Raw genomic sequence first — 57,445 nt, 5'->3', positions numbered from 1 at the left:
TGCAGGGCCTGACCGACAATGACGTGGCGTTGCTCGTGGGCGACCTCAAGCTGCGGCACGTGGTCGACCTGCGGTCGCACACCGAGGTACGCCTGGAGGGGCCCGGTCCGCTGACCCGCCTGCCGGAGGTCGGCATCCACCACCACAGCCTGTTCGCGGAGGGCGGGCACCTCACCGACGTCGAGGCCGACACGGTCGACGAGCGGGCACTGCCGTGGCAGGGCGAGCGGGCCGAGGAGGACCTGGCCGAGCTCCGCGTGACCGGCTACTACTACGGATATCTGCGGGACCGGCCCGACTCGGTGGTGGCCGCCCTGCGGGTGCTCGCCCGTGACGACGGCATGGCCGTGGTCCACTGCGCGGCGGGCAAGGACCGCACCGGAGTGGTCTGCGCCCTGGCGCTCGCCGTCGCGGGCGCCACCCGGGAGGCGATCATCGAGGACTACGTCGCCACCGGCGAACGGCTGGAGGGCATCCTCGCCCGGCTGCGCGCCAGCCGCACCTACCGCGAGGACCTCGACTCGAAGCCGGCCGACAGCCACCTGCCGCGGCCCGAATACATGGGGCAGTTCCTGGCGACGCTGGACGACCGGTTCGGCGGCCCTCTCGCCTGGCTGCGCGCCCACGGCTGGACCGACGCCGACACCGAGGCCCTGCGCGGCCGGCTGCGCGACTGACGGCCGGCGCGGGCGGGTTCAGACGAGGGTCTCGCCGCCGTCCACGGTGATGACCTGGCCGGTGACGTGGTTGTTGGCCATGAGGAAGACGGCCGTGGCGGCGGCCTCCTCGGCGGTGCCGAAGCGGCCGAGGGGGACGGACGTCCCGGCGGCGGCGACCGCGTCGTCGGAGTCCAGCCCCGGCAGCGAACGCAGGAGCGGGGTGTCGATCCGGCCGTAGCGTACGGCGTTCACGCGCACCCGTGCGGGGGCGAGCTCCACGGCGAGTGCCCTGGTGAGGGTCTCCACGGCGCCGGCGGCCGACAGCGGGACGGTCATCCCGGGAGCGGGGCGGACCACGAGGATGCCCGAGCTGAACGTGAGCGAGCCGCCCGCGGGAAGCCGGGTCGCCGCCGCGCGGGCGACCGTGAAGGCCGTCTGAAGGGAGCCCGAGCCGAGGGTCGTGCGGATGTCGTCGGCCGAGAGGGCGGCCAGCGGGCCGGCGCCGCTGATGCCGCCCGCGGTGACGTACACGTGGTCGACCCGGCCCGCCCGGTCGAACGCCTCCGCGAGGGTCCGCTCGTCGCCGCCGTCACCGGTGACGCCCAGCACGGCGTCGTCCGGGCCCGAGCCTCGCACCCGGGAGGCGGCGGCCTCCAGCCGGTCGGGGTCGCGGCCGACCAGCACGACGCGGGCGCCGATCGACCGCAGCAGGACGGCCGCCGCCAGCCCGATGCCCGAGCTTCCGCCGACGAGGACGACGGTCGCGCCGGAGAGCGCGCCGGGCAGCGGCGACCGTACGGGGATGGGTGTCGCAGTGCTCATGGGAGAGCCTCTCGGTGAAATAAACCATCTGGTTGTTTTATTGCCGACCCCGATACTGCCGCTCGTACGGGGCGGAGTCAACCGGATGGTTTAATTCGTCCATGGCCTACGACGCGGAGGACACCAGACGGAGGATCTTCGACGCCGCCATCGCCGAGTTCGCCGAGCACGGGCTGGCCGGGGCCAGGGTGGACCGCATCGCGACGGCCGCCAAGGCCAACAAGCAGGCCATCTACCTCTATTACGGCAGCAAGGAGAAGCTGTTCGCCGCCGTCGTGCGGGCGAAGCTGGAGGAGGTCCGCGCCTCCGTCTCCGTCGACCCCGGCGCGGTGGCAGAGTCGGTCGGGCAGATGTTCGACTGGTATCGGGAGCACCCGGAGCTGATCAGGCTGCTGCTGTGGGAGGCGCTGGAGGTGCGCGACGAGCCCGGCGAGAGCGAGCGGGAGCGGCGCGACGCCTTCCGCGAGAAGGCCGGTCAGCTCGCCGACGCGGGCCCGGCCGGCCACCTTCCCGAGGATGCGCGGGTCCGCGCGGCCCAAGATCTGCTGTTCACCGTCATGGGCCTGATCTCGTGGAACTTCGCGGTGCCCCGGATGTGCCGCCTCGTCCTGGACGAGGAGACCGAGGAGGCCGCGTTCGCCCGGCGGCGCGAGACGGTGATCGAGGCCGTCCGCAGGCTCGCCACCGCCCCGCCCGTCCCGGACGCCGCGGCGGCGCGGCCCGCGGAGTGAGCGGGCGCCACTCCCTCCCCAGGCGACTTCGCCTTGCCGGCTGCTATTCCTCCCTGCCGGGTGCTCCTCCCCGGTCGGGTGCTATTCCTCCCGGCCGGGGAGGCCGACCACCTGGCCGCGGGTCGCCGACAGGACGGCGGCCTCCAGCACGGCGATCGCGTCCACGGCGTCGTCCGGCTCGACCGGCGGCGGCGCGCCGTCCCGCAGGCAGGCCACGACTCCCTCATAGAACCGCTGGTAGGCCCCGGGCTCGGTGGGCACCCGGCGGCAGTCGCCCTCGGCTCCGAGCGTGCCCCAGCGCTCCGGGGCCTCCGCGCCCCATCCGGCTCCCGTACCCTCACCCGGGCCGCCGCCTGGGCCGAAGCCGGCGGCGTCCGGCCGCTCGCCCGCCCGCAGGCGTTCCTCCTGGGGGTCCAGGCCCCACTTCACGTAGGACGCGCGGGAGCCGAGCACGCGGAACCTCGGGCCGAGGTCGGCGGCCACCGCGCTCATCCACAGGTGCGACCGGGTCCCGTTCCGGTGGGTCAGCGCCACGAACGCGTCGTCGTCGTTGCGCACCCCGTCCCGCCTGACGTCGGTCTCCGCGTACACGTGGGAGACCGGGCCGAACAACCGCAGCGCCTGGTCCACCAGATGGCTGCCGAGGTCGTAGAGGGTGCCGCCGACATCCTCCGGCCCGCCCGACTCGCGCCAGCCGCCCTTGGGCACCGGCCGCCACCGCTCGAACCGCGACTCGAACCGGTGGACCTCGCCCAGCTCGGGCAGCACGCGGCGCAGCGTCAGGAAGTCGCCGTCCCAGCGCCTGTTCTGGAAGACCGTCAGCATCAGCCCGCGGTCGCGCGCGAGCCGTACGAGGTCGCGGGCCTCCGCGGCGGCGCCGGCCAGCGGCTTGTCCACGACCACGGGAAGCCCGGCCTTGATCGCCTCGGTCGCCAGGGGCACGTGGGTGCGGTTCGGCGACGCGATCACCACGAGATCGCAGTGGTCCCACAGGTCGTCCGCGGCGGGGACGACGGCCGCGCCGGGATGGCCGGCACGGACCCGCTCGGCCCTGGAGGGGTCGCGGGTGACGACGGCGGCGAGGCGCAGCCCCGGCGTGGCGGCGATCAGCGGCGCGTGGAAGAAGGATCCGGCCGGACCGAAACCGACCAGTCCGACGCGGATTTCGGGGAAATCTGAGGGCGGCATGAGGCGCGGGAGTCCTTCGAACGGTTCAAGCGCGGCGGAGGGGCGGCTCAGGCGTCGCCCTCGTCCCGTTCGGCGAGGAACGCCTCGAACTGGGCGGCGAGCTCGTCGCCCGTGGGCATCTTCACCTCCTCGGCCAGCAGGCTCTCCCGTTCGGTGCCCGACTGGAACGCGTCGTACTGCTGCTCCAGGCCGCGGATGGCCCCGGCGAGCTCCTCGGACGCCGCGATCTGCTCCTCGATCTCGACGTTGGTCTTGTCGGCCGCGTCCCTGAGCGTGTCCATGGGGAAGACCAGCCCGGTGCCGCGGGTGACGGCCTCCAGCGCCGCCACGGCGGCCTGCGGATACTCCGCCTGGGCGAGGTAGTGGGGCACGTGGACGGCGTAGCCGAGCGCGTCGTGGCCCTTCGTCCCGAGGCGGAACTCGATGAGCGCGGCGAGGCTCCCCGGCACGCGGACCTTGCCGAAGGGGCTGGTCTGCCCGTTCACGAGGTCGGGGCGGGTGGCGTGGGCCGTCAGGCCGAGCGGCCGGGTGTGCGGGACGCCCATCGGGATGCCGTGGACGGTCACCAGCTTGCCGATGTCGAGCCGGGTCACCAGCATGCCGACGGCCTCGGTGAACAGCTCCCACTCCCGGTCGGGCTCCGGCCCGCTCAGGATGAGGAACGGCGTGCCCGTGACGTCCTTGGTCAGGTAGACGACCAGCTCAGGGGTGTCGTAGTCGCTCCAGTGATCGGTGTCGAAGGTCATCGCCGGGCGGCGGGACCGATAGTCGATCAGCCGGTCCACGTCGAAGGTCGCGATGACCCGGTGCTCCAGTTCGGCGAGGAGGTGCCCCAGGGCGAGCCGTCCGGCGGCGCCGGCGTCGACGAACCCCTCGAAGTGGTAGAGCAGCACCGGATCGGTCAGCTCGGGCAGGTCCCCGTCGAGCCGATAGAGATCCGTGGGGTCGGACACGTGTCCCAGCCTTTCTCACGAAGTCTTTACCTACTGAACCTACGGGACCCCCGGTCGATTCCGGAGGGGTAGCGGCGACCTTACCGTTGGACCATGGGGAACAAGGAGCCGGACCCTGAGATGGAGGAGTTCGCCACCAGGCTCTTCGACCTCGCGAGGTCGGGGCGGACCGAGGCGCTGTGCGCGTACGTCGACGCGGGCGTGCCCGTCGACCTGCGCAACCAGAAGGGCGACACGCTGCTCATGCTGGCGGCCTACCACGGCCACGCCGCCACCGTACGCGCCCTGGTCGAGCGGGGCGCGGACCCCGACCTCGCCAACGACCGCGGGCAGACCCCGCTCGCCGGTGCGGTGTTCAAGAAGGAGCCCGAGGTCGTGCGGGCGCTGCTGGAGCTGGGAGCCGATCGCTACGCCGGGACGCCGTCGGCCGTCGACGCCGCCCGCATGTTCGGCGACGCGGAGATCGTCGCTCTCATCGAGGACTCGTCCGGCTGAATGGATCTGTCTGGTTAGATCTGTATGGCCGGTGTGTCCGTAATTATGGCAAGGCTGGCGCCGATCATCTGGTGGGACCATGCTTGTCGGATGGCTACTGCGAAAGCGGATTCCCTGAGAGGGAGCCCCCTCCGCCTTCCCTCGCTCACCTGCCCCTTCCCGAGTGCGGTGAACCCGCACGTCGACGAGGTGAACCGGGACACTCTGGCCTGGCTGGCCGCCTCCGGCATGATCGCCGACGACGACCAGTTCGAGCGTTTCCGGCTCGCTCGCTACGGATGGCTCGGCGCCCGGACCTACCCGTACGCCTCCCGGGAGCTGTGCCAGCTCGTCACCGACTGGTGCGTGTGGCTGTTCGCGTTCGACGACGCCTACTGTGAGTCGGACCGGCGGGCGGCCGAGATCGCCCGTGCCCTGCCCCAGCTCTACACCGTGGTCGAGGACAACGAGGGTGACGAACCCGTCGAGAACGTCTTCGCCCGCGCACTGCTCGACATCAAGACGCGGATCAGGAGGAACGGCACCCCCGACCAGCTCGACCGGTGGCGGGCGACGGTCAAGGACTACCTGTTCGCCCAGGTCTGGGAGGCCGCCAACCGGGAGGACGACGTCGTCCCGACGATCGACGACTACATCTTCATGCGCCGCAGGACCGGTGCGATGCTCACCGTCTTCGCGCTGATCGACGTGGCCGCGGAGGTCTGCCTCACCACCGACGAGTGGCGGCATCCGGTGGTGCACGAGATGACCGAGCACGCCAACGACGTGGTCGTCTGGGACAACGACCTCATCTCGTACGCCAAGGAGCGGGATGAGGCCAACATCCGCAACAACCTCGTCAGCGTGCTTGTCGGGCACACCGGGTGCACGGTCCAGGAGGCGATGGACCGGATCGGCGCGATGCGCGACGAGGCGGTCGCCGCGATGGCGGCGCTCGCCCCGGCCGCCGAGGCGCTCGGCTCGCCCGCCGTCAGCGCGTACGTGCGGGGCCTGCAGTATTGGATCAGCGGCAGCGTGGACTACTCGCTGACCAGCTCCCGGTATTTCGGCGCCTGGCAGTGATCACCGCCGATCGGCGGCCCGGTCAGCCGAGGTGGAAGTCGTCGAGGTCGTCCAGCGCGTACTCGACGAGGTCGCCGAGGCTGAACCGGGTCCCGACGGCGTACGCCTCGTCGTAGGCGGCGTCGCCGATCAGCTTCTTGCACTCCTTGACGCACTGCTCGTGCTCGGTCGTGAAGAACGGCGACCCGAACTGGGGCAGCCCGAAGGTCCGCCAGTTGGCCTGGGCCGCCCCGAGGAGGGTCGCCGTCCGTTCCGGCTCGCCGGCCTCCAGGTTCAGCGTGGCGAGGTTGTCCACGCACAGGACGATCCCGAGCACGTCGTGGAAGTGCCGCTTGATGCGCAGCGCCTCCTTGCACGCCACCAGCGCCTCGTCGCGCCTGCCGGTCGCGCGGTGAACGAGGGAGGAGACATACCAGGCGTAGGACCGCAGCCACAGCTCGCCGCGCTCCTGGCAGACCTGCAGGCAGTCGGCCAGCAGCGTCTCCGCCTCCTCATAGTCGCCCTGCGCGAACAACACCATGGACAGCTCGACGATCGCCGGCAGCAGGCCCGGGTTCAGCTCCCGGCCGCCGCGGTGGAACTCGATCGCGACACCGAGCAGCGCCGTCGCCTTCTTCGCGTCGCCCTGCAGCATGGCCGCGGTGCCCTGCATCTTGGTGGCCAGCAGCACCGCGCCCGAGTCGCCCACGCGCACCGCGTCGGTGCTGCACTGCTCGGCCGCCGAGAGCGCGCCCGCCATGTCGCCCTGGGCGCTGCGGATGTAGGCCAGCACCCACAGGGCCTTGCAGCGCTCCTTGCTGGGCGAGGGACTGGTCTTTAGCGCGCGCTCCAGGTAGACCACGCCCTCGCGGGCGAAGCCGCAGGCCACCCACAGGAACCACAGGGCCGACAGCAGCTCGAGGCCGACGCGTTCCTCACCCGGCGTCGAGAGGCAGTAGTCGAGCGCGACGCGGATGTTGTCGTGCTCCTGGCGCATCCGCGTGTACCAGTGCACCTGGCGCGGCCCCGACCACGAGTGCTCGCTGCGCTCGGCGAGCTGCAGGTAGTAGTCGCGGTGGCGCTGCCGCAGGTCCTGCGTCTCGCCGAGCTTGTCGAGCCACTCGCCGCCGTACTGCCGCAGCGTGTCGATCAGCCGGTAGCGCTGTCCGGCCGGGGTGGGGAAGCTCAGCAGGACCGACTTGTCGACCAGGCCGCCGATCACGTCGAGGACCTGCTCGGCCGGCAGCGCCTCGCCGGCGCAGACGCTGCGGGCCGCGTCGAGGTCGAAGTCGCCGGCGAACACCGACAGCCGCGCCCACAGCAGCCGCTCGGCCGGCTCGCACAGCTCATGGCTCCACCCGATCGCCGCGCGCAGCGTCTGATGCCGCGGCAGCGCCGTACGGCTGGCCCCGGCGAGCAGGCTGAACCGGTCGGCGAGCAGCGCGAGGATCTGCTCGACCGACAGCGTGCGCAGGCGTACGGCGGCCAACTCGATGGCCAGCGGGATTCCGTCGAGACGGCGGCACAGCTCGGCCACGGCCGAGACGTTGTCCTCGTCCACCACGAAGTCGGGCACGACGGCGGAGGCCCGGATGCCGAACAGCTCGACGGCCTCGTTGGTGAACGGATTCTCCGACGGGTTGTCGCCGGGCACCGTCAGCGGCGGCACGGCGGCCGTGTACTCGCCCGGCGCGTTGAGCGACCGCCTGCTCGTCGCGAGGATGCGCAGGTGCGGCGCGGTGTTGAGCAGGTTCTGGGTGAGCTGGGCGCAGGCGTCGACCAGGTGTTCGCAGGTGTCCAGGATGAGCAGGAGCTCCCGGTCGGCCAGCCACTCGGTGAGGGTGGCCGACCCCTCCCGCGGTGACTGGTCGGCGATGCCCAGCGCGGCCGTGATCGTGTGGTAGACCATCGCGGGGTCCTGCAGCCGGGCCAGGTCGACGTACCAGACGCCGTCCCTGAACTGGCGCCGCACCTGGTGCGCGAGGCGCAGCGCGGTGCGCGACTTGCCGACCCCGCCGATGCCCGTGACGGTGATCAGCCGGTGCTCCTGCAGCTTCTGTCGCAGCGACGCGAGCAGCCGTGTGCGCCCGACGAAGCTCGTCAGCTCCACGGGCAGGTTGCCCTCTTGCCGCCATCCTGCTGGCGTTGCCATGCCGCCTCACGGGGGGTTCGTCCGGCGTGCTCCCTGCTCCCGCATCGTACCTTTGCGTGCGGTTGGCTGTCCGGTGGTACGGGCGTGACGTTTGCCCGGCGATGTGGCGGCGTGATCTCTCTTCGGGGGAAGGAGTCCCAGCGCCGCCCGGCAATCGCCCAAGACTCCCCGTTGTCCGGCTCGCGGGGCTCATGGGGCGCATGGGGCTCAAGCGGCCGGCGCGGCTTCGCGGCTCCGGAAGGAGCCAGTAGCATTGGCTGCGTGAGTGTGCAGCATCCGGATGACATGCGTCCGGTGGACCTCTTCGACGAGGGGCTGCCGGTGCTGCCCGACCAGACGAGCGACGACACCGACCTCGGGTGGGGCGACTGGCGCTCCGACTCCGACGTCTCCCGCCTGCTGGAGGAACGCCCGCCTCACTGGGACTGAGGTCGCGTCAGGACCCCGTCGCCAGCTCGAACCAGACGGCCTTTCCCCTGTTCGTCGGGCGTACGCCCCAGGAGCGGGCCAGGGAATCGACGATCAGCAGCCCCCGGCCGCCCTCGGCGTCGTCCGGTGACTCGCCGCGCGCCCGCACCGGAACGCGGGCCTCGTCCTCGACCTCGCACCGCAGGACGCCGTCCCGCAGCGTGAGCGTGAGGACCGGTTCTCCCCGCCCGTGCAGCAGGGCGTTGGCGACCAGTTCGCTGACGAGGAGTTCGGCCACCTCGGCCACCTCGCCTTCCGTGCATCCCGTCCAGTCCCGCAGCGTGGCGCGGACGAGATCGCGCGCCCGGCACGTGGAGGCCGGGGCCGCGGGGAGGCGCCAGGAGGACCGGCGCGTCTGCGGCACGCCGTCGTCGTCCGCGCCGTTCCGCACGGCGCGGGGCCGTTCCCCGGGGAGAGCGCTGAACGGCTGCCGGACCGCGAGGGCGAGCATGGTCGTGCTCATGGGCTCACGCGGCCTGTGCGTAGCGGGCTCGGTGGGGGAGGAGGCTCCGGCCGTCGGGCAGCAGTTCGCCGGTGTCGTCGAACACCACGACGCCGTTGCAGAGCAGCCCCCATCCCTGCTCGGGGTGGAAGGCCACGAGGCGGGCGGCGTCGCGGTCGGGGGCGTACGCGGGCGGACACGGCGGGGTGTGCGGGCACATGCGTGTCACCTCGATCCTTCGCGGGCGGCGGACAGTTCACGAAAAGCCGGTTCGGGCTGGTGACCTCATGAAGCCGACGTTCCCGCTTCACGGCCACCCGCTCGCATTTCACACAATTACGGGCAAAAGTCCTGTTGTCTGCGCTGGAAGCCCCCATTGCGTCTGGATGCCCTCCGGACTTCGGGATGGCGGCTACCTGCAATGACCCGGGCGTGCCCCGATGCGACCCTGGAGATGTGGCCCTGCGGTGTCTCATCGTCGATGACAGCGATCACTTCAAGGAGGCCGCCCGCCGGATGCTGGAGGCGGACGGCATCGCTGTCGTGGGCATGGCGGCCACCTCCGCCGAGGCCCTCCGGCGGTTCCGCAGGCTGCGGCCGGATCTCGTGCTGGTCGACATCGACCTGGGCGAGGAGAACGGATTCGACGTGGTCAGGCGGCTCTCGGAAGAGGCAGGGGGCCGTCGCCCCCGGATCATCCTGATCTCCACGTACGACGAGCAGGACTACGCCGACATGATCGCGGCCAGCCCGGCCGTCGCCTTCCTGTCCAAGCCGAGCCTCTCGGGCCGGGCCATCGACGAGATCCTCCGGAAGTCCAGCGCCTGAACGGGCCGCACCGGTCAGGCGGACTCGGTCTCTGGTCGCCGCCGGTGAGTGAGCACTCCCAGCGCCTGGGCCGCTCGGCCGGTCTTTCTCGCTTCGGGCGGCGTCAGCGGGCGTCCAGGAACGTGAGCACGGCGAGCACGCGGCGGTGGTCGTCCTCCGTCTCCGGCAGCCGCATCCTCGACATGATGCTGCGCACGTGCTTTTCCACCGTGCCCTCCGTGATCCACAGTTTGTGCGCGATTCCCGCGTTCGAGCGGCCCTCCGCCATGAGGGCGAGCACCTCGCGCTCACGCTGGGTGAGCTGCTCCAGCGGATCCTGCCGTCGGCGGGCGTTGATCAGTTCCGCCACGAGGCTGGGGTCGACGACCGAGCCGCCGTCGACGATGCGTCTCAGTGACGCGACGAACTCGGACACCGCGGTCACCCGGGTCTTGAGCAGATAGCCGATGCGATGGCCGGCCGCGAGCAGCTCCATCGCCTGATCGACCTCGACGTGCGCCGACAGCAGCAGGATGCCCACCTCGGGGAACTCCGTGCGAATGACCTTGGCCGCCTCGACGCCCTCCGTGGTGTGCCGCGGAGGCATCCGGATGTCGACGATCGCGAGGTCGGGGCGGCAGCGCCGGACGAGGGCGATCAGCTCGGGCGCGTTCCCCGCCTGGCCGGCGACCTCGAACCCCGATCGCTCCAGCAGGCTCGCCATTCCCTCGCGCAACAAAACGTCGTCGTCCGCCAGGACCACTCGTGCCGAGGCCTCGTCCACCGTTCCGCCGCCTTTCAGGCGCGGTCACGCCGCGTAGGGACCGCCTCGATCGTGCCGGCGATCGGGTGGTCCCGCCATCTGCGGCCGACCAGCGCCTATGTGGTACATATGGCCGCGTACCGTTGGGTTATGCGCGCGCGATTGCTGTCGTCGCTGCTTCGTATGAGACGTCCGCCTCTGGCGCTGGGCGTCGTCGTCGGAGTCGTATGCGTGACAGCGGAGACGCTTCTGGCCCTCCCGCTGGCCCGGATGGCCTCCACGAGTCCCTTGGGCCTAGTTTATCTCCCTGGAATTCTCCTGGTTTCGTACTTCTGGGGTCTGCCGTTCGGCGTGGTGACCGCGCTGGGGAGTGGTCTGGTCTACGACCTCTTCCTGATCCCCCCGACACACCGGATCACGCTCTTCACCAGCTGGTCGTGGATCGCGCTGGTGGTCTTCCTGGTGGTCGCGCTGCTGGTCAGCGGTGCCGCGGCGCTGCTGCGAGCGCTGCTCCTGGAAGCCGACGAGCGCCGCTGCGAGGCCGACGTCAGCGCCGGCACGGCCCGTCTCCTCCTGCGTGCCGACCATCTGTGCGCGGTGCTGCCGGTCGTGGCCCGGCGTCTGGCCCGGGACCTCGGTCTGCCGTCCCTGGCGGTCAAATTCGGGCCGGTCGGCGACGACCGGAGCCACACCACGCTGCCCCTCAGCGACGAGGGCACCCGGTTCGGCTCGCTCGTCGTGCCCACGGGTCTGCCGGAGACGACGCTGCGCCGCCTGCGAGAACGCGTGGTGCCCTCGCTGGAGGCGGCGCTGGTGGCGGCGCGTCATCGTGAGGCCGCCGCCTGCGCCCTTGCGGCGAGCCGGGACGAGCTCGCCAGGGTCGCCGAGGAGCAGGCCGCGCTGCGCCGGGTCGCGACACTGGTCGCGCGCGGAGTCCGCCCGACAGAGATCTTCGGCGCGGTCGCCCGTGAGATGGGCCTGATCGTGAACGCGGACCACACGGCGATCGAACGCTACGAGCCTGACCGGACGGTCGTCCTGATGAGCTCCTGGAGCGCGTCGGACGGCGGGCCCCCGCCTCCCGTGGGCCTGCGCCGGCGGCTTCACGAGGAGGGCCTGTCGGCCCTCGTCCTGCGAACCGGGCAACCGGAAATGATCATGGTGGACGAGACCACGGCCGGCGAGCTGGGCAGGTGGGCCAGAGACGAGGAGAACGGCGTCGCGATCGGCGGCCCCATCGTCGTCGAGGGACGCCTGTGGGGCGTGATGATCACCTTCTTCCGTGGCCTGGAGCGGCGACCGGAGGGCGTGGAGGAACGCATGCGGGACTTCACCGAGCTGGTCGTGACGGCCATCTCCAACGCACTGGCCCGCGACGAGCTCGCCGCCTCACGCGCCCGTGTGGTCGCCGCCTCGGACGAGACCCGGCACCGGATCGAACGCGACCTCCACGACGGGGCACAGCAGCGCCTCGTCTCTCTGGGGTTGCAGGTGCGCATGGCCGAGGCCGCCGTGCCGCCGGAGCTGCCTGAGCTGAGGCAGCAACTGTCCCACACGGCCGAGGGCCTGACGTTGGTGCTGGAGGACCTGCGGGAGCTGTCGCGCGGCATCCACCCGGCGATCCTGTCCAAGGGCGGTCTCGGACCCGCGCTGAAAATGCTCGCGCGCCGCTCGGCCGTCCCCGTCGACCTGAGAGTGCGCGTCGCGGAACGCCTGCCGGAGCGGGTCGAGGTGGCCGTCTACTACATCGTCTCGGAGTCGCTGACCAACGTGGCCAAGCACGCGCGAGCCTCCCTGGTGGGCGTCGACGTCCAGGCGACGGCCGAAGGCGCCACGGTCGTGATCCGCGACGACGGGGCAGGCGGCGCGGACCCGGCCAAGGGCTCCGGGCTCATCGGTCTCAGCGACCGCGTCCAGGCGCTCGACGGGACCATCGAGATAACCAGCCCGATCGGCCACGGCACCACGCTGACCGCCGTCATCCCGATCCGCGACGGCTGACAGGCGACGGTCACGGCCTCGGGTGTCCGTCCGCGGCCGGATGGGCGAGAGGTTCGGCGAGCGGCAGGCGGACGACGAAGCGCGCGCCGCCCTCCGGCGCGTCCTCCACACTGATGGTCCCGCCGTGGGCCCGCACGATCTCGCGTGCGATGGCGAGGCCGAGGCCGGAACCGCCCCGGCTGCGGCATCGGGACTCGTCCAGGCGGGTGAACGGCTCGAAGATCTTCTCCCGATCCGCTTCGGCGATGCCGTCACCGTCATCGGACACCGAGATCTCCGCGTGGGCGCCCTCCTGGCGCACCTCCACCAGCACCTTGCTTCTGGCGTGGCGCTGCGCGTTGTCCAGCAGATTGCCCAGCAGGCGGTGGATCTCGTTGTCGACAGCGTTGATCACCATTCCGGGGACGAGTTGGAACAGCGTCGGCATCCGGGGCGCCCGGCCGGCGACCTGCGTCAGGACCAGCTCGGACAGGTCGGCGAGCTGCGTCCCCTGAGAGGGCTTCGTCCCCGCCTTCTGCAGCGCCAGCAGGTCGGAGACCACCGTCTGGAGGCGGTCCACGTCGCGCAGCGTGTGGACGACGAGCTCGGTGAGATCGGTCTCCTCGGGGTGCAGCCGGGCCTCCTCCAACTGGGCCCGCAGTCCGGCGAGAGGCGTGAGCAGTTCGTGGGACGCGTCGGCCATGAAACGGCGTTGCCGGTCGGCCGCCCGCTTCAGCTCGCTCCTGGCGTCGGCGAGCTCCCTCAGCACGCTCTCGGCGGCGTCGGCCGACAGGGAGATCGCGGTTTCGCCGTGCGAATCGTGGGTGCGGCCGGCCGGGTCGCCGACGGCTGGGTGAACGTGTCGGCACATGACGTTCATCGCGGTGTCGCCGGGTCGGGCGTGACCGTCGTCGCCGTGTGGTGTCCGGAGCGGGGCGGCGGCGCCGGCGCGGGGCGGCGCGGGGACGGTCCCGTCCGCCCGTGCAGGGAGGGCGGCGTGGCGCGGAGGTGCCGGGCCGGCGACATGACCGGTATCCGGAACGACGCGGTTCCCGCTGGTCGTACGACAATCTGCATCAGGCACCTCCGGCTACACAGTCGCGTTCCGCGGCAGCGGCGGTCTCGTACGTCCGTCCGGGGTGCGCCGTGCCCTGTCGGCAGGCCGGCCCGGCGCGGGTGAGGGCGCCGTTGGGGCCTGTCACACCACCATGGCCCAGCCGGCCCAATGCTGTCTGCCGTGGCAGCCGCCATCGTGCCCTGCTGCCAGCCATGCCTGGGCATTCCGGCTAGCTGGAATGCCAGGCCGTACGCCGCCCGCGCGGCCGGAAGGCGGCGGTGAGCCCGGGTGCCGGTCAGGGCCGGTCAGGAGACGACGTCGCGGCGGCGGAAGCGGCGGAAGGCCAGAGCGATGAGGACCACCGAGTAGGTCACGGAGACCGCCACACCCTTGATCATGCCGCTGTAGTCGGGCTCCGGCGCGAGGGCGTCGAGCCACGCGGAGTTCCAGAAGGTCGGAAGGAACTCGCGCAGCGAGCCCAGCGCCTCGACCGCCTGCAGGATGCTGCTGACGATCACCAGGCCGACCGCGCCGCCGACCGCGCCGAGCGGGGAGTCGGTGCCGACCGACAGCAGGAAGGCGACCGCGGCGACCACCAGCTGGCTGACCAGGGCGTAGCCGATGACGATGGCGAACTTGGGCAGCACGTCGACGGCGGGGATCACCTCGCCGGTTCCCGGCACGGTGATGTCGTTCCACCCGAAGGCCAGTGTGCCGGCGAGCAGGGCCATCAGCGGCAGCACGGTCACCGCGGCGGCCGAGTAGGCCAGCGCCACCACCAGCTTCTGGCGCAGCAGCCGGTCGCGGGGGACCGGCGCGGCCAGCAGGTAGCGCAGCGACGACCAGCTCGCCTCGCTCGCCACCGTGTCGCCGCAGAACAGCGCCACGGCGACGACCAGCAGGAAGCTGGCCGACACCGACAGGGCGAACGCCGCGAAGTTGAGCCCGCCCGCCGTGGCCAGGTCCGACAGCCGCAGGCTGTTCTGGCCCCGCCCGGCCGGCCCGAACTGGAACGCCACCACGAGCACCCACGGCAGGGCGAGCAGCACGCCGAACATCGCCATTGTCCGGCGCCGCCGCAGTTGCCGTACGAACTCCACCCGCAGCGGCAGCGTGCGTCCCGGAGCGTAGCCGGGCGCCTGGCCTCCCAGGTCGTCCGCGCGCCGGTCCGATTCGTCCAGGGCGACCGGCGTGGCCCGTCCGCCGCCGGGGACGGGTCCGGTCGGGTCCGGGGCAGGTCGCTTCGCCGGGCTCAACGGCTCTCTCCGATCAGGTCGAGGAACACGTCCTCAAGGCGGGGGCCGGCGCCGTTGGCGGCCGGTGCGGCGCCGAGCAGGTCACCGACCGGCCCGGCCGACACCAGCCGTCCACGGTGCATGACGACCACGTGGGTGCAGGTCTGCTCGACCTCGGCGAGCAGGTGGCTGGAGACGATGACGGTGCGCCCTTGCTCGGCGTACGCCTTGAGCACCCGGCGCATCTCCGCGATCTGCGGCGGGTCGAGGCCGTTGGTCGGCTCGTCCAGCACGAGCAGGTCGGGGAGGCCGAGCATGGCCTGCGCGATGGCCAGGCGCTGGCGCATGCCCTGCGAATAGGTGCGCACCGCGCGCTCCAGGGCCGCGCCGAGCCCGGCGATCTCCAGGGCCTCCTCCATGTGGGCGTCCTGCGGCGGCCGTCCCGTGGCCTGCCAGTAGAGCTCCAGGTTGGCCCGGCCGGACAGGTGCGGCAGGAACCCCGGCCCTTCGACGAACGACCCGAGCCGTGACAGCACCGGCGCCCCCGGCCGCACCCGGGTGCCGAAGATCCGGATCTCGCCCTCGTCGGGGTGGATGAGACCCATCAGCATGCGCATGGTGGTGGTCTTGCCCGCGCCGTTCGGCCCGAGCAGGCCGAGCACCTGGCCCTTCTCGACCCGGAACGAGAGGCCGTCGACGGCCTTCTCGCCGTTGCGGTAGCGCTTGCCCAGCCCGCTGATCACCAAGGGCACCCCGGCCGACTCGGAGTCCGTCACCAGGTCGTCGCCGGCCTCGCCGCGGCGCCTGACCCTGCCGGTCAGCAGGAGCACGGCCGCGACCAGGATCGCGGCGAGCGGCATGGCCCACGTCCACCACGCGGGGCCGGTGGCGGGCGTCCGCAGCGCCGCGTCCACCGGCAGCTCCAGGGTGGGGGAGTCCAGCGCTACCTGATAGACGGCGGGGGCGGCGGGCGTGGCGTATCCGAGGTCGGTGGTGGACACCACCAGCCGCATCCGGTGCCCGGCGTCGAAGCGCCTGTCGATGGCCGGAAGCGTCACGGTGATCGGAGTGCCCGCCTCGCTCGCGGTGACCCGCAGCGGCGAGACCAGGCTCGACGGGAGCACCGGAAGCGACCCTCCGGAGACGTCGTAGAGCTTGGCGAACAGCGTGGCCTCGCCCGTGCCGTACACCTTGATCGTGACGGTCGGGCTGCCGGTGACCTGCGTGGGTTTCGTCAGCGGGGCGGATTCGAAGACGGCCGCCTGACCGGGCATGTCCAGCGCGAGCGACGCGCCGCCGCCGTTGCCGCCGAGCAGCCCGCCGAGGCCGGGGACCGCCGAGATCGAGGACGGCGATCCGCCCGCCGGGTTGGCGATCGGCTGCCGTGGGCCGTTGAGCGTGACCGTGGTGCGCTCCGCGCCCGCCAGGCCGGGGTAGCGGCCCGCGGTGGCGTGGAGGAGCACAGGACGGCGCGTGCCCGGGTCGCGTCCGCCGTCCCTGGTCACGGTGAACGCCGCGGAGTCGCCCGCGCCCGCGGGGGCACCCTTGAGGTAGTGGTCGAACCAGCCGGTCGTGCGGTCGTACAGCCAGTCGGCCTCGCCGTCGCCGCCGTCGTGGCCGCCGTTGAACCAGGCGACCTCGACCGGGGCGCCGGTGGCGGCGACGGCGCGGGCGTTGGCGTCGGCGTGGGAGAGCGGGAACAGCGAGTCGCGCTCACCCTGGAGCAGCAGCGTCGGCACCTTGATCCGGCCGGGCACCGAGATCGGGCTCGACCGCCGCAGGAGATCGACCGCCTCCTTGGTGGCCCGGCCGGTCTCGGCGACCTTCTGATACATGTCGCAGATCTGCGGCAGGAACCGCCCGCACTGGACCTGCTCGGCCCCCGGGATCCGCCCTGAGTCCGGGCCCCCGGACGCGTGGCCACCCGGCGATGTGGTCGGGCCGGCCGCCGGAGTGGCAGGTGTGGTCGCTCCCGGGCTCTGCGGGGCGTTGTTCTGCCCGGCGGCGTCCTGTCCGGTGTTGCCGCCCGCCGAGCCGGAGCCCGTGACCGCACCCGTGAGCCCGGCCAGGCCTCCCGCGCCGGCGCCGCCGTCCGGGGCCAGCCGTTCGGCGGCGGAGCTGAAGAAGATGCCGGCCCACATCTTCTTGAAGACGCCGTTGAGCGGGCCCTTGCCCGAGGCGTCGGGGAAGAGCGCGTCGGCGAGGTCGTACCAGGTGATCTGCGGGACGATCGCGTCGACGCGGTTGTCGTAGGCCGCGGTCATCAGCGCGATCGCCCCGCCGTACGAGCCGCCGGCGATCCCGACGCGCGGGTCGCCAGGGGCGTCGAGTCGCACTTCAGGTTGTTCGGCGAGCCAGTCGATCAGCTGCCGTACGTCCTTGACCTCGTAGTCGGGGGAGTTGAGTGCGATCTGCCCGGTCGAGCGGCCGAAGCCGCGGGCCGACCAGATCAGCACTGCGTAGCCCTGCTGCGAGAGCCGCCCCGCCTCCTCGCGCATGCCCTGCTTGCTGCCGCCGAAGCCGTGGGCGAGCAGCACAGCAGGAGCCCTGCCGCCGGAGGCCGGGGGATAGAAGGTGGCGTCGAGATCGACGCGCTGGTCGTCGGCTGGTCCGTCCATGACCGAAATGACCAGGTCACGCCCCTTCACCACGGGGTCGGAGGGCCACAGTGCCCACGTCACGCCTCCGGCCACCAGGATGACCAGCGTGACAACGATCGCGAGGGCACGCCGCCCACCCGGAAACGCCATGTCGCGATGCTACTTGTCTCCGCTGAGAGACCGCTGAGGAGCCGCCCCGCCTGTGGATAACCACCGCTACGGCGCACGCCGACGCGATCCGGGCACGAATCGTGATGATGCATCGGGGTAATCCCTGATTGCGCCCCACCATGGGGAACGGCATCATTTCGCGCGTGAATGGAACGCCGCTCAAGCAGATCCCCGCTCGCGCTATCGAGTGGGCTCTTCCGTACTGGACGCGGGGGGAGGCGGGCAGGCAGACGCCGCAGGACCTCTTCCGGGTGCTCTACCTGGGCTGGCTCGCGGCGTTCGTCCTCAAGGTGCTCGGATCGAGCTGGGACGTGTCGTGGCACTTCAAATGGCTGCGCGACGACCTGGCCCCGCCGCACCTGCTCAACACGGTCGGCACCGTGATCGCCGTGGCGCTGACGATCGTGCACTGGTACACCGGCTACGGGGTGGACCGCACGGCCTCCCGCCTGATCGTGTGGGGCACCGGGGTCTTCCTCATCGCCATCCCGCTCGACCTGATCAACCACCGGGTCAACGGCATCGACATCACCGCGTGGAGCCCCTCCCACGCGCTGCTGTACATCGGCACCGCGCTGATGCTCGCCGGAGCGATCCGCGGCTGGTACCTCGGTTCGGGTCGCTACGCCGAGATCAGCCGCAGACGGCGCACGCTGGTGCTGGGCGGCCTGTTCGCGTTCTTCCTGGAGAACGCGCACTTCCCCGAGCTGCAGCAGGAATACGGCGTGCTGGAGCTGGCGTCCTGGGACCGCGGGCAGCCGTACGCCGAGCCGACGCTGCTCGAGTTCGCGGCCAACCAGATGGGCAGGGCCGTCGACCGCGCCATGGTGCTCAAGTTCTCGCTGCCGATCCCGGACATCGTCTACGCGATGTACGCGGGGGTGCTGGGCGTCGCGATCCTGGTCTTCGCCCGTGTCATGGTCGGCCGCCGCTACACCGCCACCGCGATCGCCGGGGTGTACGTCGCCTACCGGTGCCTGATCTGGCCGCTGCTCGTCGGTGGCGGGTTCCCGCCCTCGACCGTCCCGTTCTTCTTCCTGCTCGCCGGGATCGGCGTCGACCTGGCCTTCCTGGTGCCGATCAAGCACATCCGGCCGCTCGTGGGCGCGGCGCTCGCCACCGCCGGTGTGTACGGCGGGCTGTTGGTGCAGGACCGGGTGCTCGAAGCCCCGCCGTACGCGGCGGAGGCCTGGCCGATCGGGCTCGTCGCGCTGGCCGTCGTGTGGTACGCGCTGGAGTGGTTCGCCGGCCGCAGGGGGCTGACGGCCGCCGCCGCGGAGGACCGGACCGCCGCGGAGGACCGGATCGCCGCGGAGAGCCGGACCGCCGGGGATGCTCGCCCCGGGGAGCCGGAGATCACGGCCGAGCCGGGCGCGCCGCGCCCCGCAGGGCCGGAAGCGACGTCTGAGACGACCTCCGCGTCCGCTGCGGTGTCCGAGCAGTCGGACGAGGTGACGCCCGCGTCCGCCGCCGTGTCCAAGCCGACGTCCTGATCATCCCCACCACGCGCTCACCCGCCTCTCCGAGAGCCGCTCCCTTGCCGGGGGGCGGCTCTCGGCGTCTCTGAGGGGGCCCGGCACGGCAATACGGCCAGCGAGCCGGGTGGTGCTGCCCGGCTGGCGGGACGGCAGGGCGGGCAGCCGGCCGGCGCTGGGGGCATGGCGGTGTGGCCCGGTCGGCGGGACGGGCAGGGTGGTGCGGCCTGGGTGCGGCGGTGCGGGACGGGCTGGTGCGGCCCGGCCGATGAGACGGGGCGGGCCGCCGACGGAGCGCGTGGGATCTTGGTGGGTCAGGTGACCGGCCGGGCGCGTGGGTCGTGGTGGGTCAGGCGACCGGGGTCTTGGTCAGCGTCACCGCGACGCCGTACGCGAGGCCCATCACGGTGAGTTCCAGGGCCGCCCAGGCCGCGAACGCGGTCGGGGCCTGACGCGTGATCGCGGGCAGCAGCCGCCAGCGGATGTTGCCCCCCAGCAGCGCGATCAGTGCGGTGAACACCGCCTTGGCGATCACGAGCCGGCCGTACCCTGTGGTGAACAGCGACGCGGGGAAACTCTCGCCGGGCGTGAGCAGAAGCTCCACCAGGCCGTTGAAGAGCCCGGACAGCCCCACGACGACCAGTGCGTACGTCGCCAGCCGGGAGAACCGGGGCAGCGTGCGGGCGAGCAGGTCGCGATGGCGCGGCAGCAGGACGGCGAGCGCGACCAGGCCGCCCACCCAGGCGCAGGCCCCGATGACGTGCAGCTCCATCGAGACCATGCTGAGGTCGTGCCAGTACCAGTTCGAGGCGTGGCCGGTGACCGGGAGCGGCAGCAGCCCGAATCCGGCGACGAGCACCCGCAGCTCGGCGGGCACCTTCTCGCCGAACCGCACCGCGAGCATCCCCACGGCGGCGCTGGCCAGGGCGCACGACGCGCTCACGATCATGCCCTGACCCGCGCCGATGCCGTCTACGTACGCCGCCACGTCGGGAAACGCGCCGGGAGTGACTTCGGCGGCGCTGAGGACGGCCGACACCAGCGCGGCGGCACACCAGACCAGGGAGAACATCACGGCCCAGTGCCGGGCCCTGGCCGCGATCGGCTCGGTCCGGTCCGGGTCGTCGAAGCCGAGGAGCTTGGGGAGCAGGCTGAGCCCGATGGTCGCGGTGGCGGCCAGGTCGAGCACGAGCCGCACGACCGGCAGGCCATACTCCACGATCGTGCCGGGCATGGGCAGCCCCGGCACGTTTCCGGGCAGCGTGAGCCAGGTCGCGATCACGACCGCGAGCAGGGCTCCGGCGGTCAGCCCCGCCGCGGGGATCCGGGCGCGGGCATGCTCGGTGCCGGTGCCGGTGCCGGTGCCGGTGCCGGACCGGCCCGCCGAGACGTGGGGTTCCGAGGTCGTGGTCATGCGGCGCCGCCCGAGGCCGGGGAGCTTCCGGCGCCGGTCCCGGCGGCGGTGGAGCGCCCGGTGGCCGGGCCGTCCGCGCCGGAGTCCGCCGCCGACGTGCCGGCCGCCCCTGCCGCTGACCCGGGCGCGCCCGACGCCTCAGTGCCCGACGCCTCAGTGCCCGGCGCCTCAGTGCCCGGCGCCTCAGTGCCCGGCGCCTCAGTGCGCGACGGCTCTTCGCCTGACGGCTCGGCGCTCGACGGCTCTGTGCCGGAAGGGGCTGTGCCCGACGGGGCTGTGCTGGACGGTGCTGTGTTCGACGAGTCCGGGATGCCCGCAGAGGCCGCTCGCGGCGTCCCGGCGGCCGGGGGAGCCGGGATCGTCCCGTCGCGCAGGCGACGGTCGTGCCGTACGAGCACGCGCGTGCACAGCGCCAGCAGGGCCGCGGTGATGGCCAGCAGCCCCCACACCCAGCTTCCGCTGCTCTGGCCGACCGTCCCCGTGCCGGTCGTCCCTGCGCCGGAGTTCGCCGTGCCGGTCGCGGAAGCGGCCGTCGGCGCGGTGACCGCGCCGGGGGCCGCGCCCCCGCCGGTCACGGTGAACTTCACGGCGCCGGTGACCGGGTGACCGTCGTTCGACACGATCCGGTAGCCGATCGCGTAGTCCCCCGACGGTGTGCCCGTGCGTACGCCGATGGAGACGTTCCTGCCGTCGACCGTGATCTCGCCCTGCTCGTAGTGCGCGCCGTCCGGCCCGGTGACGGCCATCCGCGCGAAGTCGCGGCGTACGGCCTGGTCGAAGGTGAGCGTCACGGTGGAGGGCATGGTGCCGAGGACCGCGCCGTCCTTGGGATCGCTGCCGACGAGCACGTCGTGGGCCTGCGCGGGCGTCGCGATCAGCAGCACCGAGAGCAGGGCCAGCAGCGGCATGGCCAGCACCCGCAGGCGGCGGCGTGGTGCGGCGAGCGCGCCAGTGGGGCCGTGCGGTGCGGCGAGCACCCGTAGACGACGGCGACCGCCGTGCGTAGGTGGGGTGTCCTTGTCCATCCGGGCGACCTGGTCCACCTGCCTTGCCTTCCTTTTTGCCGGGCGCCGACCCAGCCATGGTCCCACTGATCGGGGCCCGCCCATGCCGCGAGGCCACCCGGCGACGGCTGCGGACCGTGCCGGGATGACCGTTTCGAGTGATCTTTCGGGTGGCGTACGCATTTCCCTGATTGAGTGGACGACGGCCGCATCGGCATTCGGCGCCGTGCCGACGTCCTGGCCACCGCCGCTGAGGAGGAGCTGATGACCCCCGACCGGACCGTGGGCGGATCCGGGCGCGACGAGGCGCCAGTGCGGCGCTCGCCGTGGCTGACGATCATCGTCATCTACCTCACCGGCGTGGTGGCGGCGATGAGCTACGGCAAGTTCTCCGCGGTCGGGCCGTCGATGGCCGATGAGCTCGGGCTGTCGCTGTCGCAACTGGGCTGGGCGATCTCGGCGGTGGTCGGGGTGGGCGCCGTCGCCGGGCTGCCGGCCGGCTATCTGGTCCGCCGGTTCGGCGCGGGCAGGTCGCTGATCGCCGCGCTGGCGCTGATGGTGGCGGCGAGCGCGCTGAGCACGGCCGCGGGGAGCTTCGGGTGGTTGCTGGCCGCCCGCGTCGCCGAAGGGGTCGGCTATCTCGTGGTCACCGTCGCCTGCCCGGCGCTGGTCCTCCACCTCGCCGAGGAACGGGACAGGGGATTGGCGCTGTCGATCTGGGCGACGTTCGTCCCGGTGGGCATCGGTGTGAGCACCCTCGTGGGCGGCGTCGCCGGCGAGGCGCTCGGCTGGCGCGGCTGGGTGCTGCTGATCGCGGGGCTGACGGTGCTGATGACGGTGGCCGTCCGGACGCGGCTGCCGCGGACGTCCGCGTCCGAGGCGGCCGCCGGGCCCGTGCCCGGTGCGCGGGCGCTGGCGTGGCCCGCCCTGCTCACCGCGTCTTTCTGCCTGATGGTGCTGGTGACGATGCCGGTGGTCGTGCTGCTGCCCACGCTCCTGATCGACGAGCACGCGAGCTCGGCGGGAGCCGCGGGCGCGCTGACCTCGGCGATCTCGTTCGTCGGCGTCCTCGGCGGGCTGTCGGTGGGAGTCCTGCTCCGGCGGGGCGTGCCGCTCGCCGTGCTCGCCCTGTCAGGGCTGCTGGTCGTGCCGGCCGCCTGGCTCGCCTACGGCGCGGACGCGCCGCTGGCCGCCGCGGCGACCGGCGCGGGGATCGTCTCCCTGGAGAACGGGCTGCTGGGCGCCTTCGCCTTCGCCGCGCTTCCCCTCGTGCTCGAACGCCTCGACCACGCCGACGTGGGCACCGGGATGGTGGCCCAGATGGGCAGCGTGGGCGCGCTCGTCGGGCCTCCGCTGTTCGGCCTCGTCGCCGGGGCCTCCGGGTTCGGCGCGGTCGTGCCGGTCGTCGCCGCCGGCATGCTGGCCTCGGTCGGCGGGATGCTGCTGGTGACCAGGCACGTCGCCCGTCGTGGCCGGGGTCTCGCCACGAAGGGATGCACGAAGGGATGAGCGCGTCGCGGGCGCGCGCGACGCCCGGCGGTCTCCCGATTCGTGATCGGACGAGACCGCCGGGGCGCCGGCTCCGGGCCGCGCCGGTGTCACCGGTCCGGTACGGCCCGGAGGCTGTGCCGTACGCCCGGGCGAGTCGCCTCGGGACGTCCGTACGTGGGTCAGAGCCTGGTCCGGAGGGCGGGGACGCCGGGCGGCTCCCAGCCCGCCAGGGCGGTGTGCGGCTGCCTGCGCCGGCAGGCCACGCCGCCGTAGGTCACCCGGTCACCCGACGATGATCTCGACCAGCGCACAGCGATGCCTCCGCCGATCCTGCCTCCTGGGCTCTGATCGGAACGTAAGCCGCCGGACCAGCCGCGTCAACGCTCTCTATAAAGAAACTTTCCTTTTAATCGACCCTTAAGGCGGGCTTGATCAAGACAGCAGCCAGCCGTACAGCCAGGCGAGGAGCGCGAGGCCGGTCAAGGCGGGGACGATCCGGGCGGCGGCGGCGTTCAGCCGGAACGCCTCGATGATCGACAGCGCTGTGGAGACCAGGGCCAGCAGGCCATACCAGGCCAGGGCGTGCGGCACCCCGATCGCGAACGACGTCCAGTCGCGGACCCCCGACAGGCTCAGCGCCGACAGCCCACCCAGCGCGACCCCCGCCAGGCCCGCGAGCGCGCTCAGCCCGCCACCGCGCCTGCGCAGCAGGGAGACCAGGCCCGCGACGAGCTGGACGGCCGACACGAGCAGGAACGCCGCGGGGACCGCCAGCGGGATCGGCGACCGCGACAGCCGGTAGGCCGACGACGTGAGGAGCAGGTCGCCCGGACGCACGACGGGGTACGGCGCCGCGCCGGGGTCGCACACGGGCCGCGTCGCGGCCGGGTCGTCGAGGAACGCGGCGATGGTCTGGCGGCCGCAGGCACTCGACAGGAAGACGGCGTGCCCGGCCCCGGCGAACTCGGCGAACCGCGCGCCCGGCACCGCCGACACCGCCTTCTGCGCGGCCTCCGGCGGGGTGGTGGGGTCATACTGGCCGCCCAGGACCAGGACCGGCGGCGTCGCCCCCTCCGACGTGGCGCCTTCCGGCGACGCGCCCTCGGACGGCGTGTCCTCCGGTGCTGCCCCGTCCGATGACGTGTCTTCCGGCGTCGTCTCCTCTGATGATGCTGCCGGTGTCGCTCCGTCCGACGAGGCGGAGTTCGACGAGGCCGGGTTCGACGAGGCCGGGGTGGTGACCGACGTGTGCGAGGTCAGCAGGTCGGGTTCGGTCCGTGCGGCGGGCAGGCCCCAGGCGTCGCAGACCGCCTCGTCGACGACCCCTGTGAACAGCCGGGGGCTCCGCGCGTTCCGGAAGGTGTTGTACGGCGTCTCGTCCTGGCACTGGACGGCGTAGTAGAGGCCCCACTCGTACGAGGTCAGCGCGTCGCCGGCCGCGTCCACCAGAGGCTGCAGCAGCTCGGTGCGCCCGGAGGCGAGCCCGTCCACCAGGGCGGGCACGATCGCGGCCACGTCGGCCTCGTGCAGCGACTCGCCGAGGATCGTCGCGACGTCGTCCCCGTTGAGCTGCACCGTCAGCCGCTCCCGGGTGAGCGGGTCGCGGGTCTCGTACGTCGCGGGGTGCGCGTTGAGCGCCTTCACCACGGCGTCGAACCGGGCGGCGACTCCCAGCTTGGTCATCGTCGCCGAGAGCGCGGCGGACGACTCGTCGTACCAGCGGGAGCCCGAGGGAAGCAGCGAGTCGAGCACGATCCCTCGGGTGCCTTGCGGGTCGCGCTCCGCCGCCAGCAGCATCGGGCGGGTGGAGTAGCTGACGCCGAACAGGTACCAGCCCGGGTAGCCGAGCGCGGCTCGCAGGTCCACGACGTCGGCCGCGATCTCGGAGGTGTTGTAGCCGCGCAGGTCGACGTGCTCGGCCTCCAGGCGCGACTGGCAGGCCATCGCCTGCCGGGCGAGCGGGGCGGTCTCCGCCGACGCGGGCCCGGGCGTGCTCAGGGTGCCCACGACCCCGCGGACGATCTCGGGGCAGCTCAGCCTGGGCTCGGAGTAGCGCCCGCCGCGTTGTTCGAGGACGACCACGTCACGGCCGGGGAACATCCGGGTGAGGAACCCGGTGAGCTGGAGCGAGGCCGATCCCGGCCCGCCGCTCATGTAGACGACGGGGTCGGCCGCCTGGCCCGCGGCCGGTGACGCCCGGTGCACCGCGTAGCCGACCTTGATGGTTCTGCTGTTGGGGACGTCACGCCGCTCGGGGGCGAGAAGATATCCGCAGGTCGTGCCAGACGGCACGGCCACCGGGCAGGGCTGCTCCTCGACCGGCGGCTCCTCCGCCGCTCCGGCCGTCCGCCTGCCGGGATCCGCGGCCGCCAGGGTGGTCAGCCGCTCACCGGGAACGACCGATGCCAGGGTGGTCGACGATGCGCCCGGAACAGCCGACGCCGACGCGTGCTCCGCGCCTCGCTGTGGCGTGGTCCACGCCGAGGCCCGCGCCGTCCCGACCTGCGCCGTCCCGACCTGCGCCGTCCCGATCTGCGCCGTCCCGACCTGTGCCGTTCCGGCTCGCGCCGTCGCGGCACCGTCGCGGACCGGCGCCGCGAGGGCCGCCGACCCGGAACCTCCCAGAAGCATGAGCGCCGCGGCGAATGCCGTGACGGCCGCTCCACGCGAACTCCGCAACCGTCAGCCCCGTCCCGCGAACCCGGCGATATCCGCAGAAACCTTAGCGTGTTCGTCGGTCATCCCGCCCCCATTCGTCCAAGCCCTCCCATTTTGGACGATCATGGGGGCGTCTCGGCCTCACCGGGGCCGTGCGGTGCTCTCCCGGACCACCAGGTCGGTGGACAGCTCGACGCGGCGGGCCTCGGTGTTCTCGCCCCGGCCCATGGCGAGGACCATCCGCGCCGCCAGCGCGGCCATCTCCTCCAGGGGCTGGCGTACGGTGGTCAGCGGCGGCCACGCGGACCGGGACAGCGGCAGGTCGTCGAAGCCGACCACGCTGAGGTCCTCGGGCACCCGCAGGCCCCGCTGCCGGGCCGCCTCGAACACGCCGAACGCCTGCATGTCGCTGCCGGCGAAGATGGCGGTCGGGGGGTTGTCCAGCGACAGCAGCGCGTGACCGGCGTCGTGGCCCGAGTTGACCAGGAAGTCGCCGTAGCGGATGAGCTCGGGGTCGATGGACACCCCGGCGGTCTCCAGCGCGGCGCGGTAGCCGTCGATCCTGGCCCGGCTGCACAACATGTCGGGCGGTCCGCCGATCATGCCGATCCGGGTGTGGCCGAGGTCGAGAAGGTGGCGCGTGGCCGCGAGGCCGCCGTGCCAGTTGGTCGCGCCGACCGACGCCACGCCGGGCGGCGGCTCGCCCTCGGGGTCGACGACGACGAAGGGGATCGATCGGGCGCTGAGCTGCCCCTGCTGGCGCACGGAGAGCCGGGAGCTGACGATGATCACACCGTCGGTGCGCCGCGCCGCGATGCGCTCCAGCCAGTCACGGCCGGGGCCCGCGTGTGTGTGCAGCACGGAGATCACGACGCTCGCGGCGGCCTCGTGCGCGGCCTGTTCGGCCCCGCGCACCAGCTCCATGGCCCACGGGCTCTCGATTTCGGCGAAGACCAGGTCCAGTAAACCGACCGGGCCATCGCCCTGCCCCGTCCTGCGCTGGTAGCCGTGCTTCTGCAGGAGGCGTTCCACCCGCTGACGGGTCTCGGGCGCCACTTCGGGACGGCCGTTGATCACCTTGGACACGGTCGGAACGGAGACTCCGGCCTCCTCCGCTATCTGGGCGATGGTCACCCGCCTCTTCACTGGCATGATGCTGATCGTAGCCGAAACTTTCGGGATACCTGAACCGGTTACCCCTGATAAGACGCCAGACCGCTCTGATCAAGCCGTGAGCGCCCTTGACGCTTAACCTCAGCTTTACTTATTCTCCGGACCACGAAACATTCGGATATTGACCGAAACTTTCAGCACGACTGCCGACGGCGGGTGGCGGGGGAGGAGACGGGGCGGACGCCCTCCGGCCGCGCCGCCCGAACTCGAGGATCCGCCGGTTTCGAGGATTGAGGAGAGCACGATGACGCTGCTGCGCGTGTCCGGATCCCGGCTGGTGGACGAGGCGGGCAACACGGTCAGGCTGCGGGGAACCGGCCTGGGCGGCTGGCTCAACATGGAGAACTTCATCACCGGATATCCGGCCGACGAGTCCTCGATGCGCGCGGCGGTGCGGGGGGTGCTCGGCGAGGACCGCTATGAGATGTTCTTCGACCGTTTCCTGACTTCGTTCTTCACTGAGGCGGATGCCGACCTTCTGCGGGAGGTCGGCGTCAACTGCGTGCGGATCCCGGTGAACTACCGCCACTTCGAGGCGGACGACCGGCCGATGGAGATCAACGAGCGCGGCTTCCGCCACCTCGACCGGGTCATCGGGATTCTCGGGGAGCGGGGCGTCTACAGCGTCATCGACCTGCACGCGCTGCCGGGGGCCCAGAACCAGCACTGGCATTCCGACAACCCCACCCACGTCGCCGCCTTCTGGCAGCACCGGCACTTCCAGGACCGGGCGGTCCACCTGTGGGAGGCGATGGCCGACCGCTACAAGGACAACCCGTGGGTGGCGGGCTACAACCCGATCAACGAGCCGGCCGACCCGAGCGGCCAGGTGGTCGGGCCCTTCTACGACCGGCTGGTCAAGGCGCTGCGCGCCGTCGACCCCGCCCACGTGCTGTTCCTCGACGGGAACACCTACTCGACCGACTTCTCGGTGTTCCGCGAGGTCTACGAGAACACCGTGTTCGTCTGCCACGACTACGCGCTGGCCGGCTTCGCCCACGGCGGGCCGTACCCCGGGTACACGCGCGGCGAGTGGTGCGACCGCGAGGAGCTGGAGCGCGCCTTCGCCCGCCGCACCGCCTTCCAGCGGGAGACCGGCACGCCGATCTGGGTCGGCGAGTTCGGGCCCGTCTACTCCGGCGACCCCCTGGTGGACGAGCAGCGCTACCAGATCCTGCGCGACCAGCTGGAGATCTACGACGCGCACGAGGCCGGGTGGTCCATCTGGACCTACAAGGACGTCGGACTGCAGGGCCTGGTCTGCGCGGGCGGGTCCTACATGGAGCGGTTCGGGCCGTTCATGGCGAAGAAGAAGCGGCTCGGCGCCGACCGGTGGGGCTCCACGATGGAGGAGACGGCGAGCGAGCTGGCGCCGCTGCACCGGTTGATCGACACGGAGTTCCCTTCCTGGGACCCCTACCCGTGGGGCGCCCGCTACCAGACCGACGACCTCGTCCGGCACATCCTGATCGCCCAGGCTCTGCTGCCCGAGTATGCCGAGCTGTTCCGCGGGCTGGACGACGACGAGCTGCTCGCGCTCGCCGACTCTTTCGCCCTGTCCAACTGCACCCGGCGTGAGCCCCTCATCCGGCTTCTCGCCGACAACCTGGCCGCGCGCTAGCGTGGAACGAGGAGACCTCCCGATGCGCAGCCTCCTTCACCGGGCGGCCGCGGTGGTCCTGTGCCTGTTCACGGGATTACCGGCGGTCGCGGCGAGTGCGACAGCCGCTCACGCCGCGGCCGTGCAGGTCGCGAAGTACGACTTCGAAGACGGCACCACCCAGGGATGGGGGCCCAGAGGCGACGGGGTCGAGGTCGGCGCGACCTCGGACGCCGCGCATTCGGGGTCTCGCTCCCTGCTCACCTCCGGCCGCACCGCAACCTGGCATGGGGCGTCCATCACCCCGCCCTTCGAGAAGGGCGTCACGTACCAGGTCACGGCGTACGCCCGGATGGTGAGCGGGGAGCCGCCGAGCACGATCGCCCTGACCATGCAGCGCACACCCGACGGTGGCGAGACCACCTACGAGCGGGTGGCCGCCGCGACCGTCACCGACGGCGGCTGGGCCGAGCTGTCGGGCACCTACGCCTTCAGCGCCGACTCGACCGGCCTGCAGCTCTACGCCGAGAGCTCCGAGGCCACCGCCACCTACTACATCGACGACATCGTCATCACCTCCGACACCGATCCCACGCGCTCGGGCCTGAGCACCGACTTCGAGACCGGCACGGCGCAGGGCTGGTCGCCGCGCGCCTCGGCGTCCCTGACGGCCACGACCGACGTCGCGCACGGCGGCGCCAACAGTCTCGCGGTGACGAACCGGGCGGACTTCTGGGACGGCCCGGCGATCAGCGTGCTCGGCAAGATGGCCAAGGGGTCGAAGTACACGCTGTCGGCCTGGGTGCGGCTCGGCCCTGACATGTCCTCGGGCAACCTCGGCCTGTCGATCGAGCGCCGGACGAACGGCACCCCCAGCTACGAGCGGGTGGCCGCGCCCAAGGCGATACCGGCGGGGCAGTGGGTGGAGCTCACCGGCACCTACACGCTCGCGTACGACGTGGACTTCCTCAGCGTCTACGTGGAGTCCGACGCCGGCACGTTCCCCTTCTACCTGGACGACTTCGCCCTGACGTACGTCGAGCCCAAGCCGATCCAGACGGACATCCCCTCGGCCAAGGACGAGGTGCCGTTCACGCTGGGCGCCGCGATCTCCCGCGCGCAGACGATCGGCGAACACAGCGACCTGCTGCTCAAGCACTTCAGCGGGGTCACCCCCGGCAACGCCCTCAAGTGGGACGCGACCGAGCCGAGCGAGGGCGAGTTCACCTTCGGCGAGGGCGACTACCTGGTGGACTACGCCGTCGAGCACGGCCTCACGTTCCGCGGCCACACGCTCGCCTGGCACAGCCAGACGCCCGACTGGGTGTTCAAGGACGGCGACCGCGACCTCACCGCCTCGCCGGCGGACAAGGCGCTGCTGCTGACACGGCTGACGAACCACGTGAGGACGCTGGTCGGCCGCTACAAGGGCAAGATCGCGGTCTGGGACGTGGTCAACGAGGTGGTGGACGAGAACCAGCCCGACGGCCTGCGCCGGTCGAAGTGGTTCCAGATCACCGGCCTCGACTTCATCCGCACGGCCTTCCGCGTCGCGCACGAGACCGACCCGGCCGCCAAGCTGTTCATCAACGACTACAACACCGAGTTCCCGCGCAAGCGGGAGGCGCTGTACGCCCTGGTGAAGAAGCTGAAGGCCGAGGGCGTGCCCATCGACGGCGTCGGCCACCAGCTTCACCTCAACATCGAGCAGCCGCCGGCCTCCGAGGTCGAGGCCACCATCGAGAAGTTCGCGACGCTCCACGTGGACCAGCAGATCACCGAGCTGGACGTGAGCGTCTACCCCGACTTCGTCTCCACGTACGACGAGGTGCCGGCCGAGGTGCTCGCCGAGCAGGGCTACCGCTACAAGGAGCTGTTCGACGTCTTCCGCAGGCACAAGAGCCAGATCAGCTCGGTCACGGTCTGGGGTCTGGCCGACGACGACACCTGGCTGTCGACCTTCCCGATCACCCGGCTGAACGCCCCGCTGCTGTTCGACGACGAACTCCAGGCCAAGCCGGCCTACTGGGGCGTCGTGGATCCGGCGAAGCTGCCGCCCCTGGTGCGCAGGCTGGAGGCCCCCGCGGCCAATCCGAAGGTGGACGGCAAGCGCGAGCTCGAATGGGACCTGCTGCCCGACGTTCCCATCGCCCGGGTCGGCGACGTGTCCGCCACGTTCCAGGCCCGCTCGTCGGCCACGAGCCTGTACGTCCTGGCCGAGGTGCGCGACCCGAGCGCCGACCGCGGAGACACGGTGACGTTCACCGTGGGCGGCAGGACGTACACCGTCCGGCGCGAGGACGGCCACCCGCACGGCCCCGACACGGCCGTGGAGAAGACGCCCGGCGGCTACCGGGTGGAGGCGCGGTTCCCGACGGGGCCCCCTGCGGTACCCGGCACCCACGTCACCCACGTCACCGACGTCACCGTGGCGGTCGCGGACGCCTCCGGCGGCTCGCAGACCTCCTGGACGGGCAAGGTCACGTCGACGCCCGCGGTGAAGCTGACCACCGCCCCCAACCGCCGGCCGGTGGTCGACGGAGTCGTCGACCCGGCCTGGGCGCCGGCGCCGGAGATCCGCACCGCCACCTGGATCCAGGGCACGTCGGGGGCGACCGCCCGGGCCCGGGCCCTGTGGAACGGCGACACGCTCTATCTGCTGGCGCAGGTCGCCGACCCCATGCTCAGCGAGGAGTCGGCCAACCCGTGGGAGCAGGACTCCGTCGAGTTCTTCGTGGACCCCGGCAACGACAAGACCAGGGGCTATGGCGACGACGACGGGCAGTACCGGATCGGCTTCTCGGGCAGGACGTCCGTCGGCGGCCCGCTCGACCCCGCCGCCATCGCGGGCAACCTGACGGCCGCCGCCAAGGTCGTCCCCGGCGGCTACGTGATCGAGGCCGCCGTGAAGCTGCCCACGGCCACGCTGCGGGACGGCACGCTGCTCGGCTTCGACGTCCAGGTCAACGACGCCACGGGCGCCGCCAGGACCGGCGCGGTCACCTGGAGCGACGCCACCGGGCAGGGATACCGGGACACGAGCCACTGGGGGGTGCTCCAACTGCGGCACTGAACCTTACAGAGCTCGCACACCTGAGCTCCGGCACGGGACGCAAGCCCGGAGCCCGGCAGACGGGGCCTGGCGCAGGGAGGCCCCGCACTGAAAGGCTCTGGCGCATCGTGCCGGTGCCGGACGGCCCGGTTCCCCGCTCGGGGAACCGGGCCCGTCACGTTCGAGGAAGGGACGAATGATCGACGAAGTCGGCGGGTGGGAGTACCGGAACCCCGTCATCCCCGGGTTCCACCCCGACCCATCGGTGTGCCGGGTGGGCGACGACTACTACCTCGTGACCTCCAGCTTCGAGTGGTTCCCCGGAGTGCCCGTCTTCCACAGCCGCGACCTGGTCAACTGGCGGCAGCTCGGGCACGTGCTCGACCGCCCGTCCCAGCTCGACCTGGACGGCGTGCGCCCCTCGGGGGGCGTCTACGCCGCCACCATCCGCCACCACGACGGCCTCTTCTACGTCGTCACCACCCTGGTGGACGGGCGGGGCAACTTTGTCGTCACCGCCGCCGACCCCGCGGGCCCCTGGAGCGAACCCCGATGGCTGCCGGGCACCCCTGGCATAGACCCCTCGCTGCTGTTCGACGACGACGGCCGGCTCTGGTTCACCGCCACCAGGGAGAAGAAGGCGGCCCGCTACCCCGGCGAGACCGAGGTCTACCTTCTGGAGCTCGACCCGGCCACGCTGGAGCCGCGCGGCGAGGAGCACGTCATCTGGGAGGCCGTCCAGCGGGGCGCCGTGTGGTGCGAGGGACCACACCTGTACAAGATCGGCGGCAGGTACTACCTGCTGACCTCCGAGGGCGGCACGTCGTACGACCACGCGGTCGTGGTGGCCAGGGCCGACCACGTCACCGGGCCGTACGTGCCGAATCCGCGCAACCCGATCCTCACCCACCGGCATCTCGGCCTCGGGCATCCCATCGCGTGCACGGGCCACGCCGACCTGGTGGAGACCCAGAACGGCGAGTGGTGGATGGTGCTGCTGGCCACGCGCCCGTACGGCACGCCGGGCGACCTCGGCCCCGGCAACCTGAGGGGCGACAACCTGGGCAGGGAGACGTTCCTCACCCGGGTCCACTGGGAGGACGGCTGGCCGGTCGCCGCGCAGGTCGAGCCCGTGGCCGTCGCACCGGCGCTGCCCGAGCACCGCTGGCCCGCCGTCCCCGCCTGCGACCACTTCGACGCCGACCGGCTCTCGCCCGTCTGGAACCACCTGCGCACGCCGCGCACGCCCTACTGGAGCCTCGGCGACAGCCGCCTGCGGCTGCGGCTGCGGCCCGAGACATTGGCCCAGCGGGCCAATCCGAGCCTGGTCGTCCGCAGGCAGCAGCACATGGACTTCGCCGTCCACGCCGCGCTCGACTTCCTGCCCGGGGCCGGGGAGTGCGCCGGTCTCGCGCTGGTGCAGAACGACGACCACCACGTGCTGCTCGTGCGCACCGCGCGCGGCCTGGAGCTCGTCCGCAGGAAGGCGGGCGGCGACGACCTGCTCGCCTCCGTACGGGTGCCCGGCCACCGTAGGCTGTATCTCGGCGTGGAGGCGCGCGGGCAGGCCTACCAGGCCAGGTACGCCGTGGCGGCGGGGGAGTGGATCGACCTCGGCGACCCGGTGGACGGCAGGATCCTCAGCAGCGCCGTGGCCGGCGGCTTCACCGGCGCCTACGTCGGCATGTACGCCAGCTCCAACGGCCGTCCCAGCTCCAACGTCGCCGCGTTCGACTGGTTCGAGTATCTGCCGCTCGGCCCGTGAACCGGCCGTACACGGCCGCGGAGACCCGGCCACGACGCGGCGCCTGACGCGGCCGTGTTCCGGCCGCGCTTCAGCGCATGACGCGGCGGAAGGCGGAGCCGGCCGCCCGCACCGCCAGGGCGGGCGAGAGCCGTACGGCCCGCCACGTGGCGCGGGCGGACGCGGGCGCGACGATGAGCGCCTGGTTCCTGGCCACGCCGCGCAGCACGTCGTCGGCGAGCGACTCCACGGGATACAGGCGCCCCTGGGCCCGTACGGCCACCGTGCGGGCGCGCAGCCCGATCTCGGTCTGCGGCAGCCCGGGGTTGGCGTTGTCCAGCAGTGGAGTGTCGGTGAAACCGGGGCAGACCACGCTGACCCGCACGCCGTGCGCCGCCGCCTCGGCCCGCAGCGCGAGCGACAGCCCGACGACGGCGTGCTTGGTGGCCGTGTAGGGCAGCATCATGGGCGCGGGGGTCAGCCCGGCCAGCGACGCGGTGTTGACGATGTGCCCGTAGCCCTGCTCGACCATGAGGGGGTACGCCGCGTGCACGCCGTGGACCACCCCGCGCAGATTCACGTCGATCGTCCGGTTCCAGTGGTCGAGCGTGAACTCCTCGGCACGGCCGCCCACCGCAATGCCGGCGTTGTTGAACAGGAAGTCGAGCCGCCCGTGCTCGGCGGCCACCCCGGTGACGAGGTCCCGCACGGCCTGCGCGTCGGAGACGTCGCACACGACTCCCGCGCAGCCGAGCTCCCCGGCGGCGTCCTCGGCTCCCCGGACGTCGGCGATCGTGACGTTGACGCCGCGCCGTACGAGCCCGGCGGCGACGGCCCGCCCGATCCCCGACGCTCCGCCCGTGACGACGGCGGTCTTCCTCACGCGCTTCCCCTCGCTTGAGCCTTCGGCTCATCCCGGATGCCCATCGACCGCCACGAACGGCGGCTGATCGGTTCATCATGCCCAGATCGCGGCAAAGCTCTCATGCCGCCGAATCGCAGGTATGCGCGGCCGTCTCCGGCCGCCGAAGCAGACCTCGCGCCCGAATTTCACGCCCGAACCGCGCGCCCGAACCGCGCGCCCGAACCTCGCGTACGACCGAGCGGCCCGGGTGCGGATCTTCCTTGCGGAGCGGCAGATCCAATAAGTCGGGAAGGAGAAGCGCGGCGCGATCGGGATCTGCGCGCCGCCAAGATTTTTGCGCGGTAGAGTTCGGCGAGGTCACCCGTGTGTGGCCTTCATGAACGGCCCTCCCTCGCCTACTGTCGAAGCGAGGGGACGGCGAATTGGAGCCCGCGTGCCTGAATCCTGTGACGTCGTGATCATCGGTGGTGGCGTGATCGGCTGCGCGATCGCGCACAGGCTCGCCCAGCGCGGCACGAGCGTGGTCCTCGTGGACGCGGGGCAGCGTCTCGGGCTCGGGGCCTCGGACGGCGCGATGGGCGGCATCCTGACCCAGACGGAGCGCTCCTGCCTCGGCCCGCTCAGCAGCGTCATCAAGCGCAGCCGCGACGCCTACCCGCAGTGGCTGGAGGAGATCCACGCCGCCTCGGGCGTCGAGGTCCCGGTGCTGGACGGCGGTGACATCCAGGTCGCGCTGGACGATGCCGAGATGGAGCGCCTGGAGACCAAGGTGCTGCCGCAGTGGAAGAACTCGCCGTTCGCCGTCGAGCGGCTGACGGCCACCGACGCCAGGAGCCTCGAACCACTGCTGAGCGAGCGCGTCGTCGGCGGATTCCTGCTGCCCGAGGAGCTCGCGCTCGACCCGAGGGTGCTCATGGCCGCCCTGGCGACGGCCGTTCTGTCGGGGAGCACGCCGATCCGGGTGCTCAGCGCGGTGCGCGCCACCGGCCTGCGGACCGGCCCCCGCGGTGTCGAGGTGGAGCTCCACGACGGCCGCCGGGTGTCGGCGGAGCAGGCCGTCGTCGCGGCCGGTCACCTGAGCGGGGTCTTCCTGCCGCGCCACCGCGACCACCTGTTCCCCATCAAGGGCGTGGCCTTCGACGTCCGGCCGTCCGGCGCCGTCACCTACCCGCTGCGCCACCACATCTTCGCTGAGATCACGGAGGACGGCCGGGAGTACTTTCCCTACCTCGTCCCCCGTCACGACGGCAGGGTGGCCGTCGGCGTCACCTACGAGGAGAACGTGGGGGACGTGACGGTGACCGCCGCGGCGATCGAGGAGATCCGGCGGGGCGTCGCCGCTCTGATGCCCAAGGCGGCCACCTGGCCCGTCGGCCGGCGCTGGGCCGGACTGCGGCCGGGCAGCGCCGACCACATGCCCATCATCGGCCACGTGGACGACCACGGCCGGGTCGTGGCGGCGACCGGTCACAGCGGCCTCGGCGTGACGCTCGCCCCCGTCACGGCGGAACTGGTGGCGGCCCTGGTCGGCGGCACCGCCGGCGACCGCGAGAAGGAACTGCTCGCCGTCGTCCGTCCCGACCGCCCCTTCTCGCCCGCGCCGGCTCCGTCCGCGTAAGCGTCGCCCACGCCACTGGTGCCGCCCGCGCGGGCTCCGTCCGCGTAAGCGTCGCCGACGCCACCGGCCCCGCTACGCCGGTCTCGCCCGCCCCCGCGTCGGGTACGTGCCGGCTACGCCGCCGGTGTCGCGGCCTCCCAGAGCTCGGCGAACCGTTCGGCCCGCTCGCGCACCCGCTCCTGGTCCTGTGCGAGAACCGTGCTGTGGATCACCGGGGCGATGCCGTCGCCGACCTGCGGGGCGGGGTTGGACTCGTAGTAGACGACCCCGTCGAACAGGATGAAGTCGGACAGCGAGCCGCGCAGCAGAGGCGGCGCGTCGGAGAGCAGCAGCGTGCGCACCTCGATCCCGACCGTGGTCTGCCACTTCCACACGCGGCGGAACGCCTCGGAGTCGAGCCGCTCGGAACGATCCACCACGAACACGCGGCGCACCCGCGCCCCCCGCTGGACGAGGTCGCGCTGGAGCTTGACGTAGCGCTGCCCGAGGTCGGTGTGCCAGAAGCCGCCCTCGAACTCGGTGTCGCGGGCGTCCACGCTGGTCAGGCTGATGGCGTCGAGACTGACCCGGGCGTTGCGCGCGAGCGCGAGCAGCCAGTCGCGGTCCTCGCCCTCGTACAGCGCGTATCTGCCGTCGGACAGCTCGCCGAGGAACTTCGCCATCCGGGTGACCTCGTGGTGCACCAGGCTCTTGACGAGGTCGGGCATGTCGTCACGGATCTTGGCGGCGTTCTGCACCAGCTCGGCCACACCCCTGGTCTCCAGCGCGGACATCTCCACGACGCCGAACAGCTTGCTCGCCTCGTTGATCTTGGAGAAGCTGTCGGCCACCAGGTTGTGGGTCTTCGTGTGCTGCCTGCGCTGCTCCTGCAGCACGGTTTCGAGCTGGTCGTCCACGTCCGCGAGGAACTGCACGACGAAGACGACGCCGCTGATGAACGTCGCGAGCAGCAGACTCCACAGGTCCTCGTTCGGCCCCTGGATGAGCGCGTTGCTCATCAGATAGCTCACGCCGCCCACGAGCACCGTCACGAGGACCTTGCGCACAACCCTCGGGACGAGCGACGGGGAGGGTTCGGGTGTTGCTCCGGTCACGGTGACCTCCGTCCGGCTTCGGCGGTCGCACTCAGCAGGGCAAGGGTGTTCATCGCGACCTGGTCGCGGACCCGGTCGACCAGGGAACGCCACTGCCGGGTGAACCCCGGCCGCCGCTCCAGGCTCTCCCAGAACGGCGTCAGCCACTCCTCGACCCGGGCGGCGGGCATCCACAGGTGCATGAGGTGGTCGATGGCCGGCGCCAGGCGGGCCACGGCCTGGGCTCCCGGAGTGCCGCCGATCCGCGCCCGCTCGACGATGACCAGCAGCGACGTCAGCAGCCAGTCGTGCGTCGCCAGGTCTTCGCACAGGTCGACCACGGCGGGGGTGAACGGGCCGGGATGCGTCAGGCGCAGCGTCCGCTCCTGCTCTGCGTGCAGGGTGAAGCGGATCGACGGCTCGCCGGTCTCGGCCACCCACCGCAGGCTCGTACGCGGGATCTTGAAGGGGGCCCGCCGGTCCAGCAGCGGGGACTGCTGCACGAGGTCGAGGAAGCGGCCGCTGACGGCGCCCAGGTCGAGGCAGGCGCCATCGGGGCGGCCGGGCATGGTGTCGCCGGTGAACCCTTCGACGAGGTCGGCCGCCTTCACCTTCCCCAGAACCTCCACGACCCCCGGCCGGGCCAGGTAGTGCGACCAGGGGAGCCTGCGGTCGGCCTCCGAGCGCACCACCCGGACGTACGACGACCCCTGGGCCACCCGGCCCCCGGTCACCGCGCAGCGGGACACCACCGTGCCGACGGCCCTGACCCGGGAACGCGACGCGGTGGGCAGGGCGCAGTCCACCCCGGTCAGCCGCTCGGGCGACAGCGCGTGGACGATGGGACGGCGGGAGACGCGCACGGTCTCCCCGGCCATGAGCCCGAGCACCTGACGGCACGTCGACTCGGAGATCTCACCGGAGTTCTGCAGCAGCCCGGTGTGGACCTCCCCCATCACCAGCATCGGGCCGTCCTCACAATCGCAACCCCTCAGACGAAGACGTAGGAAATGCGGTCGACGAGCTCCTCTTCGAGCCGGATTCCCTCGCCCTCGCTCCGGGTTGCGACCTGCCGCAGGACCTCGTCGTCCACGGCGAACTGGCTCAGGATCGTGCGTACGGCCAGCTCGACGGGCAGGAACCGGGGGGAGAGGACGGACAGTGTGGTGTACGCGCTGAACGGCGCGGCCTGGGGGTTGAGCCGGACGACCGCGGGCAGTTCGTCCCAGTCGCGGGGCCAGTCGCCGTCGAGGGCGACCGGCGGGAGGGGCACGCGGCCGTCGCTGCGCAGCAGCCCAAGCCGCAGGAGCTGCCAGACGGCCGCGAGAAAGGGGCAGGACCAGGTGCGCCGCGGCCCCTTCTCGTCCCACAGCTCGACGTCCACGAAGATCGAGTGGCCGCGTTTGGCGTTCTGCGCGGGCGGCTCCCACGGCCGGACCTTCCCCATCGCCTGCATCGGCGCGGTGCGGGGCGAGCGCGAGCCGTTGCACAGCCAGCCCGTCTCCTTGACCGGAGGGCGCGATCCGTCGGTCTCCGGCGGCGGGTCGTCCACGAGCCGGTCCTCCACCAGCCGGGCCAGCTCGACGCCGCCGGACTGGGCGCAGGCCGACTCGCGGGCCAGGTAGTCGATGGTCAGGTCGTGCTCGGCCGCCGCCTCCAGGACCATCGGGACCAGCTCGGCCGGGGTGCTGAAGCGGCTGAAGTAGTCGTCCACGAGAAAGCAGGTGCTCACGCGGGCCCGGCCCCCCGGCACCCGCTCCTGCCACATGGAGCGGACCGTGGCGAGCCACGGCGCGACCCTGCGGAACTGCTCGCGTAGCCGGTCGGGGCCCGCCTCGTAGTCCTCCATGTAGAGGTGCCCGAGCTCGACGGACACGTGGGAGAGAGGTACGGAGGCGATCCTGCGCTCCGCCGCCACCTCGCCGAACGTCGCGTGCACCGGCGTCACAAGCCCTCCCACGCGCTGTCGTCGACGATCTTCTTGGCCAGCTCCTCGAACGCGGTGGCGGTCTCCGCGTTCGCGATCTTGCTGGCCAGCACGTCCTCGTCGGTGATCAGTTGCTCGCGCCACTGGAGGACCGGGTCGAGCGGGATCTTGCCGAGCATGGCCGTACGGCCGACGCCGTGGCGGCCGGCCAGCTCGCGCAGCTCGCTGTCGCACGCGCTCAGCCAGGCCCGCTGCTCGTCGCGCAGCCCGACGAGCTCCGCCGCGTCCGGTTCGAGCACGGCCGTGCGCACGAAGCGGATGCGGTCGCGCAGGTCGTCGGCGTCGTGGCCGAACCGGGTGCCGACGTCGAGCAGCCCGTCGGCGCCGGTGACGAGCCCGTCGGCCGCGATGATGTGCTGGCGCGTCCAGCGGTGGAAGACCAGCCACCGGAACGGGATCGCGGGCATCCGCACGGTCGCCGCGAGAACCAGCTCCGCGGTGAACGACCGGCCCGCGCTGACGTCGATCATGCAGAGGTCGAACTCCTCGTCCAGCCGCCCGAGAAGCTGGACGCAGCGGCCGACGACCTCGTCGGTGAGGGCCGACAGCTCGCCGCCGCCCTCGCTGCCCGGCAGCAGCACGAGCCGCCCCGCGCCGGGCGGGCGGGTGCGCAGCCCCTCACGGTCGGACTCGGCCCACACGTCCACCCGCCGCGGCTGCGGGCACTCGCCCCGCAGGTAGTGGTGCAGGCCGTTCTCCCGGGTGCCGCGGGCCACCGCGCTGACGCTGAAGATGGCCCCCGCGGTCGGCGAGCCGAAGTCGAAGTCGAGATAGCAGACGTCGTTGCCCTGCAGGGCATGGCGATACACGATGTTGGTGCCGGTGACCGAGCGCCCGGTGCCGCCCTTGTCGGAGATCGCGAAGACGAGCATCTCAGATCGCCTCCGACGCGCTGTCGCGGGCGGCGGACAGCCGTTCGAGGCCGAGCAGCGCGTCGTTGATCAGCGCCTGGGCGGTGGCCGGCCGGTCGCTGACGATCGCCCTGGCCCGCTGCAGCGACGCCTGGATCGAGCGCAGCTTGGGCTGGATCGTCTGCCCGCCGGCCAGAGGCCGGGTGACCAGCTCCTGGTCGAGCAGGTGCTCGGCCTCACCGAGCATCTGGAGCGCCAGCTCGACGAGCTGGGGGCTGCGCAGCGGCGGCTCCCCGCTGGAGGACGCGGCGGCGACGAGGAACTCGACGACCCGCTCGCTGAAATACCAGGACGGCTCCTCGTCGCGCGCCTCGATGTCGGCGAAGACGTTGCCCGGCTGGTCCCACAGGCCGGCGGCCGGGCCGTCGGCGTGGCGGCGCAGCATGATGTGCCGCCAGATCTGGTCGGCGAGGGTGAGCAGCCGCTCGCGCATCCGCGTGTTCTGCGCGATGGAGGCGGCCCAGATGGTGCGTTTCAGCAGCGTGATGGCGAAGTCGGAGACGACCCAGAGCAGGTGGGGGCCGAGCGCGTCGCTGCCGTGCAGGTTGATCGGGACGCCGGGGGAGTGCATGAGCACGGGCGGGTCGCCCGCCACCGCCCTGCGGGTGATCCTCGCCCGGATCGCCAGCTCCTCCAGCACGCCGGCCACCCGGCCGAGGTCCACGTCGGCCGCCCGGTTGTTGACCAGGCTCTGCACGACCATGGCGGTGACGCCGAGGCTGTAGTAGTCGGACTCCTTCTCGTCGACCGTCCGCCAGGGGATGTCCTCCAGCGGCCAGGTGCCCCGCCCGAACGTCGCGATGGTGCGCCAGTAGGACTGGGTGAGGTCCCAGCGGCGCTGGATGGCCTGGGCGAGGGTGATCTGGTCGTCGTTGAGCAGGCTCAGGACGCGGGTGCGTTCGGAGAACAGGTCGGCGATGCCGACGAGGGCGTTGACGGTGAAGTACAGGAACGGCGTGTCGGCGGCGACGCCCTTCGGCTGCGGGCCGATGTCGAGCGGCGTGACGACGTCGGGCGCGTCCTTCACGATGCCCCACGTCCAGCCGCACTCGAACAGCAGGTTGTCGTTGTCCAGGTCCACCTGGCTGCCCGAGCCGATCGTCAGGTCGCGCAGGCCGGCCCGCACCGGCTCCAGCGCGCGGCGCAGATCGTCGAGCACGCGGCGCTCGGGCGCGCCGGTCTGGTTCACCGTGCGCAGCAGCGCGCGGCCCGCGGTGGAGCCGGGGTCGAACGCGTTGACCGTGAAGCTGCGCAGCAGGCCCGTCATCGCGGCCGACAGCCGCTTGCTGGCCAGCTCCTCCAGCTCGCGGATCTCACGGCGGATCGCCTCGCGCCGCACGCTCTGCCGGAAGACCTTGAGAAAGCCGAGCGTGCCGAGCGTGAGCGTGACCGACATCGAGAACGAGTCGACGACGTCGAGCTGGAGCTGCTCGGGAGTGACCTTCGCCTCGTCGTCCACCGGCCGGAAGTAGGTGCCGCCGGAGAACAGGGGCCGCCCGTCCTCGGCGGTGTAGGTGCGCAGATACTGGCCGATCACCCGCAGCAGCAGCTTGGGGATCTGCACCGAGTCGCCGAGGGCCACGAGCGCGGCCAGCACGTCGTCGGCCGTCTCGTCCGGAGTGTCCAGGCGGAAGCCCGGCAGTTCGGAGGCCGGATACATGAAGCACAGAAGCTGCTCGGCGTCGGAGATGGAGTTCGACCCGTCGCGGCCGCCCCACGTCCAGACACCGTCCCGGTAGGAGGCGCGCGCTGCCGCCTCCCAAAGCTCCAGAAGCTGCTGTCGCGGCTGGAGTTTCATCCGTGGCCCTCTCTGCGCTGCGCCGTGCGCGCCTTCTCCGTGCTGCCGTGGAGAAAAAGCACGCTCGTGTGGCCGGGCGGGACCGAGGCCGGGGTCCCCAGACCCTCCCTAGGGGTTTCCTTTTCCAATTCAGGTGGAGACGGAACCACCACAACCCTTATACCATTGGATTCCTGCTCCGTCGCCTGGACCATCCGTGGTATTTCGTGCACCGCCTGGTTGTCGTGGTTTCAGAGATACCACAGAGAAAAACAGACATATATGTCCTAAGTCTGAAAGATATTTGAAATGTCCCAAACTGCGGCTCCAAGGGATATAACGGACTATTGTCCCGCGCGGCCGCTGGCGGCGGCCGGAGCGGAGCTGAGGGGTGGGACGGTCCTCGTGACCGGCGCCGGCATCGACCCGGCGCTACTGGAGCCGCTCGCCAGGCAGGGGCTCACGGTGCGGCGGCGCGAGGCGCCGCTGACCGAGGACCTGCTCACGCGAGAGCTCCGGGGAGCGGTCGCCTACCTCCACGGAGGCGAGGAACGCGCGACCGCCCGGGTGCTGCGCGCGGCGCGCGAGACGCTGAAGGTCGTGGCCTTCCTCGGCGTCGGCTACGAGAACTTCGTCGACGTGGCGGCGGCCGACCGGCTGGGCATCGCCGTCACGAACACACGGGGCGCGGCCGTCGATGCGGTCGCGACGTTCACGGTCGCCCAGATCATCAACGCCGCCCTGGACATCCCCCGGCATCTGGGCGAGCGGGTCCCCGGTTGGCAGGGCTCCGACGAACTGCCCCACGAGCTCGCCGCCCGCAGCGTCGGCATCATCGGCATGGGCGCCAACGGCCGGCGGATCGCGGAGATCCTGCGGCGGGGCTTCGGCGTTCGCGTGTCCTACTACAGCCGCACCCGCAGGCCGGACGTCGAAAGCGACCTCGGCATCTCCTGCCTGCCCCTGCTCGACCTGGCCGCGGCCAGCGACATCCTCGTGGTCATGGTGCCGGAGACGGACGAGACCAGGTCGATGATCGACTCGTCGGTGATCGGCCGGATGCCGGAGGGCGCGATCCTCGTCAACACCGCACGCCCGGCCATCGTCAGTCCCGGCGCCCTTTACACCGGCCTGGAGAAGGGCCGCGTCAGCATGGCCGTCTTCGACGGCTTCTACGGCGCGGAATGCGCGGAGGCCGCAGAATTGCGGCGGGATTTTCCCGACCGTCTCCTGGTCACCGGACACATCGCCTCCCACACCGCCGAGACGATGCACCGCATGGTGCGCCAGGCCGTCAAGTCCATTGAGAATGTGCTGACCCGCGGATCGGACGAACACGAGGTGGGAACGCGTCCCCGTCCCCGTTTCTGAAAAATCGGCACGCGGACGGTAGGGCGGCGCGTGGAATGGGAACGCATTTCAGGAAACCACAAGGAAACTCCCTCCACTCTCTCCCCGGGAAGTGATACGTGGACGGCCATGACCCGATGCCCTCTGCGGCGACGATCACGACGCCCACGGGGGCGCGCGCCCTGGTCGAGGCGCTGAGGCTGCACGGCGTCGACACGATCTTCGGCATTCCGGGCACCCACAACCTGGCGATCTACGAGGAGCTCGACCGGTCGGGCGTGCGCTGCGTGACGCCCCGGCACGAGCAGGGCGCGGGATACGCCGCCGACGGATATGCCAGGGTGACCGGCAGGCCGGGCGTCGTCGTCACCACCACGGGACCCGGCGTGGTCAACGCGGCCACGGCCCTCGGGCAGGCCTACTCCGACTCCTCCCCGGTCCTGCTCGTCTCACCGGGCGTCCCCACCGGCCATCCCCGCGACGGCCGCGGCTACCTGCACGAGAGCAGGGACCAGACGCGGGCGATCGACGCGCTGTGCGCCTGGAGCCACCGCGTGACGACCGTGCGGGAGATTCCCGCCGCCGTCGCCCGCGCCTTCGGCCGCTTCACCGAGGGACGGCCCCGGCCGGTGCACATCGAGATCCCCTTCGACCTGCTCGACCTGACGAGCCCGGTCAAGATCGTCCCGCCGTACCGGATCACCCGCCGCGAGCCCGATCCCGCCGCTCTCGACGCGGCGGCCGGGCTGCTGCGCACGGCGCGCCGTCCGGGGTTCGTGCTCGGCGGCGGGGCCCAATGCCCGGGTGAACAGCGCTCGGGTGAGCGGCCCAAGGGCGAGGACGAGCCCCCTGCGGGGCGCCTGGCGATGCGCCTCGCCGAACGGCTGGGCGCGCGGGTCGTGACCACGGTCAACGGCAAGGGCACAGTGCCGGAGAGCCACCTGCTGGCGCTCGGCGCCACGCTGCACCTGGCGGCCGTCCGCCGGTGGCTCGCCGCGTGCGACGTCGTGCTGGCGGTCGGCACCGAGCTGGGCCCCGCCGACCTGTGGGACGACGCCTTCACCCTCTCCGGCCGCCTCGTACGCGTCGACATCGACCCGGGGCAGATGCACGGCGACCACGTGGCAGACGTGGCGATCGTCGCGGACGCGGAGCTCGCCCTGCGCGGGCTGGCCGAACGGCTCGACCGGCAGGGCGCCGTGCCGCGTCCCCGCCGGGAGCCGGAGCCCGGCCCCGGCCACGAGGCGGAGCTCGCGGAGCTCACCCGCAGGTGGTCGGGCCAGCTCGCGGCGCTGCGCCGGGCCCTGCCGCCGGAGAGCGTCGTGGTGGGCGACAACTCGATGTGCGTCTATCACGGCGCGCTCGTCGGCATGCCGATGGACCCGCCCGGGCGGTTCCTGTTCCCCACCGGGTTCGGCACGCTCGGCTTCGCGCTGCCCGCCGCCATCGGCGCCAAGCTCGGCCGGCCGCACCTCCCCGTGGTCGCGCTGGCCGGCGACGGGGCGTTCCAGTTCAGCCTCCAGGAGCTGGCGACGGCGGTGGAGCTGGAGCTGAGCCTGCCGGTCGTCGTCTTCGCCAACGGCGGCTTCGGGGAGATCCGCGAGGAGATGCGGGTGCGGGGCATGCGGCCGATCGCCGTCGACCTGCACGCGCCGGACTTCCCCGCGCTCGCCGTCGCGTACGGCGCGCGGGGTTGTGCCGTGAAGACGCCGGGGGAGCTGGAGGAGGCGGTCACCGAGGCCCTGCGCGTCCCGGTCCCCACGGTGATCGTGGTGCCCGAGGACGACTGACCCGTCACCGAGAGCCGGCGTCGCGAGCGGTCGTACCGCTGCTGCCCCAGATGCCGGCGAAGACGGCGGTGAGCGCGGCCAGGACCGCTCCCAGCCACATCACCCCGGAGATCGACAGACCGTCCACGACCCGGCCGCCGGCGAACGAGCCGAGCGCGACGGAGACGTTGAACGCGCCGACGAACAGCGCGGTGCCGAGCTCGCCGCCGCCCGTCCTCATGATCCATAGCTGCAGGGCGACGCCCACGCCGCCGTACCCGAGGCCCCACACGACCAGCATGACCAGAGGAAGGCCGGTCAGCGCGAGCGCGGCGGTGGCCACGGCGATCAGCACGGCCCGCGCGATCAGCACCGGCTTCGGGTTCCTGGCCGCTCGCGCGCCCCCGGCGAAGTTGCCGACCACCGCGGCGGCGCCGTAGACGAGCAGCGCGGTGCTGACGAGCCCGGGACCGGCGTGCGCGGCCTGCTCCAGGTAGGGCCGGACATAGGTGTAGGCGGCGAAGTGCCCGGTGATGATCAGCACGGTGGTGACCAGGACCACCTTGAGCGGTCCCGACCACGCGCCGCGGAAGCCGTCTCCACCCTCTTCTGCGGGCATCGGCGGCAGCACCGCGGCCAGCACCGCGAGCAGGATCAACGCCAGAGCGCCCAGGGCCGCGAACGCCGTGCGCCACCCCGCGTACGAGGCGACCAGCGCCGCCGCGGGGACGCCGAGCACCGACGCCACAGACACCCCGCTCAGGATGACAGAGGTGGCCCTGCCGACCGCCTCCTCGGGCACCAGGCGTGTGCCCAGACCGGCGGCGAAGGCCCAGAAGCCGCCGATGCTCACGCCGGTCAGCACCCGGGCGGCCAGCATGACGGGGAGGCTCGGAGCGAGCGCGCCCGCCAGATTGGCCGCCGCCAGCAGCGCCATCAGGCCGAGCAGCGGGACTCGCCGGTCGAGGCGGCGGGTGCTCAGGGCGATCACGGGGGCGGAGACGGCGGCGACCAGTCCGGGAAGGGAGACCATCAGCCCGGCGGTGCCGTCGGAGACCTTCAAGGAGGAGGCGATCGAGGTCAGCAGCCCGACGGGCAGCATCTCGCTGGTGACGATGGCGAAGGTGCCCATGGCGACGGTGGCGACGGCCGCCCAGCGCGCCCGGATCACGGGAGAGACGACGTTTACGGTCATGCTCCTCAGCCTTGTGATCGGCATTTCCCGGAACTATGACGAGGTTCGAAGGCTTGGTTTAGGTGAGCTAAGCGATCGAGGAGGAGCGAGATGGAGTTCAGGGAGCTGGAGTGCTTCATCGTGCTCAGCGAGGAGCTGCATTTCGCCCGTACCGCCGAGCGGCTGTACCTGTCTCCCGGCCGGGTGAGCCAGCTCATCGGGTCGCTGGAAGGCAGGATCGGCGGCCGGCTGTTCGACCGTACGAGCAGGCGGGTGTGCCTGACCCCCTTGGGTGAGCGCTTCCTCGCCGACCTGCGTCCCGCCTACGAGGGGCTCGCGGAGGCGGTGGCGCGTGCGACGGCCTCGGCCCGGGAGGTGGAGGGCGTGCTGCGGGTCGGGTTCCTGGCCACGCCCACGGAGATCGTCACCCAGAGCGTGGCCGCGTTCGAGCGGACGTATCCCGGCTGCGCGGTGGAGCTGATCGAGGTGCCTCTTTCCGACCCCTTCGGCAAGTTGCGTGAGGGGCGTGTGGACATCGCCTTCACACTGCTGCCACTGGAGGAACCGGACCTGGTGAGCGGGGCCGAGCTGAACCGCTGCCCGGTCGAGCTGGGGCTCTCGGTGCGGCATCCGCTGGCACGGCGCAAGAGCATCGACGCCGAGGAGCTGGCCTCACTCGCGCTGATCGGCCTGGACGAGCCCGCGCCGCGCCGCTGGCGGGAGCATGTGGCGCCCTCCTTCACCCCTTCCGGACGGCCGATTCCCAAGGCCGCGACGGTGGCCACCACGCAGGAGGGCCTGACCCAGGTGGCGTTGAACCGCGGCGGCATGCTGCTCTGCCGGCCGAGTGCGGAGCACCACCGGCGGCCGGACCTCGCGTTCGTGCCGGTCACCGGCCTGCCGCCCTCGACGCTCGGTCTGGCCTGGCTGCGCTCCCGGGAGACGGCGGCCATCCGCGCGTTCGACGACCTCGCGACGGGCCCGGCGCGGTGGCGTGGAACAGTGGCCGCCTAAGAACCTGTGGCCGCCTGAGGAAGCGTGGCCGCCTGAGGGACGCTGGCGCCTGACGGACGGTGGGCGGCTGATCCCTCAGTGGCCGGGGGCGAGTGGGATGCGCGCCACGAAGCGGGCACCTTGGTCGCTGTCCTCGATCGTGAGCGTCCCCTTGTGCGCCTGGGCGATCTGACGGGCGATGGACAGCCCGAGACCGGTGCCTCCGGCGTCCTTCGTACGGGCGGCGTCGAGCCGGGTGAAGCGCTGGAAGACCAGCTCCCGCTGGTCGGGCGGGATGCCCGCGCCGTCGTCGAGCACCTCCAGCACGCCCTTGCCGTCCTCCCGCCGCACGGTCACGGTGATCCGGGACACCGCGTGCCGCTCGGCGTTGTCGAGCAGGTTGTTGAGCAGGCGCGCCAGGGCCAGCCGGTCGCCGACGACGACCACGCGGGGCTCCAGGTGCCGCACCACCTCCACCTTGCGCGACCTGCGGTCGAGCTCGCGGGCGACGAGCGTGCCGAGGTCGACGGGCTCGCAGGGGGGTGGCGCGGCCGAGTCGAGCTGGGCGAGCTGGAGCAGGTCGGTCACGAGCGCCTGCAGGCGGTCGCAACTGGCCAGCAGGGCGTGCCCGGTGGCCGGCCAGTCCGCCTCCTCGCTGTGCAGCAACGCCTCCTCGATCTCCGTACGCATCGCGGTCAGCGGGCTGCGCAGGTCGTGAGAGGCGTCGGAGGCGAAGCGCCGCTGCCGCTCGACGGCCGCCTCCGCTCGGTCGAGGGTCTGGTTGGCGGTCTCGGCGAGCCGCCGGATCTCGTCGTGATATTTCGGCACCGGCACGCGCTGGCTCAGGTCGGTCGCGGTGATCCTGGCCAGCTTGCTCGTGATCGCCTCCACCGGCATGAGCGCCTTGCGCACGGTCTGGTAGGTGCCGAGCGCGGTGAGCATGATCAGCAGGAGCGAACCGCCGAGCAGCGCAGCCAGCAGCGGGCCGTTGACGTACCACGGCACGGTGTCGTCGGCTGCGTAGATCGTCCACAGGCCGCCGTCGTTGTGGAAGCGGAACGCGACGATGATCATGCACCGGTCCGGGAACGCCGGGGAGTCGCACATCACCTTGCTCGTCTCCGGGGTCGTCAGCTCCGGCCGGAACGCGGCCATGCGCGGGCGGCCGACCAGGGTGTCGCTGACCGAGACGATCTTGCCGGAGTTGTCGATCATCTGCACGCCGGCCACGCCCGGGTCGAGCAGCACCGGAGGCAGCCGGTCGCGTTTCGCCTGGTAGGCGAGGCGTACGGCGTTGGCGGAGATCTCGTCGATCTTGTAGCGCTCGGCGGTGCCGTGCAGCACGCCGAGGACCAGCAGCACGGCGACGGCGCACAGCAGCGCCATCACCGCGCTCGCCAGCACCGTCAAGCGAATCCGCACCGAGGATCCCCGCCACCTGCTCATCTGATTCCCCCCGGTAATCAGATGATCAATAAGGCCACGTGGCCGCCGCCCGGCGTCACTACCCGGCTCACCTGGCACGTTACCTCCGCCGGTGATCGCCGCCGTGACCGGGACGCCGCCGTCCGATCCGATCCCTACCCAGTCCGGCCCCTCAGCAGCGCCCCGCCGGCGTCACCCGTCTCACCGCGATCTCATCCTGCCCGTCTCACTCTGCGGCGGGGGAGCGCCGCTCGACGACGTAGCAGCCGTCGGCGAAGCCCGTCACCGCGCGGCCCCGCGCCATCAGCCCCCCCAGCACCTCGCGTACGGCGTGCCGCCAGGCCTTGGCCGTCTCCGGGGCGGTGCGGCGCAGGGTCTCCACGTCGGCGGGTGCGGCGACGAGCACGGCCGGGCCGTCCGCGGGCAGGGTCACCGGCCGCCCGTCCCGCTCGGTGAGCACGGCCACCGCGCCGTCCGCGGCAGCGGGCCGGAACGGCAGGCCGTCGCATGCTCGCGCCACCTGTGGATCGCCCAGCCGCCACGCCATGAGGACCCGGTCGGACTCGTCGCCGGCGTTCAGCGCGTCGCCCATCGGGCCGTAGAAGTCGGGCAGGTACTCCTCCGGCAGGGCGGCCAGCTTGGCCAGGTTGAAGTGGGCGTTGCGGCGCACGAGGGGATCGAAGGTCCAGGTGATCCGGCTCAGCCCGCGCTCCACAGCCCAGGCCCGCTGGTGCAGCTTGAGCGCGAAGCCGGCGCCGGGCCGTACGGCGCCGGTCACGTGCGAGTGCAGCGCCTGGCCCGCCGGAGCGGCGAGGAAGGCGACGGCGGCCCCGACGAGGTCCCCGCCGTCGAACGCCCCGGCGACGTATCCGCCCGCGTGCGACAGCGCCCGCATCAGCTCCACCGTGATCGGCGGGTTCCACGGCTCCGGACGCCAGATGTCGTCGAACAGCCGCACCACCCGCTCGAACTCGGCGATCGTGCGCAGCTCGGCGACCCGCAGACCGTGCCGCCCGGCCGCTCGGGCCGCCTGGCCCCACGCGGCGACGGGGTCCCGCGCGGCGACGGGGTCGCACGGGTTCACGTGGTCTCCCCGGCGGCCGGTCTCAGGTCCTGCGGCGCGGTGTCGATGCCGCCGTTGACGGGCCTGCCGTTGACGGGCCCGCCCGACAGCACATACTCGGCCAGCGCCGCGACCAGGCGGGCGCGGGCCGGCATCTCGGCGACCAGCACGTGCTCGTTCGCGGCGTGCGCGCCGCCTCCCACCGCGCCGAGGCCGTCGAGTGTCGGGCAGCCCACCCCGGCGGTGAAGTTGCCGTCCGAGCCGCCGCCGACCGACGCCCCGCGCAGCGGCGCCATGCCCAGCTCGGCGGCGAGCCGTACGGCGACCTCGAAGAGCCCGGCGGAGGCGGCGGGGTCGAGGGGCGGGCGGTTCGGCCCGCCGCGCAGCTCCAGCCGGACGCCCGGGGTGCGCGGGGTCAGCGCGCGCATCAGCTCGTCCACCCGGCGCTGCGCCGCGCGGTCCGGCACGCGGACGTCGACCGCCACCCGGCCCCGGGCCGGCACCGTGTTGGTGCTCGTCCCCGCCGTCAGCATGGTGGGGGTCACCGACGTCGCCCCCGCCCTGGACGACGAGTCGACCTGGGCGGCGATGCCCGCGATGGCCAGCACCTGGTGGGCCAGCTCGACGCCGGCGTTGGCCCCCAGCTCGGGTTCGAGACCGGCGTGCGCGGCCCGGCCGTGCACGGTCAGCTCGTAGCGCGAGATGCCCTTGCGCGCCGTCTTCAGCGCGCCGCCGTCCGCGCTGGCCTCCAGCACGAACGCGGCGGCGCACCGCGACGCGATCGACTCGATCAGCGGGCGGGAGGTCGGCGAGCCGAGCTCCTCGTCGCCGACGACGAGCACGGTCAGCCCGTCGGGGGACGGCAGCGAGGCGACCGCGTGGAAGAGCTGCACGAGACCGGCCTTCATGTCGAACACGCCCGGCCCCCGCGCCACCCCGTCCCGCACCGACCAGGGGTGCTCGCGCAGCGTGCCGATCGGCCAGACCGTGTCGTGGTGGCCGAGCAGCAGGACCCGCGGCCGGCCGAACGACCAGCGCAGATGGGTGACCCCGTCGATGACGAGGGTCTCCGGCTCGGCCCCCAGCAGCCTGCGGCCCAACGCCCCCACGACGCGGGCGCTGCGCGCCACCGCCTCGTGGTCGGTGGAGTAGGACTCGCAGAGCACCAGCTCCTCAAGGTCGGCCAGCATGGCCTCCAGGTTCACGGTCGCGGCCGTTCCGGTTCGGGTCGTTCCCGGCCCTCGACCGGCCCGTCCTGGGCGAGCCCGTGAGCGGGCCTGTCATGGGCGGGGCGGCCCAGCTCGGCGCGGAACAGGCGCATCACGTTGGCGCCCAGGATCTTCTGGATCTCCTCCTCGGAGAATCCCCGCTTGACCAGCGCGTCGGTCACCAGCGGCAGGCCGCGCGGGCCCTCCAGCCCGGGGACGGCGGCGTTGGAGTCGATCCCGGAATAGCTGAAGCCCTCGCAGCACGGCGGGGTGAGGTCCTCGTTCACCTCGCGCATGAAGTCGGGGCCGAGGCCCACGTGGTCGATGCCGGCGACGCCCGCGATGTGCTCGATGTGGTCCACGAGATGGTCGATCGTGGCCGAGCGGGCGTCCTCGGTGAGGAAGGCGGCGAGGAAGTTCACGCACACGACGCCGCCGCCCGCGGCGACGCCCCTGAGCTGCTCGTCCGTGAGGTTCCTGTGATGGTCGCGCAGGGCGCGGGCGGAGGAGTGGGTCGCGATGACGGGCCGGGTCGCGATCTCCAGCACGTGCGCGACGCCCGTGGCGCCCAGGTGCGAGATGTCGAAGAGCATGCCGAGCCGCTCCATCTCGCGCAGCGCCTCGACGCCGTGGCTGGTGAGCCTGGAGCCGGTGCCGTCCTGGCCGCTGCCGTCGGCGAGAGCCGTACGGCCCCAGTGGGCGATCGAGGCGACGCGGACCCCGAGGCGGTGCAGGGTCGGGATCAGCTCGACGCTCTCGTCGATCCCCGGCATGCTCTCCAGCGCGAGCACGAGGGCGATCCTGCCGAGGGCGAGGGCCTCGTCGATCTGCTGCCCGTCGTGGCACAGCGCGACCGCGTCGGGGCTGCCCTCGGCCAGCACGTGGGCGCACTCGATCATCCGCAGGGTCTGGCGCAGCGCGCCCTCCGGGCGGAACTGGCTCTCCACGAACACGGGCAGCACCTGCACGTCGACGCCGCCCTCGACGAGCTGCGGGAGCCACCGCTCGCGGAAGAACGAGGCCCACATCGCGGGAGGCCGGGCCGAGACGGCCATGAGCAGGTCGTTGTGGGTCTCGGCCACCACGGACCTGACGTGCAGGCTCTGCTGATCAACGGGCACGGTGTCGACGGGCACGCGGGGAATCCTTCCTGACGGCGGGGTCAATGGGGACGTTACTCTTTCCGGATCGTTCCGCCAGCAGGCTGTAGTGTGCGCGGGTGGAATCGATCTCCTGCACCCTCGCCGAGGTGGTCGAGTGCCTGGAGGCGCTGTACGACCCCTCGTGGGCCGAGTCCTGGGACGCGGTGGGCCTCGTCTGCGGCGACCCGGAGCAGGCCGTACGGAAGGTCCTGTTCGCGGTCGACCCGGTCGCCGTGGTCGTGGACGAGGCCCTCGGCTGGGGGGCCGACCTCGTCGTGACCCACCACCCGCTCTATCTGCGCGGCACCACGAGCGTCGCCGCCACCACCTTCAAGGGCCGGGTCGTGCACCGGCTCATCCGCGGCGGCGCCGCGCTCTACGCCGCGCACACCAACGCCGACGTCGCCGATCCCGGGGTCTCCGACGCGCTCGCGCGGGCCATCGGCCTGACCGGGGATCTGCGGCCCCTCCAGCCCTCCGCCGACGACCCGCGGCGCGGGCTCGGCCGGATCGGCGACCTGCCCGCTCCGATGCCGCTGGGGGAGTTCGCGGCGCTGGCCGCCTCGGGCCTGCCCCGTACGGCGGGGCCGCTGCGGGTCGCGGGAGATCCCGGCAGGCCGGTGCGGACCGTCGCCGTCTGCGGCGGCGCGGGCGACTCCCTGCTGGGCACGGCCAGGGCCGCGGGCGTGGACGTCTTCCTCACGGCCGATCTGCGGCACCACCCGGCGAGCGAGCACATGGAGGCGGACGGGCCCGCGCTGGTCGACGCCTCCCACTGGGCCACCGAATGGCCGTGGCTGGCCGACGCCGCCCGGCGGCTGACGTCAGCGTTGGCGGCCAGGGGCATTACTGTTGAGGCGCGCGTCTCGGACGCCGTCACCGACGCCTGGACGGCGACGACCACCGACTTGGACCCCCGAGCATCTTGAGGGATTTGGGATGAAGGCCGCACCTGAAGCACAGAAGCGTCTGCTCGATCTCGCTGAGCTCGACACCGGACTCGACCGGCTGCGGCACCGCCGCCGCAACCTGCCGGAGCTCGCCGAGATCGACGAGCTGTCCAAGAGGCTGGCCCAGGTCTCCACGCAGATCATCGCCGCCGAGACCGAGGCCGGCGATCTCGCCCGCGACCAGGCCAAGGCCGAGTCGGACGTGGACGCCGTACGCGTCCGGGTCGAGCGCGACCAGAAGCGCCTCGACTCCGGGCAGGTCTCCTCGCCCAAGGACCTGGCGAGCCTCCAGTCCGAGATCGTCTCCCTGCGGCGCAGGCAGTCGGACCTGGAGGAGGTCGTGCTGGAGATCATGGAGCGCCGGGAGGCGGCCGACGCCCGGGTCACCACCCTCAAGGCCGAGCGCGAAGAGGTCACCGGCACGCTGCGCGCCGCCGAGGACCGCAGGGACGCGGCGTTCGCCGAGATCGACAAGGAGGCCGGCGAGCTGACGTCCGGCCGGTCCGCGATCACCGCCGACGTCCCCTCCGATCTGCTCGGGCTCTACGAGAAGATGCGCGAGCAGACCGGCGTCGGCGCCGCCATGCTGCACGGCGGCCGGTGCCTCGGCTGCCGTACGAGCCTGTCGATCGCCGACCTCAACCGGATCCGGGCCGCCGCCCACGACGAGGTGGTCCGCTGCGAGGAGTGCCGCCGGATCCTGGTGCGTACGGCCGAGTCGGGTCTGTGACGGCGGCGATGGGCGCCACCAGGGGGTTCATCGTCGAGGCCGACGGCGGGTCGCGGGGCAACCCGGGCCCGGCCGGATACGGCGCGGTGGTCAAGGACGACGCCGGCCAGGTGCTCGCCGAGGTGGCCGAGTCGATCGGCACCGCGACCAACAACGTGGCCGAATATCGCGGCCTGATCGCCGGGCTCCGGGCGCTGCTCGCGCTCGGCGTCGAGGGCGCGCGGGTCGAGGTGCGGATGGACTCCAAGCTGGTCATCGAGCAGATGGCCGGCCGGTGGAAGGTCAAGCACGAGGGCCTGCGACCGCTCGCCCTGGAGGCGGCGGGCCTGGCCCGGCGGTTCCGGGTGACCTGGACGTGGGTTCCGCGCGAGCGCAACAGCCACGCCGACCGGCTCGCGAACGAGGCGATGGACGCGGCGGCCCGCGGGGAGACCTGGCAGGCGAGCGAGATCACCTCCGCGCCGGGGTCCGCCACTGCCGTCGAGCCGCCTAACACCGACGCGCCCACGCTGTTCGACCCGCCCTCCGCTGGCCCTGGTCCTGCCGCCCCTGGTCCTGCCGCGCCTGCTTCGGGCGCTTCCGCTCCCGCCGTGTCCGCTTCACCCGGCTCCGCCTCGCCCGGCGCTGTTTCGGCCGCGCCTGCTTCGCCCGGCTATGCTTCGACCGGCTCTGCTCTGGCCGGAGCCGGCGGGCGTACGGGGTCTCCCGGCGCGGCCGGTGCGCGGGCCGTCGGCGGAGACGCGGGCACAGCGGCCGGAACCGCCACGTCCCACGACCGGCGCGGGCACGGATGGATGCCGCGCGCCACCCGTGTCGCCACGTCGCTGCTCCTGCTCAGGCACGGACAGACGCCGCTGTCGGTGGAGAAGCGGTTCTCCGGGCTCGGAGACCCGTCGCTCACCCCTACTGGCCTCGCGCAGGCCGAGGCCGCCGCCCTGCGCCTGTCGCGGGAGCCGTACGAGGTCGAGGTGATCGTCACCTCCCCGCTCGCCCGCGCCCGGCAGACGGCCGAGGCGGTCGCCGCCCGTACGGGCCTGCAGGTGCTGGTCGACGACGACCTCCGCGAGACCGACTTCGGCGACTGGGAGGGGCACACGTTCGCGGAGATCCAGCAGCGCTGGCCCCGCGAACTGGCGGCCTGGCTGGCCGACCCCGACGTCGCGCCGCCCGGTGGGGAGAGCTTCGCGTCGACCGCCCGGAGGGTCGAGCAGGCGAGGGACCGCATCGTGAAGGCCCACGAGGGCCGCAGCGTCGTCGTGGTCTCGCACGTGACCCCGATCAAGATGCTGGTCCGCTTCGCGCTGGGCGCTCCGCCCGAGGCCCTGTATCGGATGCACCTCGACCTGGCCTGCCTGTCGGCGATCGACTACTACGCCGACGGCCCGGCCGTCGTACGGGCGCTCAACGACACCGCCCACCTCACCTGACGCCGTCCCGCTCAAGGGGACTGAACGCCGCGGGATCGCACGCTTGAAGCCGTGCCCCCGCGGCGTCGGCGTTTTCCGGCCCGGACGAGCCGTCGCCGTACGTCGAGGGCCTGAAGTCGATAGTTGAGGGTTTTCTCCTCTTATCCTGGCGATTCGCCGGATAAGTCTTCATTCGAATGTTCAACGATACCGTTGAAGGTATGGATATCGGCATCAAGGACGCCGTTCACGCCGTCGAGGCCGCCTCCGTGATGAGGCTGCTCCCAGGCCGGCCGCGGCTGCTCGCCCTGGGCGAGCCCACTCACGGCGAAGACCTCCTGCTCGACGTACGCAACGAGCTCTTCCGGCAGCTCGTGGAGCAGGAGGGCTACCGGACGATCGGCATCGAGAGCGACTGCCTCATGGGCCTGGTCGTGGACGACTACGTCACCTCGGGCACGGGCAGCCTCGACGAGGTCATGGAACGCGGCTTCAGCCACGGGTGGGGAGCCTCCGCGGCCAACCGGGAGCTGGTGCGCTGGATGCGCGCGTACAACGAGGACAGGCCCGCGTCCGAGCGGCTGCGCTTCGCCGGTCTCGACGGTCCGCTGGAGATCGGCCACGCGGCGAGCCCCCGGCAGGCCCTCACCGCCCTCCACGGCTATCTCGCGGCCCACGTGGACACGGATCTGCTCCCCTGCGACGTGGAGACGCTCGACCGCCTGCTCGGCTCCGACGACCGCTGGGCCAATCCCGCCACGATGATGGATCCGTCCCAGTCGGTGGGGCAGTCGGCCGAGGCCAGGCGGCTTCGACTGCTCGCCGACGATCTCGTCGCGCTGCTCGACGCGGAGACGCCGCAGCTGATCGCCCGATCCTCCCGGGACGACTGGGAGCGGGCACGCCTGTACGGCCGCGCCGCCACCGGCCTGCTCCGCTACCACCACTGGATGGCCGACACCTCGCCCGGCCGGATGTCACGGCTGCTGGGCCTGCGGAGCTCGATGATCGCCGCCAACATGCTCGCCGTCGCCGAGCGGGGCCCGGCGCTGGTCCACGCCCACAACGCGCACTTCCAGCGGGACAAGAGCTCGATGCGGATGGGCGACCTGCCGTTCGAGTGGTGGAGCTCGGGCGCGATCGTGAGAGCCCACCTGGGTGAGGAGTTCGCCTTCCTGGCCACGGCCCTCGGCACGATCCGGCACCAGGGCGTGGACGCCCCGCCCCCGGACACCCTCGAAGGGCTCCTCTACACGCTCCCCGACGACGGCTACGTCATCGACGCCCGCCGCCTGGCCGCCGCCCTGGGCGACGCGCGGCCCGCCCCCCGTGTGTCCCCCTGGTTCGGCTATGCCCCGCTCGACCCGGCCCACCTCGCCGCGTACGACGGGCTCGTGTTCGTCAAGGACGTCACCCGCAGCTGACCGCGCGTGCGCCGGGGAAGCCCTCACATGATCCTCGGCCGGTCCGGGGAATGTTTCGGCAGCCGCTAGGCTTATCTTCACGGTGGACGAGCCGGCCGGGCGGCCGCGTCAGGGCCTCACGGCCCTGCCGAGGAAGGTCCGGGCTCCACAGGGCAGGGTGGTCGGTAACGCCGACCCGGGGCGACCCGCGGGACAGTGCCACAGAAAACAGACCGCCCCCCTCGCGGGGGTAAGGGTGAAACGGTGGTGTAAGAGACCACCAGCGCCCACGGTGACGTGGGCGGCTCGGTAAACCCCACCCGGAGCAAGGTCAAGAAGGGACGTTCTCCGGAACGTCCCGCGCGCGACGTTCGAGGGCTGCCCGCCCGAGCCGCGCGGGTAGACCGCTTGAGGCCGCCGGCAACGGCGGTCCTAGATGGATGGCCGCCGGTCAGCCTTCACGGCTGATCACAGAACCCGGCCTACAGGCCGACTCGTCCACCTTCAGCCCCTCTGACCTGGTCCTACTTCCGGATCACTCCTGCTCGGGGCACATCGAGCTCCGAATCGCGATCGTGTTGCGACTTCGCCTACGTCTTCAAACGGCCTTCGGCGTATTGCTGTGAGGAGAGGTCCGGCGGGGACTATTCAGGATGCCGGTCGTGCATCACGCGTACGGACCTCCCGCCTACCGCCTCGTACTCCCGCCGGTTTGGCCGCGCCTCGGGTGCCCTCTCAGCACCGTTTGTCGGGATGAGATCACTTTAATGTGCAGGGACGAAGGGAAGGACGCAAGCACAAGAGGGGCGGCAGGCTCGGCGATTCAGAGCAGAAGGCGGGCCACCAAGGAGGAGGACCCGCCGGGGAAGGGATCGGCAGGAGAGGGGCTGTTGCTCGAGCGGTAGACGAGAGATCAGGGCAGAGCCGAACGGTAGCGTCGGCGCATGGCCGATGCTGCCCTCAAGGTGCTCGATCTCACCGTTCACGCTGACCACGGGCAGTTCGTTCTCCAGGACCCTGAGCCTTACGGCGCCTGGGTTCGTGATTCACCGGCCGAGCGGGATCTGCCGCCAGCCGGTTGGACCCATGAGGCTGTACAGCTTCACCGAATCGCTGTCGATCCATATTCGATCGCGGTTGGAACGGCACGCAGCGATATCGTCATCGTCAGGCTACGGCTACATCGCGCCGCGGTCCGAGCTGACCTCAGCGAGGCCGAGCACGTTGTTGAGGCCGACCTCGACCTGCCCACAGGGAATCTCTGCGTATACGGCCCGGCTGACGATCCCGGAGACGAGCAACTCATCGTCATTGCCGGTGGACGGTACAGAGTGCGGGTGTCTTACCTTCCTGCTGATCCTCCAGAGCAAGCCGGCCCCTACGAAATCGGCGAGCATTTCCTCTATCAGATCGACCTGTGGCCATC

Annotated in this window: 47 protein-coding genes and 1 other RNA gene (1 of these 48 cut by a window edge); 22 read left to right on the top strand and 26 right to left on the bottom strand. The window is 72.1% G+C overall.

The window, feature by feature from the left end:
- A protein-coding gene (locus tag HCK04_RS04550; RefSeq protein ID WP_142645611.1) for a tyrosine-protein phosphatase crosses the window boundary here: on the top strand, positions 1 to 677 show its 3' portion. 121 nt of this gene lie to the left of the window's left edge; only the last 677 of its 798 coding nucleotides appear in the window; its start codon lies beyond the left edge, outside the window; the stop codon is at positions 675 to 677.
- 18 nt (positions 678 to 695) lie between these two features.
- Here the strand turns inward: HCK04_RS04550 and HCK04_RS04545 are convergent, their stop codons facing one another.
- Positions 696 to 1,481 carry an SDR family oxidoreductase gene (locus tag HCK04_RS04545; RefSeq protein WP_142645610.1) on the bottom strand — a complete coding sequence of 262 codons (786 nt, stop codon included), beginning with the start codon at positions 1,479 to 1,481 and terminating at the stop codon, positions 696 to 698.
- Between the two features lie 101 nt (positions 1,482 to 1,582).
- On the opposite strand from HCK04_RS04545, the gene HCK04_RS04540 reads away from it, so the two are divergent.
- On the top strand, positions 1,583 to 2,212 hold the full coding sequence (locus HCK04_RS04540; RefSeq protein ID WP_142645609.1) for a TetR family transcriptional regulator: 630 nt from the start codon (positions 1,583 to 1,585) through the stop codon (positions 2,210 to 2,212).
- 81 nt (positions 2,213 to 2,293) lie between these two features.
- Here the strand turns inward: HCK04_RS04540 and HCK04_RS04535 are convergent, their stop codons facing one another.
- Together HCK04_RS04535 and HCK04_RS04530 are read right to left on the bottom strand one after the other, a co-directional pair.
- Positions 2,294 to 3,400 carry a Gfo/Idh/MocA family oxidoreductase gene (locus HCK04_RS04535; RefSeq protein ID WP_142645608.1) on the bottom strand — a complete coding sequence of 369 codons (1,107 nt, stop codon included), beginning with the start codon at positions 3,398 to 3,400 and terminating at the stop codon, positions 2,294 to 2,296.
- 47 nt (positions 3,401 to 3,447) lie between these two features.
- Entirely contained in the window at positions 3,448 to 4,353 is a 906-nt protein-coding gene (locus HCK04_RS04530) for a PAC2 family protein (RefSeq protein ID WP_142645607.1), read from the bottom strand.
- Between the two features lie 93 nt (positions 4,354 to 4,446).
- Here HCK04_RS04530 and HCK04_RS04525 point away from each other — a divergent pair, with 93 nt between their 5' ends.
- Positions 4,447 to 4,848 (top strand): ankyrin repeat domain-containing protein, encoded by a 402-nt coding sequence (locus tag HCK04_RS04525; protein WP_142645606.1) that lies wholly within the window; start codon positions 4,447 to 4,449, stop codon positions 4,846 to 4,848.
- A 168-nt stretch (positions 4,849 to 5,016) separates the two neighbouring features.
- Positions 5,017 to 5,910, top strand: a complete 894-nt coding sequence (locus HCK04_RS04520; RefSeq protein WP_142645605.1) for a 4-epi-cubebol synthase — start codon at positions 5,017 to 5,019, stop codon at positions 5,908 to 5,910.
- Between the two features lie 22 nt (positions 5,911 to 5,932).
- On the opposite strand, the gene HCK04_RS04515 is transcribed toward HCK04_RS04520, so the two are convergent.
- Entirely contained in the window at positions 5,933 to 8,041 is a 2,109-nt protein-coding gene (locus HCK04_RS04515) for a tetratricopeptide repeat protein (protein ID WP_142645604.1), read from the bottom strand.
- Positions 8,042 to 8,302: 261 nt separating this feature from the next.
- On the opposite strand from HCK04_RS04515, the gene HCK04_RS04510 reads away from it, so the two are divergent.
- A complete protein-coding gene (locus tag HCK04_RS04510) occupies positions 8,303 to 8,470 on the top strand; it encodes a hypothetical protein (protein ID WP_167530435.1) in 168 nt (55 codons plus the stop codon).
- 7 nt (positions 8,471 to 8,477) lie between these two features.
- Here HCK04_RS04510 and HCK04_RS04505 read toward each other — a convergent pair whose 3' ends face one another.
- Together HCK04_RS04505 and HCK04_RS04500 are read right to left on the bottom strand one after the other, a co-directional pair.
- The gene (locus HCK04_RS04505; RefSeq protein ID WP_142645603.1) at positions 8,478 to 8,972 is read right to left on the bottom strand and encodes an ATP-binding protein; all 495 of its coding nucleotides are present in this window, start codon (positions 8,970 to 8,972) and stop codon (positions 8,478 to 8,480) included.
- Between the two features lie 4 nt (positions 8,973 to 8,976).
- Entirely contained in the window at positions 8,977 to 9,171 is a 195-nt protein-coding gene (locus tag HCK04_RS04500; protein WP_142645856.1) for a DUF5999 family protein, read from the bottom strand.
- 236 nt (positions 9,172 to 9,407) lie between these two features.
- Here HCK04_RS04500 and HCK04_RS04495 point away from each other — a divergent pair, with 236 nt between their 5' ends.
- Complete coding sequence (locus tag HCK04_RS04495; RefSeq protein WP_221889862.1) at positions 9,408 to 9,779, top strand: response regulator transcription factor; 372 nt, start codon at positions 9,408 to 9,410, stop codon at positions 9,777 to 9,779.
- Between the two features lie 103 nt (positions 9,780 to 9,882).
- On the opposite strand, the gene HCK04_RS04490 is transcribed toward HCK04_RS04495, so the two are convergent.
- Complete coding sequence (locus HCK04_RS04490) at positions 9,883 to 10,542, bottom strand: response regulator transcription factor (protein WP_260617113.1); 660 nt, start codon at positions 10,540 to 10,542, stop codon at positions 9,883 to 9,885.
- A gap of 129 nt (positions 10,543 to 10,671) precedes the next feature.
- Between HCK04_RS04490 and HCK04_RS04485 the strand changes: the two genes are divergently transcribed.
- The gene (locus tag HCK04_RS04485; protein ID WP_168065655.1) at positions 10,672 to 12,522 is read left to right on the top strand and encodes a DUF4118 domain-containing protein; all 1,851 of its coding nucleotides are present in this window, start codon (positions 10,672 to 10,674) and stop codon (positions 12,520 to 12,522) included.
- Positions 12,523 to 12,532: 10 nt separating this feature from the next.
- Here the strand turns inward: HCK04_RS04485 and HCK04_RS04480 are convergent, their stop codons facing one another.
- The 3 genes from HCK04_RS04480 to HCK04_RS04470 form a co-directional block, all read right to left on the bottom strand.
- Positions 12,533 to 13,372 (bottom strand): HAMP domain-containing sensor histidine kinase, encoded by an 840-nt coding sequence (locus HCK04_RS04480; RefSeq protein WP_168065653.1) that lies wholly within the window; start codon positions 13,370 to 13,372, stop codon positions 12,533 to 12,535.
- Between the two features lie 491 nt (positions 13,373 to 13,863).
- A complete protein-coding gene (locus HCK04_RS04475; protein WP_312845716.1) occupies positions 13,864 to 14,814 on the bottom strand; it encodes an ABC transporter permease in 951 nt (316 codons plus the stop codon).
- Positions 14,811 to 17,543 carry an alpha/beta fold hydrolase gene (locus HCK04_RS04470; protein ID WP_142645599.1) on the bottom strand — a complete coding sequence of 911 codons (2,733 nt, stop codon included), beginning with the start codon at positions 17,541 to 17,543 and terminating at the stop codon, positions 14,811 to 14,813. Before HCK04_RS04470 ends, HCK04_RS04475 begins: the two co-directional genes overlap by 4 nt.
- Positions 17,544 to 17,707: 164 nt before the next feature.
- Between HCK04_RS04470 and HCK04_RS04465 the strand changes: the two genes are divergently transcribed.
- Positions 17,708 to 19,057: a hypothetical protein gene (locus tag HCK04_RS04465; protein WP_185948916.1), complete on the top strand. Its 1,350-nt coding sequence runs from the start codon at positions 17,708 to 17,710 to the stop codon at positions 19,055 to 19,057.
- A 331-nt stretch (positions 19,058 to 19,388) separates the two neighbouring features.
- On the opposite strand, the gene HCK04_RS04460 is transcribed toward HCK04_RS04465, so the two are convergent.
- Together HCK04_RS04460 and HCK04_RS40925 are read right to left on the bottom strand one after the other, a co-directional pair.
- On the bottom strand, positions 19,389 to 20,453 hold the full coding sequence (locus HCK04_RS04460) for a CopD family protein (RefSeq protein ID WP_142645598.1): 1,065 nt from the start codon (positions 20,451 to 20,453) through the stop codon (positions 19,389 to 19,391).
- The gene (locus HCK04_RS40925) at positions 20,450 to 21,496 is read right to left on the bottom strand and encodes a copper resistance protein CopC (RefSeq protein WP_260617112.1); all 1,047 of its coding nucleotides are present in this window, start codon (positions 21,494 to 21,496) and stop codon (positions 20,450 to 20,452) included. Before HCK04_RS40925 ends, HCK04_RS04460 begins: the two co-directional genes overlap by 4 nt.
- A gap of 156 nt (positions 21,497 to 21,652) precedes the next feature.
- Between HCK04_RS40925 and HCK04_RS04450 the strand changes: the two genes are divergently transcribed.
- A complete protein-coding gene (locus HCK04_RS04450; protein ID WP_142645597.1) occupies positions 21,653 to 22,966 on the top strand; it encodes an MFS transporter in 1,314 nt (437 codons plus the stop codon).
- A gap of 161 nt (positions 22,967 to 23,127) precedes the next feature.
- On the opposite strand, the gene HCK04_RS44085 is transcribed toward HCK04_RS04450, so the two are convergent.
- From HCK04_RS44085 to HCK04_RS04435, 3 genes are all read right to left on the bottom strand, one after another.
- Complete coding sequence (locus HCK04_RS44085) at positions 23,128 to 23,226, bottom strand: hypothetical protein (protein ID WP_346776130.1); 99 nt, start codon at positions 23,224 to 23,226, stop codon at positions 23,128 to 23,130.
- 154 nt (positions 23,227 to 23,380) lie between these two features.
- Complete coding sequence (locus tag HCK04_RS04440; RefSeq protein WP_142645596.1) at positions 23,381 to 25,579, bottom strand: alpha/beta fold hydrolase; 2,199 nt, start codon at positions 25,577 to 25,579, stop codon at positions 23,381 to 23,383.
- 168 nt (positions 25,580 to 25,747) lie between these two features.
- Entirely contained in the window at positions 25,748 to 26,758 is a 1,011-nt protein-coding gene (locus tag HCK04_RS04435; RefSeq protein WP_079316791.1) for a LacI family DNA-binding transcriptional regulator, read from the bottom strand.
- 265 nt (positions 26,759 to 27,023) lie between these two features.
- On the opposite strand from HCK04_RS04435, the gene HCK04_RS04430 reads away from it, so the two are divergent.
- The 3 genes from HCK04_RS04430 (at position 27,024) to HCK04_RS04420 (ending at position 33,196) form a co-directional block, all read left to right on the top strand.
- Entirely contained in the window at positions 27,024 to 28,400 is a 1,377-nt protein-coding gene (locus HCK04_RS04430; protein ID WP_142645595.1) for a cellulase family glycosylhydrolase, read from the top strand.
- A 22-nt stretch (positions 28,401 to 28,422) separates the two neighbouring features.
- On the top strand, positions 28,423 to 31,452 hold the full coding sequence (locus HCK04_RS04425) for an endo-1,4-beta-xylanase (protein ID WP_168065651.1): 3,030 nt from the start codon (positions 28,423 to 28,425) through the stop codon (positions 31,450 to 31,452).
- Between the two features lie 175 nt (positions 31,453 to 31,627).
- Positions 31,628 to 33,196 (top strand): glycoside hydrolase family 43 protein, encoded by a 1,569-nt coding sequence (locus HCK04_RS04420; protein WP_142645593.1) that lies wholly within the window; start codon positions 31,628 to 31,630, stop codon positions 33,194 to 33,196.
- A gap of 70 nt (positions 33,197 to 33,266) precedes the next feature.
- On the opposite strand, the gene HCK04_RS04415 is transcribed toward HCK04_RS04420, so the two are convergent.
- The gene (locus HCK04_RS04415; protein WP_142645592.1) at positions 33,267 to 34,058 is read right to left on the bottom strand and encodes an SDR family oxidoreductase; all 792 of its coding nucleotides are present in this window, start codon (positions 34,056 to 34,058) and stop codon (positions 33,267 to 33,269) included.
- Between the two features lie 415 nt (positions 34,059 to 34,473).
- Here HCK04_RS04415 and HCK04_RS04410 point away from each other — a divergent pair, with 415 nt between their 5' ends.
- A complete protein-coding gene (locus tag HCK04_RS04410; RefSeq protein WP_168065649.1) occupies positions 34,474 to 35,658 on the top strand; it encodes an FAD-dependent oxidoreductase in 1,185 nt (394 codons plus the stop codon).
- A 113-nt stretch (positions 35,659 to 35,771) separates the two neighbouring features.
- Here the strand turns inward: HCK04_RS04410 and HCK04_RS04405 are convergent, their stop codons facing one another.
- Genes HCK04_RS04405 through HCK04_RS04385 form a run of 5 tightly spaced genes read right to left on the bottom strand, consistent with a single transcriptional unit; the run spans position 35,772 to position 41,427 of the window.
- On the bottom strand, positions 35,772 to 36,752 hold the full coding sequence (locus HCK04_RS04405) for a phosphatidylserine/phosphatidylglycerophosphate/cardiolipin synthase family protein (protein ID WP_142645590.1): 981 nt from the start codon (positions 36,750 to 36,752) through the stop codon (positions 35,772 to 35,774).
- On the bottom strand, positions 36,749 to 37,696 hold the full coding sequence (locus tag HCK04_RS04400; protein WP_168065647.1) for an SCO2521 family protein: 948 nt from the start codon (positions 37,694 to 37,696) through the stop codon (positions 36,749 to 36,751). The genes HCK04_RS04405 and HCK04_RS04400 overlap by 4 nt, the downstream gene beginning before the upstream one ends.
- Before the next feature lie 26 nt (positions 37,697 to 37,722).
- Positions 37,723 to 38,679 carry an SCO2522 family protein gene (locus HCK04_RS04395; protein WP_142645588.1) on the bottom strand — a complete coding sequence of 319 codons (957 nt, stop codon included), beginning with the start codon at positions 38,677 to 38,679 and terminating at the stop codon, positions 37,723 to 37,725.
- Entirely contained in the window at positions 38,676 to 39,590 is a 915-nt protein-coding gene (locus tag HCK04_RS04390; protein ID WP_142645587.1) for an SCO2523 family variant P-loop protein, read from the bottom strand. Before HCK04_RS04390 ends, HCK04_RS04395 begins: the two co-directional genes overlap by 4 nt.
- 1 nt (position 39,591) lies before the next feature.
- Positions 39,592 to 41,427, bottom strand: coding sequence for an SCO2524 family protein (locus HCK04_RS04385; protein ID WP_142645586.1), 1,836 nt, complete (start codon positions 41,425 to 41,427; stop codon positions 39,592 to 39,594).
- A gap of 384 nt (positions 41,428 to 41,811) precedes the next feature.
- On the opposite strand from HCK04_RS04385, the gene HCK04_RS04380 reads away from it, so the two are divergent.
- Both HCK04_RS04380 and HCK04_RS04375 read left to right on the top strand, forming a co-directional pair.
- Positions 41,812 to 42,777: a D-isomer specific 2-hydroxyacid dehydrogenase family protein gene (locus tag HCK04_RS04380; RefSeq protein WP_168065645.1), complete on the top strand. Its 966-nt coding sequence runs from the start codon at positions 41,812 to 41,814 to the stop codon at positions 42,775 to 42,777.
- 98 nt (positions 42,778 to 42,875) lie between these two features.
- Complete coding sequence (locus HCK04_RS04375) at positions 42,876 to 44,546, top strand: thiamine pyrophosphate-binding protein (protein ID WP_205829858.1); 1,671 nt, start codon at positions 42,876 to 42,878, stop codon at positions 44,544 to 44,546.
- 4 nt (positions 44,547 to 44,550) lie between these two features.
- Here HCK04_RS04375 and HCK04_RS04370 read toward each other — a convergent pair whose 3' ends face one another.
- Positions 44,551 to 45,720: an MFS transporter gene (locus HCK04_RS04370; protein ID WP_142645584.1), complete on the bottom strand. Its 1,170-nt coding sequence runs from the start codon at positions 45,718 to 45,720 to the stop codon at positions 44,551 to 44,553.
- Positions 45,721 to 45,810: 90 nt separating this feature from the next.
- Between HCK04_RS04370 and HCK04_RS04365 the strand changes: the two genes are divergently transcribed.
- A complete protein-coding gene (locus HCK04_RS04365; protein ID WP_142645583.1) occupies positions 45,811 to 46,713 on the top strand; it encodes a LysR family transcriptional regulator in 903 nt (300 codons plus the stop codon).
- Positions 46,714 to 46,788: 75 nt separating this feature from the next.
- Here HCK04_RS04365 and HCK04_RS04360 read toward each other — a convergent pair whose 3' ends face one another.
- The 4 genes from HCK04_RS04360 to HCK04_RS04345 form a co-directional block, all read right to left on the bottom strand.
- Positions 46,789 to 48,114 carry a HAMP domain-containing sensor histidine kinase gene (locus tag HCK04_RS04360; protein WP_260617111.1) on the bottom strand — a complete coding sequence of 442 codons (1,326 nt, stop codon included), beginning with the start codon at positions 48,112 to 48,114 and terminating at the stop codon, positions 46,789 to 46,791.
- 229 nt (positions 48,115 to 48,343) lie between these two features.
- Positions 48,344 to 49,201: a GNAT family N-acetyltransferase gene (locus HCK04_RS04355; RefSeq protein ID WP_168065643.1), complete on the bottom strand. Its 858-nt coding sequence runs from the start codon at positions 49,199 to 49,201 to the stop codon at positions 48,344 to 48,346.
- On the bottom strand, positions 49,198 to 50,370 hold the full coding sequence (locus HCK04_RS04350) for a M20/M25/M40 family metallo-hydrolase (protein WP_142645582.1): 1,173 nt from the start codon (positions 50,368 to 50,370) through the stop codon (positions 49,198 to 49,200). Before HCK04_RS04350 ends, HCK04_RS04355 begins: the two co-directional genes overlap by 4 nt.
- An 11-nt stretch (positions 50,371 to 50,381) precedes the next feature.
- The gene (locus tag HCK04_RS04345) at positions 50,382 to 51,524 is read right to left on the bottom strand and encodes a dipeptidase (RefSeq protein ID WP_260617110.1); all 1,143 of its coding nucleotides are present in this window, start codon (positions 51,522 to 51,524) and stop codon (positions 50,382 to 50,384) included.
- 83 nt (positions 51,525 to 51,607) lie between these two features.
- Between HCK04_RS04345 and HCK04_RS04340 the strand changes: the two genes are divergently transcribed.
- From HCK04_RS04340 to HCK04_RS04315, 6 genes are all read left to right on the top strand, one after another.
- Positions 51,608 to 52,459 carry a Nif3-like dinuclear metal center hexameric protein gene (locus HCK04_RS04340; RefSeq protein WP_142645581.1) on the top strand — a complete coding sequence of 284 codons (852 nt, stop codon included), beginning with the start codon at positions 51,608 to 51,610 and terminating at the stop codon, positions 52,457 to 52,459.
- 10 nt (positions 52,460 to 52,469) lie between these two features.
- Positions 52,470 to 53,210 carry a C4-type zinc ribbon domain-containing protein gene (locus HCK04_RS04335; protein WP_142645580.1) on the top strand — a complete coding sequence of 247 codons (741 nt, stop codon included), beginning with the start codon at positions 52,470 to 52,472 and terminating at the stop codon, positions 53,208 to 53,210.
- An 8-nt stretch (positions 53,211 to 53,218) separates the two neighbouring features.
- Entirely contained in the window at positions 53,219 to 54,637 is a 1,419-nt protein-coding gene (locus HCK04_RS04330; RefSeq protein WP_142645579.1) for a bifunctional RNase H/acid phosphatase, read from the top strand.
- 200 nt (positions 54,638 to 54,837) lie between these two features.
- Positions 54,838 to 56,040, top strand: a complete 1,203-nt coding sequence (locus HCK04_RS04325) for an erythromycin esterase family protein (protein WP_142645578.1) — start codon at positions 54,838 to 54,840, stop codon at positions 56,038 to 56,040.
- An 87-nt stretch (positions 56,041 to 56,127) separates the two neighbouring features.
- An RNA gene (gene rnpB / locus HCK04_RS04320) (RNase P RNA component class A) lies at positions 56,128 to 56,520 on the top strand.
- 443 nt (positions 56,521 to 56,963) lie between these two features.
- Positions 56,964 to 57,445, top strand: a 482-nt coding sequence (locus HCK04_RS04315; RefSeq protein ID WP_142645577.1) for a hypothetical protein, incomplete at its 3' end; no start/stop codon positions are given.

It is taken from the genome of Microbispora sp. CL1-1 (genome assembly GCF_012034195.1).
GTDB lineage: Bacteria > Actinomycetota > Actinomycetes > Streptosporangiales > Streptosporangiaceae > Microbispora.
The sequence above is the reverse complement of the archived record's forward strand: the minus strand, read 5'-3'. Positions and strand labels throughout refer to the sequence as shown.

What these genes read in the sequence shown, in the direction of transcription:
- HCK04_RS04545 (WP_142645610.1), bottom strand. Translation starts at nt 1,481, where the DNA reads ATGAGCACTGCGACACCCATCCCCGTACGGTCGCCGCTGCCCGGCGCG.
- HCK04_RS04540 (WP_142645609.1), top strand. Translation starts at nt 1,583, where the DNA reads ATGGCCTACGACGCGGAGGACACCAGACGGAGGATCTTCGACGCCGCC.
- HCK04_RS04535 (WP_142645608.1), bottom strand. Translation starts at nt 3,400, where the DNA reads ATGCCGCCCTCAGATTTCCCCGAAATCCGCGTCGGACTGGTCGGTTTC.
- HCK04_RS04525 (WP_142645606.1), top strand. Translation starts at nt 4,447, where the DNA reads ATGGGGAACAAGGAGCCGGACCCTGAGATGGAGGAGTTCGCCACCAGG.
- HCK04_RS04515 (WP_142645604.1), bottom strand. Translation starts at nt 8,041, where the DNA reads ATGGCAACGCCAGCAGGATGGCGGCAAGAGGGCAACCTGCCCGTGGAG.
- HCK04_RS04505 (WP_142645603.1), bottom strand. Translation starts at nt 8,972, where the DNA reads ATGAGCACGACCATGCTCGCCCTCGCGGTCCGGCAGCCGTTCAGCGCT.
- HCK04_RS04500 (WP_142645856.1), bottom strand. Translation starts at nt 9,171, where the DNA reads ATGTGCCCGCACACCCCGCCGTGTCCGCCCGCGTACGCCCCCGACCGC.
- HCK04_RS04485 (WP_168065655.1), top strand. Translation starts at nt 10,672, where the DNA reads ATGCGCGCGCGATTGCTGTCGTCGCTGCTTCGTATGAGACGTCCGCCT.
- HCK04_RS04480 (WP_168065653.1), bottom strand. Translation starts at nt 13,372, where the DNA reads ATGTGCCGACACGTTCACCCAGCCGTCGGCGACCCGGCCGGCCGCACC.
- HCK04_RS04470 (WP_142645599.1), bottom strand. Translation starts at nt 17,543, where the DNA reads ATGGCGTTTCCGGGTGGGCGGCGTGCCCTCGCGATCGTTGTCACGCTG.
- HCK04_RS04460 (WP_142645598.1), bottom strand. Translation starts at nt 20,453, where the DNA reads ATGACCACGACCTCGGAACCCCACGTCTCGGCGGGCCGGTCCGGCACC.
- HCK04_RS04440 (WP_142645596.1), bottom strand. Translation starts at nt 25,579, where the DNA reads ATGCTTCTGGGAGGTTCCGGGTCGGCGGCCCTCGCGGCGCCGGTCCGC.
- HCK04_RS04435 (WP_079316791.1), bottom strand. Translation starts at nt 26,758, where the DNA reads ATGCCAGTGAAGAGGCGGGTGACCATCGCCCAGATAGCGGAGGAGGCC.
- HCK04_RS04430 (WP_142645595.1), top strand. Translation starts at nt 27,024, where the DNA reads ATGACGCTGCTGCGCGTGTCCGGATCCCGGCTGGTGGACGAGGCGGGC.
- HCK04_RS04425 (WP_168065651.1), top strand. Translation starts at nt 28,423, where the DNA reads ATGCGCAGCCTCCTTCACCGGGCGGCCGCGGTGGTCCTGTGCCTGTTC.
- HCK04_RS04420 (WP_142645593.1), top strand. Translation starts at nt 31,628, where the DNA reads ATGATCGACGAAGTCGGCGGGTGGGAGTACCGGAACCCCGTCATCCCC.
- HCK04_RS04400 (WP_168065647.1), bottom strand. Translation starts at nt 37,696, where the DNA reads ATGCTGGTGATGGGGGAGGTCCACACCGGGCTGCTGCAGAACTCCGGT.
- HCK04_RS04390 (WP_142645587.1), bottom strand. Translation starts at nt 39,590, where the DNA reads ATGCTCGTCTTCGCGATCTCCGACAAGGGCGGCACCGGGCGCTCGGTC.
- HCK04_RS04385 (WP_142645586.1), bottom strand. Translation starts at nt 41,427, where the DNA reads ATGAAACTCCAGCCGCGACAGCAGCTTCTGGAGCTTTGGGAGGCGGCA.
- HCK04_RS04370 (WP_142645584.1), bottom strand. Translation starts at nt 45,720, where the DNA reads ATGACCGTAAACGTCGTCTCTCCCGTGATCCGGGCGCGCTGGGCGGCC.
- HCK04_RS04365 (WP_142645583.1), top strand. Translation starts at nt 45,811, where the DNA reads ATGGAGTTCAGGGAGCTGGAGTGCTTCATCGTGCTCAGCGAGGAGCTG.
- HCK04_RS04350 (WP_142645582.1), bottom strand. Translation starts at nt 50,370, where the DNA reads ATGCTGGCCGACCTTGAGGAGCTGGTGCTCTGCGAGTCCTACTCCACC.
- HCK04_RS04335 (WP_142645580.1), top strand. Translation starts at nt 52,470, where the DNA reads ATGAAGGCCGCACCTGAAGCACAGAAGCGTCTGCTCGATCTCGCTGAG.
- HCK04_RS04330 (WP_142645579.1), top strand. Translation starts at nt 53,219, where the DNA reads ATGGGCGCCACCAGGGGGTTCATCGTCGAGGCCGACGGCGGGTCGCGG.
- HCK04_RS04325 (WP_142645578.1), top strand. Translation starts at nt 54,838, where the DNA reads ATGGATATCGGCATCAAGGACGCCGTTCACGCCGTCGAGGCCGCCTCC.